At 58.9% G+C, this 57671-nt stretch carries 39 protein-coding genes, 4 tRNA genes, 2 pseudogenes and 1 riboswitch (1 of these 46 running past the window's edge); of the genes and pseudogenes, 16 read left to right on the plus strand and 29 right to left on the minus strand.

The features are described 5' to 3' along the window. On the plus strand, positions 1-716 hold a 716-nt coding region (locus KGB23_RS21150), incomplete at its 5' end, for a 4'-phosphopantetheinyl transferase (protein ID WP_223432455.1). Between the two features lie 160 nt (positions 717-876). Here the strand turns inward: KGB23_RS21150 and KGB23_RS21155 are convergent. Next, positions 877-2487, minus strand: a complete 1611-nt coding sequence (locus tag KGB23_RS21155; RefSeq protein WP_095132467.1) for an ATP-binding protein — start codon at positions 2485-2487, stop codon at positions 877-879. Beyond that, a complete protein-coding gene (locus tag KGB23_RS21160) occupies positions 2484-3197 on the minus strand; it encodes a response regulator (RefSeq protein ID WP_223432456.1) in 714 nt (237 codons plus the stop codon). Before KGB23_RS21160 ends, KGB23_RS21155 begins: the two co-directional genes overlap by 4 nt. Before the next feature lie 739 nt (positions 3198-3936). Here KGB23_RS21160 and KGB23_RS21165 point away from each other — a divergent pair. Next, positions 3937-6831 carry a ribonucleoside-diphosphate reductase subunit alpha gene (locus KGB23_RS21165; RefSeq protein WP_134103925.1) on the plus strand — a complete coding sequence of 965 codons (2895 nt, stop codon included), beginning with the start codon at positions 3937-3939 and terminating at the stop codon, positions 6829-6831. Positions 6832-7075: 244 nt separating this feature from the next. Here KGB23_RS21165 and flgE read toward each other — a convergent pair whose 3' ends face one another. From flgE to KGB23_RS21195, 6 genes are all read right to left on the minus strand, one after another. Beyond that, positions 7076-8392, minus strand: coding sequence for a flagellar hook protein FlgE (flgE, locus tag KGB23_RS21170; protein ID WP_150657144.1), 1317 nt, complete (start codon positions 8390-8392; stop codon positions 7076-7078). 31 nt (positions 8393-8423) lie between these two features. Continuing rightward, positions 8424-9146, minus strand: a complete 723-nt coding sequence (gene flgD / locus KGB23_RS21175; protein WP_223432457.1) for a flagellar hook assembly protein FlgD — start codon at positions 9144-9146, stop codon at positions 8424-8426. A gap of 15 nt (positions 9147-9161) precedes the next feature. Beyond that, a complete protein-coding gene (gene flgC, locus KGB23_RS21180; protein ID WP_007937507.1) occupies positions 9162-9605 on the minus strand; it encodes a flagellar basal body rod protein FlgC in 444 nt (147 codons plus the stop codon). Positions 9606-9608: 3 nt separating this feature from the next. Next, complete coding sequence (gene flgB, locus KGB23_RS21185) at positions 9609-10016, minus strand: flagellar basal body rod protein FlgB (protein ID WP_007980125.1); 408 nt, start codon at positions 10014-10016, stop codon at positions 9609-9611. A gap of 256 nt (positions 10017-10272) precedes the next feature. After that, a complete protein-coding gene (gene cheR / locus KGB23_RS21190) occupies positions 10273-11100 on the minus strand; it encodes a protein-glutamate O-methyltransferase CheR (protein ID WP_008147958.1) in 828 nt (275 codons plus the stop codon). Positions 11101-11146: 46 nt separating this feature from the next. Further along, positions 11147-12079 (minus strand): chemotaxis protein CheV, encoded by a 933-nt coding sequence (locus KGB23_RS21195; protein WP_008147956.1) that lies wholly within the window; start codon positions 12077-12079, stop codon positions 11147-11149. 82 nt (positions 12080-12161) lie between these two features. Here KGB23_RS21195 and flgA point away from each other — a divergent pair, with 82 nt between their 5' ends. The 4 genes from flgA to KGB23_RS21215 all read left to right on the plus strand — a co-directional run bounded on the left by flgA (position 12162) and on the right by KGB23_RS21215 (position 14755). Further along, a complete protein-coding gene (flgA, locus tag KGB23_RS21200; protein WP_223432458.1) occupies positions 12162-12923 on the plus strand; it encodes a flagellar basal body P-ring formation chaperone FlgA in 762 nt (253 codons plus the stop codon). A 150-nt stretch (positions 12924-13073) separates the two neighbouring features. After that, a complete protein-coding gene (gene flgM, locus KGB23_RS21205) occupies positions 13074-13400 on the plus strand; it encodes a flagellar biosynthesis anti-sigma factor FlgM (RefSeq protein WP_008147951.1) in 327 nt (108 codons plus the stop codon). Positions 13401-13448: 48 nt separating this feature from the next. Further along, on the plus strand, positions 13449-13916 hold the full coding sequence (locus tag KGB23_RS21210) for a flagella synthesis protein FlgN (RefSeq protein ID WP_111451683.1): 468 nt from the start codon (positions 13449-13451) through the stop codon (positions 13914-13916). A gap of 92 nt (positions 13917-14008) precedes the next feature. After that, entirely contained in the window at positions 14009-14755 is a 747-nt protein-coding gene (locus KGB23_RS21215; RefSeq protein WP_223432459.1) for a flagellar brake protein, read from the plus strand. A gap of 71 nt (positions 14756-14826) precedes the next feature. Here the strand turns inward: KGB23_RS21215 and KGB23_RS21220 are convergent, their stop codons facing one another. The 4 genes from KGB23_RS21220 to KGB23_RS21235 form a co-directional block, all read right to left on the minus strand. Continuing rightward, the gene (locus tag KGB23_RS21220) at positions 14827-16197 is read right to left on the minus strand and encodes an MFS transporter (RefSeq protein WP_223432460.1); all 1371 of its coding nucleotides are present in this window, start codon (positions 16195-16197) and stop codon (positions 14827-14829) included. 71 nt (positions 16198-16268) lie between these two features. Continuing rightward, positions 16269-17510 carry a glutamine synthetase family protein gene (locus KGB23_RS21225; protein ID WP_223432477.1) on the minus strand — a complete coding sequence of 414 codons (1242 nt, stop codon included), beginning with the start codon at positions 17508-17510 and terminating at the stop codon, positions 16269-16271. 202 nt (positions 17511-17712) lie between these two features. Continuing rightward, on the minus strand, positions 17713-18405 hold the full coding sequence (locus KGB23_RS21230; RefSeq protein ID WP_223432461.1) for a sensor histidine kinase: 693 nt from the start codon (positions 18403-18405) through the stop codon (positions 17713-17715). Continuing rightward, positions 18402-20006, minus strand: coding sequence for a tetratricopeptide repeat-containing response regulator (locus KGB23_RS21235; protein WP_223432462.1), 1605 nt, complete (start codon positions 20004-20006; stop codon positions 18402-18404). Before KGB23_RS21235 ends, KGB23_RS21230 begins: the two co-directional genes overlap by 4 nt. A gap of 380 nt (positions 20007-20386) precedes the next feature. Here KGB23_RS21235 and KGB23_RS30255 point away from each other — a divergent pair, with 380 nt between their 5' ends. Continuing rightward, complete coding sequence (locus KGB23_RS30255) at positions 20387-25408, plus strand: hypothetical protein (RefSeq protein WP_317851625.1); 5022 nt, start codon at positions 20387-20389, stop codon at positions 25406-25408. Positions 25409-25667: 259 nt separating this feature from the next. Then, positions 25668-29804 (plus strand): CheR family methyltransferase, encoded by a 4137-nt coding sequence (locus KGB23_RS21250; protein ID WP_223432463.1) that lies wholly within the window; start codon positions 25668-25670, stop codon positions 29802-29804. A 7-nt stretch (positions 29805-29811) separates the two neighbouring features. Here the strand turns inward: KGB23_RS21250 and KGB23_RS21255 are convergent. Then, positions 29812-30351, minus strand: a pseudogene (locus KGB23_RS21255) (hypothetical protein). 215 nt (positions 30352-30566) lie between these two features. On the opposite strand from KGB23_RS21255, the gene KGB23_RS21260 reads away from it, so the two are divergent. From KGB23_RS21260 to KGB23_RS21275, 3 genes and pseudogenes are all read left to right on the plus strand, one after another. After that, positions 30567-31931, plus strand: coding sequence for a lysozyme inhibitor LprI family protein (locus KGB23_RS21260; RefSeq protein WP_223432464.1), 1365 nt, complete (start codon positions 30567-30569; stop codon positions 31929-31931). A gap of 300 nt (positions 31932-32231) precedes the next feature. Next, positions 32232-32402, plus strand: a pseudogene (locus KGB23_RS21270) (chemotaxis protein CheB); the annotation flags it as partial. A gap of 598 nt (positions 32403-33000) precedes the next feature. After that, positions 33001-41169: a beta strand repeat-containing protein gene (locus tag KGB23_RS21275; protein ID WP_223432466.1), complete on the plus strand. Its 8169-nt coding sequence runs from the start codon at positions 33001-33003 to the stop codon at positions 41167-41169. An 83-nt stretch (positions 41170-41252) separates the two neighbouring features. Here the strand turns inward: KGB23_RS21275 and KGB23_RS21280 are convergent. Next, positions 41253-41329 (minus strand) — tRNA-Arg (locus KGB23_RS21280). A 292-nt stretch (positions 41330-41621) separates the two neighbouring features. Here KGB23_RS21280 and KGB23_RS21285 point away from each other — a divergent pair. Continuing rightward, entirely contained in the window at positions 41622-41855 is a 234-nt protein-coding gene (locus KGB23_RS21285) for a hypothetical protein (RefSeq protein WP_223432467.1), read from the plus strand. Positions 41856-41877: 22 nt separating this feature from the next. After that, entirely contained in the window at positions 41878-42057 is a 180-nt protein-coding gene (locus KGB23_RS21290) for a PA3371 family protein (protein WP_223432468.1), read from the plus strand. Here the strand turns inward: KGB23_RS21290 and phnN are convergent. Both phnN and KGB23_RS21300 read right to left on the minus strand, forming a co-directional pair. Beyond that, complete coding sequence (phnN, locus tag KGB23_RS21295) at positions 42032-42604, minus strand: phosphonate metabolism protein/1,5-bisphosphokinase (PRPP-forming) PhnN (protein WP_223432469.1); 573 nt, start codon at positions 42602-42604, stop codon at positions 42032-42034. The genes KGB23_RS21290 and phnN overlap by 26 nt on opposite strands. Before the next feature lie 120 nt (positions 42605-42724). Continuing rightward, positions 42725-42880 carry a hypothetical protein gene (locus tag KGB23_RS21300; protein WP_191623577.1) on the minus strand — a complete coding sequence of 52 codons (156 nt, stop codon included), beginning with the start codon at positions 42878-42880 and terminating at the stop codon, positions 42725-42727. A gap of 110 nt (positions 42881-42990) precedes the next feature. On the opposite strand from KGB23_RS21300, the gene KGB23_RS21305 reads away from it, so the two are divergent. Then, positions 42991-43317, plus strand: a complete 327-nt coding sequence (locus KGB23_RS21305) for an Arc family DNA-binding protein (protein ID WP_003178899.1) — start codon at positions 42991-42993, stop codon at positions 43315-43317. Between the two features lie 100 nt (positions 43318-43417). On the opposite strand, the gene mgtE is transcribed toward KGB23_RS21305, so the two are convergent. Continuing rightward, the gene (gene mgtE, locus KGB23_RS21310) at positions 43418-44860 is read right to left on the minus strand and encodes a magnesium transporter (protein WP_150657158.1); all 1443 of its coding nucleotides are present in this window, start codon (positions 44858-44860) and stop codon (positions 43418-43420) included. Between the two features lie 320 nt (positions 44861-45180). Here mgtE and KGB23_RS21315 point away from each other — a divergent pair, with 320 nt between their 5' ends. Beyond that, positions 45181-45699: a cell envelope protein SmpA gene (locus tag KGB23_RS21315; RefSeq protein ID WP_223432470.1), complete on the plus strand. Its 519-nt coding sequence runs from the start codon at positions 45181-45183 to the stop codon at positions 45697-45699. Positions 45700-45718: 19 nt separating this feature from the next. Here the strand turns inward: KGB23_RS21315 and KGB23_RS21320 are convergent. The 7 genes from KGB23_RS21320 to ltaE all read right to left on the minus strand — a co-directional run bounded on the left by KGB23_RS21320 (position 45719) and on the right by ltaE (position 51688). Continuing rightward, positions 45719-45795, minus strand: a tRNA-Arg gene (locus tag KGB23_RS21320). A gap of 71 nt (positions 45796-45866) precedes the next feature. Further along, positions 45867-45943, minus strand: a tRNA-Arg gene (locus KGB23_RS21325). Between the two features lie 107 nt (positions 45944-46050). Then, a tRNA-Ser gene (locus KGB23_RS21330) sits at positions 46051-46141 on the minus strand. 62 nt (positions 46142-46203) lie between these two features. Then, entirely contained in the window at positions 46204-46392 is a 189-nt protein-coding gene (gene csrA / locus KGB23_RS21335; protein WP_002554426.1) for a carbon storage regulator CsrA, read from the minus strand. A gap of 187 nt (positions 46393-46579) precedes the next feature. Beyond that, positions 46580-47821: an aspartate kinase gene (locus KGB23_RS21340; protein WP_129437628.1), complete on the minus strand. Its 1242-nt coding sequence runs from the start codon at positions 47819-47821 to the stop codon at positions 46580-46582. A 91-nt stretch (positions 47822-47912) separates the two neighbouring features. Next, on the minus strand, positions 47913-50537 hold the full coding sequence (gene alaS / locus KGB23_RS21345; RefSeq protein WP_223432471.1) for an alanine--tRNA ligase: 2625 nt from the start codon (positions 50535-50537) through the stop codon (positions 47913-47915). Positions 50538-50683: 146 nt separating this feature from the next. Beyond that, complete coding sequence (gene ltaE / locus KGB23_RS21350; protein ID WP_223432472.1) at positions 50684-51688, minus strand: low-specificity L-threonine aldolase; 1005 nt, start codon at positions 51686-51688, stop codon at positions 50684-50686. A gap of 195 nt (positions 51689-51883) precedes the next feature. Then, positions 51884-52054: riboswitch (FMN riboswitch) on the plus strand. 102 nt (positions 52055-52156) lie between these two features. Between ltaE and KGB23_RS21355 the strand changes: the two genes are divergently transcribed. Further along, positions 52157-52666, plus strand: coding sequence for a 6,7-dimethyl-8-ribityllumazine synthase (locus KGB23_RS21355; protein WP_007943897.1), 510 nt, complete (start codon positions 52157-52159; stop codon positions 52664-52666). A 117-nt stretch (positions 52667-52783) separates the two neighbouring features. Here the strand turns inward: KGB23_RS21355 and astE are convergent, their stop codons facing one another. The 5 genes from astE to astA form a co-directional block, all read right to left on the minus strand. After that, a complete protein-coding gene (gene astE, locus KGB23_RS21360) occupies positions 52784-53794 on the minus strand; it encodes a succinylglutamate desuccinylase (protein WP_223432473.1) in 1011 nt (336 codons plus the stop codon). A gap of 12 nt (positions 53795-53806) precedes the next feature. After that, a complete protein-coding gene (locus tag KGB23_RS21365) occupies positions 53807-54094 on the minus strand; it encodes a hypothetical protein (RefSeq protein WP_033056735.1) in 288 nt (95 codons plus the stop codon). Positions 54095-54115: 21 nt separating this feature from the next. Continuing rightward, on the minus strand, positions 54116-55462 hold the full coding sequence (astB, locus tag KGB23_RS21370; protein ID WP_223432474.1) for an N-succinylarginine dihydrolase: 1347 nt from the start codon (positions 55460-55462) through the stop codon (positions 54116-54118). A gap of 153 nt (positions 55463-55615) precedes the next feature. After that, the gene (astD, locus tag KGB23_RS21375; protein ID WP_223432478.1) at positions 55616-57085 is read right to left on the minus strand and encodes a succinylglutamate-semialdehyde dehydrogenase; all 1470 of its coding nucleotides are present in this window, start codon (positions 57083-57085) and stop codon (positions 55616-55618) included. Beyond that, a protein-coding gene (gene astA / locus KGB23_RS21380; protein WP_008154313.1) for an arginine N-succinyltransferase crosses the window boundary here: on the minus strand, positions 57082-57671 show its 3' portion. It continues 436 nt past the right edge of the window; the window shows 590 of its 1026 coding nt (coding positions 437-1026); the start codon falls outside the window, past its right edge; the stop codon is at positions 57082-57084. Before astA ends, astD begins: the two co-directional genes overlap by 4 nt.

Here is a 57671-nt window from a genome sequence, read left to right on the forward strand (position 1 = left end):
CCCCCGCCCTCCCCGTCTGCTGCACTCCACTCGATGCCCATTGGCCGCTGCCGTTTGCGCTGCCCGATACGGTGCTGTTGAGCACTCACTTCGATACCTCGCAACTGGCCAGCGATGATTTCCAGCGCAGTGCCATCGAGCCGCCGCCCACCATCCAGCGTTCGGTCGCCAAGCGTCAGGCGGAGTTCCTCGCCGGGCGCGTTTGCGCTCGGGCTGCGTTGCAACAGTTGGAAGGGCTGAACTTCATCCCGGCCATCGGCGAGGACCGGGCTCCGGTGTGGCCGACGCACATCACGGGCTCGATCACCCACAGCACTGGCCAGGCCTCGGCGATTGTCGCGAAGAAAACCCACTGGCGCGGCCTGGGGATGGACCTGGAAAACCTGCTCAACCCTGAACGGGCCGAGCGACTGGCCGGGGAAATCCTCACACAGCCCGAGTTGCAACGCATGACCGCTGGCCCTCGCGATCAACTGGCGATGCTGGTGACCCTGACGTTTTCGGTGAAGGAAAGCCTGTTCAAGGCGCTGTATCCGATCGTTCAGCAGCGCTTCTATTTTGAACATGCCGAAGTGCTGGAGTGGACCGAGAGCGGTGAAGTGCGGCTGCGGTTGCTGACTGATTTGTCCAGCGAGTGGTGCAATGGCACTGAGCTGGATGCGCAGTTCGGGGTGGTGGATGGGCAGTTGTTGAGTCTGGTCAGCATCAAGGCCTGAGAACGCGATCCCTGTAGCAGCTGGCGAAGCCTGCGTTCGGCTGCGAAGCAGTCGTTAAACCATACAACTCGGTGCTTCAGATAAACCGCATGCACAGGATTTACGACTGCTTCGCAGCCGAACGCAGGCTTCGCCAGCTGCTACAGGTCCTGCGCCAATCTCAACGCTTCTCCTGATTCCTCGGCCAGCTCAGGCTGAAACACGCCCCGCCCAGGCTTTTGCTCTTGCTGATCAACGCCCGGCCATCATGCCAATGGATGATTCGCCGCACGATGGACAACCCCAGCCCATGCCCTCCCGAAGCGCGGGTACGGCTGTCGTCGAGACGCAGGAATGGTGTGAAAATCTTCTCCCAGGCCGTTTCCGGCACACCCGGCCCGTCATCCTCGACATCCACTCGACAGCGCTGCTGCCCCACCTGATAGCTGACGGTCACCCGTGATTGAGCGTGGCGCATGGCGTTGCTCACCAGGTTCTGCAACGCCCGGTGCAGGTAACGCGGCTCGGCCTCGACCCAGGCGTCGTCGTTGTCAGCGGCGGACAAACACAAACCGCGCTGCACCGTGACCTCGGCGCGTAACGGCGCCAGTTCTTCGATCACTTGATTGACCAACGCATCCAGATCGATCCGCTGAAAATTCAGCGCCGGTGAGCCCTGCTCCAGTCGTGCGTAGGTGAGCATCTCGTCCACCAATCGATCGAGATCCTCGATGTCGTGGTCCATGCCTTCACAGTATTTTTCCAACGCCTGCGGCGTGGTGGCCGAGCCGATCATTTCCAGACCAAAACGCAACCGCGCCACGGGTGTGCGCAGCTCATGAGACACGGCGCGCACCAGCTCACGCTGGATCGCCAGCAACTGCTGCAAGTGCTCGGCCATGCCGTTGAACGCCGAAGCCAGCCGTCCCACCGAGTCCGCGCCGCGTGCCGGCACGCGGGTTTCCAGGCTGCCCTTGGCGATGCGCGTGGCGGCCGCTTCCAGGCCACGCAAACGGCGCTCAAGTTGGCGCACCAACAAATAGACGATCAAGCCGATCAGGCTCAAACCCAGGGCGGCGATCAGCACCAGCCATTCCGGCGGATAAGGATTCATCTGATACAACGGGCCGATTTCCAGCACCCACGGCGTACCGACCATGCCGGCAAACACCCGGATCGAATCACCGCCCTTGCCCAGCGCCATCACCGTGTCGCCCTCGGACACCCGGCGACTCTGGTCCTCGTCCATGTCCGCCTGTTCGATCGTCACCAACCGCAAGTCGAAACCAAACCCTTTGTCGCGCTTCAACTGCGCCAGGCGCTCGGGTTGCTCGGCCACCGGGTAGCGCACCAGTTCGTCGGCCAACAGGTAAATAGTCGCCCGGGCCAGTTGTTCGCTGATCTGCTGGACTTCGCCGGTCAGCACCAACTGTTCCTTGTCACTGACCAGTCGATACACCTTCGCCGCGTGCGGACCGGTCTGTTCCACCAGCGCCTGACCGCGCAGCACGCGGGTGCGTTGGGTGAGGTCGAGGTCGGTTTGGGCAAAGGTCTTCAGCGCCAGAGGAATCCCCAGCAACCGCTCCCACACCAGCAAGGCACGGTGGCGCTCGGTTTCGTTCATCGGGTTCAGATTGTCGGCCATCAACGAGAACGTGCCGTGGGCGAGGCGTTCGCGGTATTGCTCGCCGCGCACCTGGTTGAGCAGGTGCAAAGCCAGCACGCCGAGTACCGCCACCAGAATCAGCGCCGCGCACATGCCACCGTAAATGCGCAGGAAGATCGAGTTCACAGCGTGCAGGCTTCCGGAACGAACAGATAACCTTTGCTGCGGATGGTCTTGATCAGCCGCGGATGCTCCGGGTCATCGCCGATTTTCGGGCGAATGCGCGAGATGCGCACGTCGATGGAACGGTCCTGGCCGTCATAGCCAATGCCGCGCAGCGCGGTGAAAATCTCTTCCCTGGACAGAATGCGCCCGGCATTGGCCACCAGCAGCCAGAGCAAGTCGAACTCGGCGCTGGTCAACTCGATGCCGTTGTCGTTCAGCCAGGCTTCGCGCAATGCGTTGTCGACCACCAAGGGACCGAACTGCAGACGCCGTTGTTTTTCCGGCGCCACTTCAGGGGCTTCACTGCGTCGCAACAGGGCCTGGATGCGCGCCAGCAGCAGACGTGGGCGAACCGGTTTGCACACGTAGTCGTCGGCGCCCAGGTCCAGGCCAAGAATCTGATCGGTGTCGTCGGTGCGGGCGGTGAGCATCAGGATCGGTCCGTCATACTTGTCGCGGACCTTGCGGCAGATGCTCAGGCCATCTTCGCCCGGCAACATCAGGTCGAGGATCACCAGGTCCGGTTTCTCCTTGATGATCCGTGCCGCGGCCAAGGCGCCGTTGCCCTCGATCGATACGCGCAGACCATTGGCTTCCAGGTAGTCGCGGGTCAGTTCGGCCAGACGCTGGTCGTCCTCGACAATCAATACCTGCCAGGCATCTTGCTCCACGGTGACCTCTGCTTGCCAACAACACTTAATAAGGAAGGATCCGCCCGTCTTTTTGTAATGATTGGGGAGGATAAGAATGCATCTGCATTGGCCGATTGTATAAACGCCGCTCGCCAAGAACACAAGCCGGTAAATGCGTTCGGACAACGCGGTTTTTTGTGATAGGGTTCGCGCCCTTAAAAATCCAAATGACCGTTTTCAATCATTGAAAATCAGTGAAAAACGGTCCGCTCCAGCTAGGTCGCGGCCTACACGCTCGTTCTACGTTTCACACACAATTTACGCACAGGTTTATCCACAGGTAGTACGTTGCAACACCCTCCAAAACGCATTATCTTGTACCTCGGCGCGAAAAAAACCCTACATGTAGGGTTTTACGCCAAAAACCAAACACAAACCGGCCACCGATTTCAAGCGCTTTTATTGCCTCTTTCCGGTTGAACCAAACGTATTTTTGAAAGACCAAACCGCGCGTGCGGATGGCTACTGTTTTTGAGCCGAATACGGCGTTAACGGTACGGGTGTTGCAGTCGATTACTGTCACCCAAAAGGATCCCGGTTTCAGGTTCAAGGCCTGGGACCAAAGACTTCGGCATGGAAGCGGCGCCCCAATTGCCCCTTCCTGATCTGTCCCGAAGTTGGTATGCCCGGCCCCTCGCCGGTTGTAGTGCTTCAGGACGGAACGGTGGGCACCGTGATGGTGCCCAAACAAACATAGAGAATGTGGAGACAACCCCCCATGCAAACCGACACAACTCGCGAGAACCCGCAGGGCACCTTGCCGCAGGCCGCAGATTCGACTTCGGATCTGTCCGCCACCGCGCCTGGCCAACTGCGCGTGATCAAGCGTAACGGCACTGTCGTTCCTTACACCGATGACAAAATCACCGTCGCTATCACCAAAGCGTTTCTCGCAGTTGAGGGCGGCACCGCTGCCGCTTCGTCGCGAATCCACGACACCGTTGCCCGTCTGACCGAACAAGTCACCGCGACCTTCAAGCGTCGCATGCCTTCGGGCGGCACCATCCACATCGAAGAAATCCAGGACCAGGTCGAACTGGCCCTGATGCGTGCCGGCGAGCAGAAAGTGGCCCGCGACTACGTGATCTACCGTGACGGTCGTTCGAAAGAACGCGCTGCCCACGCACCGGCCGAAGAAGCGGTCAACGCTCACCCGTCGATCCGCATCACCCGCGCCGATGGCACCTTTGCTCCTCTGGACATGGGTCGCCTGAACACCATCGTCACCGAAGCGTGCGAAGGCCTTGCAGAAGTCGACGGCGACCTGATCCAGCGCGAAACCCTGAAAAACCTGTACGACGGCGTGGCCCTGACCGACGTCAACACCGCACTGGTGATGACCGCCCGTACTTTGGTTGAGCGTGAGCCGAACTACTCGTTCGTGACCGCTCGCCTGCTGATGGACACCCTGCGTGCCGAAGGCCTGAGCTTCCTGGAAGTTGCCGAAAGCGCGACCCACCACGAAATGGTCGACCTGTACGCCAAGGCCTTGCCTGCGTACATCGCGAAAGGTATCGAATTCGAATTGCTGAACCCGATCCTGGCGACCTTCGACCTGGAAAAACTCGGCAAGGCGATCAACCACGAGCGCGATCAGCAGTTCACGTACCTGGGCCTGCAAACCCTGTACGACCGTTACTTCATCCACAAGGACGGTATCCGCTTCGAACTGCCGCAAATCTTCTTCATGCGCGTGGCCATGGGCCTGGCGATCGAAGAGAAGAACAAAGAAGACCGTGCGATCGAGTTCTACAACCTGTTGTCGTCCTTCGACTACATGTCGTCGACCCCGACCCTGTTCAACGCCGGTACTTTGCGTCCACAGCTGTCGAGCTGCTACCTGACCACCGTGCCGGATGACCTGTCGGGCATCTACCACGCGATCCACGACAACGCCATGTTGTCGAAATTCGCGGGCGGCCTGGGCAACGACTGGACCCCGGTTCGTGCACTCGGTTCGTACATCAAGGGCACCAACGGCAAATCCCAGGGCGTTGTTCCGTTCCTCAAAGTAGTGAACGACACCGCCGTTGCCGTTAACCAGGGTGGCAAGCGCAAAGGCGCTGTCTGTGCCTACCTGGAAACCTGGCACATGGACATCGAAGAGTTCATCGAGCTGCGCAAGAACACCGGTGATGATCGTCGTCGTACCCACGACATGAACACTGCCAACTGGATCCCTGACCTGTTCATGAAGCGCGTCTTCGATGACGGCAAGTGGACCCTGTTCTCGCCGTCCGAAGTGCCGGACCTGCACGACCTGACCGGCAAGGCCTTCGAAGAGCGTTACGAGTACTACGAAGCCCTGTCCGAGTACCCGGGCAAGATCAAGCTGTTCAAGACCATCCAGGCCAAAGACCTGTGGCGCAAAATGCTGTCCATGCTGTTTGAAACCGGCCACCCATGGCTGACCTTCAAAGACCCGTGCAACCTGCGCAGCCCGCAGCAGCACGTCGGCGTGGTTCACAGCTCGAACCTGTGCACCGAGATCACCTTGAACACCAACAAGGACGAGATCGCCGTTTGCAACCTGGGCTCGATCAACCTGCCGAACCACATCACCAACGGCAAGCTGGACACCGCCAAGCTGGAACGCACCGTGAACACCGCCGTTCGCATGCTCGATAACGTTATCGACATCAACTACTACTCGGTGCCGCAAGCGAAGAACTCCAACTTCAAGCACCGTCCGGTCGGTCTGGGCATCATGGGCTTCCAGGACGCTCTGTACCTGCAGCACATCCCTTACGGTTCCGACGCTGCCGTCGAGTTCGCCGACAAGTCGATGGAAGCGGTCAGCTACTACGCGATCCAGGCTTCCTGCGACCTGGCCGACGAGCGCGGTGCCTACGAGACGTTCCAGGGTTCGCTGTGGTCCAAAGGCATCCTGCCGCTGGATTCGCAACAGATCCTGATCGAGCAACGTGGCCAGAAGTACATCGACGTTGACCTGAACGAATCCCTGGACTGGGCACCGGTTCGTGCCCGCGTTCAGAAAGGCATTCGTAACTCCAACATCATGGCCATCGCACCGACCGCGACCATCGCCAACATCACTGGCGTATCGCAGTCGATCGAACCGACCTACCAGAACCTCTACGTGAAATCGAACCTGTCGGGCGAATTCACCGTGATCAACCCGTACCTGGTTCGCGACCTGAAAGCTCGCGGTCTGTGGGACTCGGTCATGATCAACGACCTGAAGTACTACGACGGTTCGGTGCAACAGATCGAGCGCATCCCGCAAGAACTCAAAGAGCTCTACGCGACTGCCTTCGAAGTGGACACCAAGTGGATCGTTGACGCGGCAAGCCGTCGTCAGAAGTGGATCGACCAGGCTCAGTCGCTGAACCTGTACATCGCTGGCGCATCGGGCAAGAAGCTGGACGTGACCTACCGCATGGCCTGGTACCGTGGTCTGAAAACCACTTACTACCTCCGTGCCCTGGCTGCGACCAGCACCGAGAAGTCGACCATCAACACCGGCAAGCTGAACGCTGTTTCCAGCGGCGGCAACCACGGTGAAGATTCGGTCCTGGCAGCGCCTGCCGGCCCTGCTCCAGTGCCGAAGGCTTGCGCCATCGACGAGCCGGATTGCGAAGCTTGCCAATAAGCTGAGCCGGTAGGCGCTAAAAGGCGCTTACCTGGATAACCCCCGATCGGTCCTCTGGATTGTCGGGGGTTTTCTTTTGCCTGCCTTTCAAGATCAAAAGATCGCAGCCTCGTTTCACTCGACAGCTCCTACAGGGGACCGCTATTTCCTGTAGGAGCTGTCGAGTGAAACGAGGCTGCGATCTTTTTGCCAGCCATAAAAAAGCCCCTCTTGCGAGGGGCTCTTTATGCAGCGCTATCCAGCATCAGGTCATCTGAATGATGGTCTGCATGATGGTGCTTTGGGTGGAGATGGTCTTGGCGTTCGCCTGGTAGTTGCTCTGCGCCTTGATCAGGTCGACCAGTTCATTGGTCAGGTTGACGTTGGACTCTTCCAGGGAGTTGGAGGCGATCGAACCCAGGGTGCCGGTTTCCGGCGCATCGTAGCCCGGGATACCCGACGCGTAGGTTTCTTTCCAGCTGGTGCCACCGACTGGCTGCAGACCTTGCTCGTTGGTGAAGCTGGCAAGGGAGATCTGGCCGATAGGCTTGGTCTGGTTGTTGCTGAAGTTAGCCAGCAACACACCGCTTCCGTCGATGGTGAGGTTGGTGATCTGGCCAGTGGCGTAACCGTTCTGGGAAGGAATCGAACGCGCGGTATCGGCGTTGAACTGGGTGGTGTTGGCCATGGAGATGGTTACACCCGCCGGGTCGGCGGCGGCGCCGTTGGCTTTCCAGACGCCGGCGGTCACGGTGCCCGGAACCCAGCCGGTAATCTTCAGATCGCTGCTGATGGTCGGGCCGGGCGGAGTGCTGACCTGGAGCAACTTGCCTGACGTGTCGAACGTCATGGTCGAAGGGACGGGAGCCGTAGCGGCAACAGCAGGGTCGCTGCCATCCGGGTTGCGACCATCGATCAGGGTGTAGGTATCCCACGTGTTGGCCCCAGTTTTGACCATGTATTGATCCATGGTGTGCTGGTTGCCCTGAGTGTCGAAAATCGGGGTACTGAACTGCTTGGTGAAGGTGGCGGACTTGGTCGGATCGAACTTGTTGGTCAGAACCGCCTGGTCGATTATGTCAGCCGAAGAGTTCAGGTTGATCGTCGACGACACGGTGGTGGTGGTTTTCGGCGCCAGGTTGGAGGTGTCAATGCGCAGGTCGGTCAACACACCGTTCTGAATCTTGCCATTGGCATCCACACCGTAGCCCTGCAGACGCGAAGTGCCGTCGGTGTTAGTGACGTAACCGTCCTTGTCGACCTTGAACGTACCGGCACGGGTGTAGGACAGCGAACCGCTGTTGCTCAGTACGAAGAAGCCGGAACCGTTGATGCCCATGTCCAGCACGTTACCGGTGTTGTTGATGTCGCCCTGGGTGAACTGTTGAGAAACGTTGGCCAGACGTACACCGTTACCGGTGGTCTTGTTACCGGACCCCAGCTTGCTTGCCGAGTACACGTCTTCGAATTCTGCACGGGACGATTTGAAACCGGTGGTCGCGACGTTGGCGATGTTGTTGCCAGTCACGTCCAGTTGTTTGTTGGCTGCATAGAGACCGCTAAGGCCGATATTGAAAGACATATTCCACTCCTTTGTGCCGTGTTAGTCGGCTCTACATACCAATGGTTTGTACTTTGGACAGGGCGATGCTGCCCAGCCCGGCCAGGTTCAACATCAACTCACCGCCGGTCTGGCTGATGGTCACGCTGTTGACGGTCGCCGGCAGATTGGTGATCAGCGCTACGGCCTGACCATCGATGGTGCTCGAAGCCGAGAAGTTGTAAGTGCCCGACGCAACCGTTTCACCCGCATCGTTCTTGCCATCCCAGATGAAGCTGGCATTGCCGGCGGACTGAGCCCCCATGTCGATGGTGCGAACGGTTTTGCCGTCCGTGTCGGTGATCTTCAAGGTGGTACCGGGCACTGAAGCTGGAATCACTACCGTACCGGTCATGCTCTTCGAGGTATCGACCACGGCTTTGCTGCCCGGCGCGATGACCGAACGTCCCACCAGCGACGAGGCTTGCAACGCCTGAGACGAGTTGTAGTTGCTGGCAATGCCCGATACGGTATCGTTGAGCGTGGTGATGCCTTCCAGGCTACTGAACTGCGCCAACTGGGCGACGAACTCGCCATTGTCCTGTGGCTCCAGCGGGTTCTGGTTTTTCAGTTGCGTTACCAGCAACTGCAGGAATGCGTCCTTGCCCAAGGCCTTGTTGCCAGTGGCGCTGTTCGTCGCCGACGCCAGGCCATCCGTCGTGGTGCTGGTCTTGATCGAGGAGTTGGCCAGGATGTCCTTGAGGCTCAAACTGCTGGTGGTATCGGTAACACTCATCTGAGTCGCCCCTTATCACTGACCGAGGGTCAGGACCTTCTGCATCATGGTTTTGGCGGTGTTCATCATTTCGGCGTTGGTCTGGAACGAACGACTCGCGGAAATCATGTCAGCCATTTCTTCCACCACGTTGACGTTCGGGTAGTAGACGTAGCCCTTGGCGTCGGCCGCCGGATGGTTCGGCTCGTAGCGCGCCTCAAGGTTGCTCTGGTCTTCGACCACGCCCAGCACTTGCACCCCTTGACCGGCCGCGTCCTGGTTCTGGAACAGCGAATCGCTGCCGCCGCTCTGGCCGCCCTGGAACATGGTGGCGAATACCGGATGCCGTGCACGGTAGGTCTGGTCGATGCTCGACGAGACGGTTTCGGCGTTGGCGATGTTACTGGCGACGGTGTTCAAGCGAGTGGTCTGGGCACTCATGCCGCTACCGGCAATGTTGAAAACACTGGATAGAGACATGACTTACTCTCCGCGCAGGGCTGATACCAGCCCTTTGAATTTACTGTTGAGCAGGGTGAAGCTGGCCTGGAAGTTGACCGCGTTTTCCGCGTAGTTCGACTGTTCCAGCTGGGCGTCCACGGTGTTCTGGTCGATCGACGGTTGCATCGGCGTGCGATACAGCAGCGACTCGTCGCCATTACCCAGGCCTTCGGCTTCGATATGACGGCTGTTGGTCATGTTCAAGGCGAAAGTGCCGCTCTTGGTCTTCTCGTTCTGCTCGGCGAGCACTTTCGAGAAGTCCAGATCCCGAGCCTTGTAGTTCGGGGTGTCGGCGTTGGCGATGTTGTTGGCCAGGACTTCGGCACGCTGAGCGCGGAAGCCCAGGGCTTGTTCGTGGATACCGAGCGCTTTATCGAAGCTGATGCTCATGTCGGAAACCTTCGGGTGACCTGATTTTTCGTAACAGGGACATAGCAAGCGTCGTGCCAATTGAAAAAAGGCCGTAAAACGGGGCTTTGCGGGCAGTGGCAACGTGGCAATGCCAGAAAAGCGGCAACTGATTTCCGCCGCCTGCCGCTTTTCTGCCGCTTTCCTGAATCGCGCGCCGCTCCTACGTGATGCAAAAGCGCCAGGCATAAAAAAGGAGCCCCGAAGGGCTCCCGTTTTTATGCCTGGCGCTTTTGCATCACTTCGCCTGGTAAATGATCCCCGGGCTGCACTGGACCATCTGGTAATGATCCGGCAAACCGTTCAGCGCCTCGGAAGCACCAAGGAACAGATAACCGCCTGGCTTCAACGTGCTGTGAATGCGCAACAGGATGTCCTTCTTCACCTCGGCGGAGAAGTAGATCAGCACGTTGCGGCAAAACACGATGTCGAACTTGCCGAGGCTCGCGTAGCTGTCCAGCAGGTTGAACGAGCGAAACTCCACCCGGCTCTTGATCGGTGCCTTGATTGCCCAGCGCCCCGGCCCTTTCGGGTCGAAGTAACGTTGAAGGCGCTCGGGCGACAGGCCACGGCCGATGGCCAGGCTGTCGTACTCGCCGGTCTTGCAGTTGGTCAGCATGGTACCGGACAGGTCAGTGGCAACGATCTGCACGCCCATCTTCAACTGGCCCATGTTCACGCGCTCGAACTCATCGATCGACATCGACAGCGAATACGGTTCCTGACCCGACGAGCAGGCCGCCGACCAGATCCGCAGACGCTGGCCAGGGGCAGCCTTGATCGCTGCGGGCAGCACCTTGTTCTTCAAGACTTCAAACGGATAGGTGTCACGAAACCACAGGGTTTCGTTGGTGGTCATGGCATCCACCACCATCTCGCGCAAACCGCTGCGCGGCTGGGTCTGGATGCGCTGGACCAGCTCACCCAGGGACTTGATGCCTTGCTGTTCCATCAGTTTGTTGAGACGGCTCGAGACCAGGTACTGCTTGTTTTCACCGAGCAAAATGCCACAGGCTTTTTCCAGGAAGACCCGGAACTGTTCGAAATCCAAATTACCCGTAGACAAAGATGCCGCCTCTTAAATCGTATTAACCGTTAGGGGCAAAAGGCCCCTAGCTGATGTCTGCTGCTTTGATCCGGTTGACTACCCGGGATGCCAGGTCATCAGGACGGAATTTGGCAAGGAAGTCATCGGCACCGACCTTCTTGACCATCGCCTGATTGAATACACCCGACAACGAAGTATGCAGGATGATGTGAAGTTTTTGCATGCGAGGGTCGTTGCGGATCTCGGCCGTGAGGGTGTACCCGTCCATCTCCGGCATCTCGATGTCGGAAATCATCATCAGGAACTCTTCTTCCGGCTTCTTGCCCTCGTCGACCAGCTTGCGCAGGTAATCCAGCGCTTGCCGACCGTCGTTCAACGCCACCACTTCGACACCGACCGTCTGCAGGCAACGGGTCACCTGCTTGCGCGCCACCGACGAGTCATCGACCGTCAGTACTCGCAAAGAGAGCGCCTTGTGCTGGGTTTCGACATCCACCACGCCAACGGAAATCGCTTCCGGTGTCGGCGCTACTTCCGCCAGCACTTTCTCGACGTCGATGATTTCGACTAACTGATTGTCGACCCGAGTCACAGCCGTCAGGTAATGATCGCGTCCCGTGCCCTTGGGTGGCGGATGAATCTCCTCCCAATTCATGTTGACGATGCGTTCCACTGACCGCACCAGGAAACCCTGGGTCTTGGTGTTGTACTCCGTGATGATCACGAAGGGATTGCTTTGATCCTTCAGCGCACCGGAACCGGTCGCCATGGCCAGATCAAGAATCGGAATGGTCGCCCCCCGAATATTTGCCACACCGCACACGACAGGACTGGATTTTGGCATCAGCGTCAGTTTGGGGCATTGCAGCACCTCCCGAACCTTGAACACGTTGATCCCATACAACTGCTGGCCGTCGAGACGGAACAACAACAGCTCAAGGCGATTCTGCCCTACCAGTTGCGTGCGCTGGTTTACCGCATCCATTACACCAGCCATGCACAGACTCCTACACCAACGCTTAAGTGTGTTGCGACGCGCATTCATCACTAAACGGCACGGCGCTTGCTTTTTAACTCTTATGAACACAGAACCGACATTTTTCCGACGCCTGACATCAAACGCCCGCAGATTGCTTTGCGCGGTGTCGGCCGTCTGCCTGTTCAACGCTGGCTGCCCTGCCCTTGCTGACGCGGTTACCTTGCCTGACATGCTTATCGGCGTCACTCAGGGCTTTCTTGAATTCACCGTAGAAGACTATCTGGCGACCAGTCAAACGGAAGGCCGCTACGAGATCGAGGTCAAGCAGCTCGATCCGCGGCTGCGCATGCCCATGTGCGACAAGGAATTGACAGCCACGCTTGAGAGTCCGGCAAGGCCGCTGGGGCGGGTTACCGTCAAGGTTGCTTGCGAAGGCACGTCCCCCTGGACCGTCTTCGTACCCGCTCAAGTGCGCCTGTTTCGCGACATTGTGACCACCACCCGCCCGCTGCGACGCACCGGTATCGTCGAGCCTCAGGATGTGACCTTGCGCGAGCGTGACATCAGTCTGATCAGCCAGGGTTACCTGACTTCCGTCGACCAGGCGATCGGGCAGAAACTTACCCGACCAATGGTCGCCGACCAGGTCATGACCCTGGTGCACATGGAACAGGCAGAAGTCATCACCAAGGGCGACCAGGTGGTGATTACCGCCCGCAGTGGAACGCTCAGCGTGCGCATGCCGGGTGAAGCGCTGTCAAACGGCGGCTTACGCGAACAGATTCGGGTGAAAAACCTCAACTCCCAGCGGGTCATCAAGGCGTTAGTCACCGCGCCCGGTCAGGTGGAAGTGGCCATGTAGAACACTGGCGCGCCACCCGACTGTTCCCTAGACTGTGCCCTATGCAGGGCAAGCGCTGACGCGCGCAAGCTCATTGATAATTGAGCCTAAAGTTTTTCCGGGTATGGCCGAAAACATGGCAAGCGTCCAAATACCCAGAGGTTTTTTGTCATGGTCATCGATTTCAGCCGTTTAAACAGTTCCTCGTCACTTACCGGTAGTACACGTACCAGCACCGCGAAGGAAACCGCCGAAGCCGGCAAACCCGCACCGCTGAATACCCCGGCCGAACAGGCCAGTACCGTCAAAAGCGGGGAATCGGTACATCTCAGCAATGAGGCTCAACAGTTGCAGAAGGTCACTGACAAGCTGCGCGATCAGCCTGCCGTCGACAACGCCCGCGTGGCCGAGTTGAAAGCAGCGATTGCCGATGGCAGCTACAAAGTCGACAGCAACCGTGTAGCCAGCAAACTGCTCAACTTCGAAGCCCAGCGCTAGGCCAAGGCCTGCGCCAGGCTTTTGGACGCTTAAAACCCAAGGCCAGCCATGCACGACACTAATTTACTGCAACTGATCACCGACGATTTCGCTCCAGCACAGCACTTGCTGGAGTTACTGCAAACCGAGTCCCTCGCCTTGCACGGTCGCGACATGCCACTGCTCGAAGAGATTCTGGCGCAGAAACAGGCATTGATCATTTTGCTCGATCAGCATGGCCGCAAGCGCAGTGAAATCCTCGCCAGCCTCAACCTGCCAACCAATCGCAACGGCCTGGAGCAACTTGCCAGCCATTCGAGCATTGGCGATCAGCTGTTGGAACAGAGCGATGTATTGACCGATCTTCTGGCTCAGTGCCAGGCGACCAACGTCAAGAATGGCCAGTCGATCCTGGTGCAACAGGCCGCGACGGCCAATCAGCTGAAAATCCTCAACGGCGGCGAGCCGCCAGCGCTCTATGATGCACGCGGATCAACCTCCATGCTTGCGAAGCCACGCCCGCTCAGTCAGGCTTGAGCCTGCTGAAAAGCGCGCACTATCAAGACGCGCAACATGCTGGCAATATGCTGGCCAGCCGTAGTCATATTTTGTCTGGAGATTGATGAACCGTGTTCAATGCCTTAAGCGCGGAAGATGCTCCGCAGCCACCCAAGGTGCTCACCACGCCGTTGGAGATCTCCGGCAACCTGCGCCAGCTGCAAGACAGCCATGATCCGCTGATCATCACGTTCCATGAGCGCAGCCAGCGCTTCCAGAGTTATCTGGTGGACATTGACCGTGACAGCAACATGATTGCCCTGGACGAAATGATTCCCCGCGACGGTGAACGCTTCCTGCTCGCCGGCGAACCATTCAAGGTCGAAGGCTTCCACGACGGCGTACGTATTGCCTGGGAAAGCAACGGCCCGTTGACCATCGACGAATCCGGAGGTGGTCGCTGCTACCGTGGCGCCCTGCCCGCCGAGGTGGTTTACCACCAGCGTCGTAATGCATTCCGCGCAGCATTGAAGCTGGCACAACTGGTCAACGTCGATCTGGGTGGTGAAAAGCTCAAGTCGCCGATCAGCGGCAAACTACTGGACATCTCCGCCACCGGCTGCAAGTTGCGCTTCGAAGGCGACATCACGGGCAGCCTGCAACTGGGCCAGGTCTATGACCGCTTCATCGCCGCCCTGCCCTTTGGCAACATGACGGCACCCGTCGAGCTGCGTTACCTGCACTTCGAAGAAAGGATCTCCACCACCTTCGCCGGCGTACGCTTTCACAACATGAGCGGGCTGGTGCAGCGGCAGGTCGAGCGGTTCGTCTATCAGCTTCAGCGCGAAGCGCGGCGCTTCGACAAAGACGACATGTAATAAGACGCTTCAATAGAAAACGGGCAGTCCCTTGCGGTGACTGCCCGTTTTTTTATGCGTTGTTTTTATGCTTAAGGCCTGGCCTCGGTAAAACTTTGCTCGCGAGGTGCATCAGGGTCTTCGGGCGGCGGATCGGTTTCGGGCTCTGATTCGGGTTCCATGTCCGGCTCAGGGTTGATCGGGTTCTGCATCTGTTCCTGAACCACCTGCTCATCGACACGCGGGTCAAGGCAAGCCACCAACGGCGAACTCGACATACTGTCCGGCATGGCGACGTGATGCAGCGGCGCATCGTCCACCACATGCAGGTTAGTCACCGCTTTCGGACGAATCCGCCACACCAGCACCAACGCGAAGAAACTGAAGAAGGCATAGAGCATGTGGCTGCCGAACAGCTTCATCAGCACCCCGGCCACCAACGGTCCGATACTGGCGCCGACACCGTAGGTCACCAACAGCATCGCTGTCAGGGACACCCGGCGATCACCCTCGACGTGGTCGTTGGAGAATGCCACCGCCAGCGGATACAGGCAGAACATCACCAGCGAACAGCAGAACCCGGTGATAAACAAAATCTCCAGCGGTACCTGTTGCATGATTGCCAGCGGCAACGCGGTAAGCGCCAGGACCAGCGCAATACAGCGGATCAACAGCGCCCGGTCATAACGGTCGGACAGCCAGCCCAACGGCCATTGCACCAGCAACCCCGCAAAAATGCAGCTACCCATGAACAGACCGACCTGCTCCGTGGACAACCCCTGTTGCGAAGCATACAGCGGTGCCAGACCGTAGAACGAACCAATGATCAGCCCCGCCCCCAGCACCGTGCTCAACGACTGCGGCACGCGCTTGATGAAAAACCGCGGTTCCATCGGTGCCGGGTGCAACGGTGCCGGGTGAATCCGCCGGGTCAGGGCCACCGGCACCAGGCACAGCGCAAAGCACAATGCGACCAGCATCAGCAGTTCAAGACCCAGGCCCGGGTGCATGACCAGAATCAACTGACCCAGCACCAGCCCCAGGTACGAGGCGATCATGTAGCCGCTGAACACCGTCCCGCGTTGTGAGGCTTCGGCCTGCTCATTGAGCCAGCTTTCGATGACCATGTATTGGCACATCATGCCAAGGCCGACGATGACCCGCAGGAAGATCCAGGCAGGCAACCAGTCCACCAGGCCATGGCCCAGCACCGCCGCGCCGACAATCCCGGCGCAGGCCGAATAGGCGCGAATGTGCCCGACCCGGGCAATCAGCCGGTGGCCGATCTTGCCACCCAGCACCAGGCCGCAATAGTTGGCCGCCATCAACGCACCGACCCACAGGCTGTCGACGTGATCGGCGGCCAGGCGCAAGGCCAGGTAAGTACTCAACAGGCCAGAGCCGATCAACATCATCAGCGAGGCAAAATAAAGCGCTCGAAAGGGTTTCCAGATTTGGCGCATCGGCGTTCCGAGCGGCTCCTTGCAGTGAGTTTCAGGCTACCGACAAACGATAGCCTGATGTCGACGGATCGTCAGGCCTGGGCCGCTAAAACACGCCGTTCCCAGGGAGTAATTTCATCAATGAAGCTGGTCAACTCCATGGTCTTCGAGGCGATGTAGCCTTCGATGAACTCCTTGCCAAACAGTTCCTTCGCCAATTGGCTACGTTTCAGACGCTCAAGAGCCGCATGCAAGGTACACGGCAACGAAAGATTGTCCGGCACTTCGAATTCCCCCTGGATCGGTTCGCTCGGCTCCAGTTTGTGTTCAATGCCATACAACCCTGCGGCAAGGCTGGCGGCGATCGCCAGATAAGGATTTGCATCAGCCCCCGGCAAACGGTTCTCGACCCGACGAGCGGCGGGCGGACTGGCCGGAATACGCAATCCGGCCGCCCGGTTGTCGTGGGACCAGCAGGCATTATTCGGCGATGCGTAGGGATGGCACAAGCGCTGATACGAGTTCACGTTCGGTGCGAACAACGCGGTGAAATCCGCCATGCCGGCCTGCTGACCCGCGATGAAATGACGGAAGGTCGCGGTCGGCTCACCAGCCTTGTCGCTGAACACGTTACGCCCGCTGCCGATCTCGATGATGCTCTGGTGAATATGCATCGAACTGCCCGGCGTGTGCGCCAGCGGCTTGGCCATGCAAACCACGGTCAGGCCATGCTTGAGCGCGACTTCTTTGAGCAGATGTTTGAACAGGAGCGTCTGGTCGGCCAGCAGCAGTGGGTCGCCGTGCAGCAGGTTGATCTCGAACTGGCTGACGCCCATCTCGTGCATGAAGGTATCGCGCGGCAAGCCCAGGGCCGCCATGCAGGCGTAGACCTCACTGAAGAACGGCCGCAAACCATTATTGGAACTGATACTGAACGCCGATTGACCGTCCTCGCGACGACCGTCCAGGCCCAGCGGCGGCTGGAACGGTTGAGTCGGGTCGGTGTTGGGTGCAAAGACAAAAAATTCCAGCTCGGTGGCCACCACCGGCGCCAGGCCGAGGGCCGCGTAACGCGCGATCACGGCTTTGAGTTGGCCGCGGGTCGACAGAGACGAGCTTCCGCCGGTCAGCTCATCCGCATCGCAAATGGCCAAGGCTCGCGGCTGCTGGCTCCACGGCAAGCGATGGATCTGTGCCGGGTCGGGCACCAGCGCCAGGTCACCATCATCACTGCCGTAAAAGCGCGCTGGCGGATATCCGCCCATGATGCATTGCAGCAGCACTCCCCGCGCCATCTGCAAACGCCGTCCCTCGAGAAAGCCTTCGGCGGTCATTACCTTGCCACGGGGTACGCCATTCAAATCCGGCGTGACACATTCAATCTCATCAATGCCCGTCAATCGCTGTGCGAGTGAGCGATGGCCATCGGTTGTCATGACGCAATCCTTTGTTGTTGTGCGAGCCGCGAACGGCGACCCGTACAAAATAGGCTCCGCCTGTTCGGAATATCAAGCAACGGCCAACAAAAAGAACCGGTCAGGGCAGATAGAGGCTGAACACGCCGCCACCCAGCGGGCCGCCATTGCTGATTTCGGTGCGTCCGCCCACGCCATTGCGTTGATGAAGTGCTGCAATCCGCCCGGCAAAATACAGACCCAGGCCAGTACTTCCGCTGCTGTGGTTGATGCCCTGCACGTAATCGGCCTGACGCTCGATCATCTCCGGAGGATAACCTTCGCCATCGTCGTTGACGGTCAGCACCAGTTGCCCCGCTTCATCGCTGACGCTGATCAACACCGCGTGGCGGGCATAACGAATGGCGTTGTTGATGCTGTTGCCCAGCACCGAAGCAATCAGCTCCCGGTCGAAGAAACCCAGAGGGCTCAACGGATCCACTTCATAGGTCGCCATGATGCCGCGACTGGCAAACACGTCCTGGTGGCAGGCCAATTGCGCTTCGATGAAATCATCCAGTTCATGGTAGGCCGGTTGCAACGGCATCTGGTTGACCCCGAGTTTGTACAGCCCCAGCAACTGCACCAGCATGCCATTAAGGTGAGCGAATTCGAATTCGATCACGCCCTGCTCCGGAGTGTGCTGCTGCGGATCCGGCAAGCGCGCCAGCCATTGGCTGTGGGCCTGCATCAGCATGGCCAGGGAGTTCTTCATGTCGTGCACGGTGGAGGCAATCACCGTGGAAAAATCGAGTGCCTGTTCGCTGTCGTTCATTCGCCAAACGCCTTGCTTCGCAACTTCTGATAACGGGGAAAACGCGCATCGGAGTCGGGCATCAGGCCGACCATTTTCAGGCACGTCCGACATTCTTCCAGCTCCGCCGAAGGGACACTGGTATCGGTGCCGTGCAGCAGCGACTGCGCCATGTTCAGCGCGATACTGATGTTCTTCGGTTGCAGCGTCAGGGCTTTGCGGAACACCTGCCGCGCCTCCACCAGGTTGCCGGTCTTGTACACCCGCACGCCCTGACGGTTGAGGTCGGCAGCGGCGTTGCCGGAGTTGAGGATGGTCGGATCGTCGGTCAACTTGGCGATGCCCTTCATCACCGTCGGGTCGTCGCCGTAGATTTCCGCGCAGTTTTTCAGCATCGAGGCACCGGCGCTGGCCTGGCCGAGCATCTGCAGTTGCTTGGCCACCAGCAGCGCCGCTTCAGCACTCATGAACTGTTCCATGCCATCGAGGCGCATCATCGCCTGCTCGGTGAGCTTCTCGGCGGTTTCTGCATCGTTGAGCAGCAAACTGGTGGCTTTCATCAATCGCGCCCGAATCTGCAGACCCGGGTCGGAAGGGTTTTCCTTGGCCACCGCACTCAGCGTCGTGTTGATTTCCAGTCGAGTCCGGGTATCCAGGCCTTTTTCGCTGCCTTTACTGATCAAGGCATGGGCCAGGCCAAGGTTGCTCTCCGCATCCTTGAAACGTGACTGCGCGCCCTGCGCCACCGCCTGGCGATAGGCTTTGGAGGCGGTGTCGAAATCTTCGTTGGCCATCGCCAACTTGCCCAGCTGCGCTTGCCGACGCACCGCCAGCGGCGACAAGCGGATCGCCTCTTCCAGCACATTCTGGGCCGCCTTGGTGTCGCCTTCAGCGACCAGCACATCGGCCATGCCGTCGTAGAGCGCCGGCATCATCGGGAACACTTTCAGGGCTTTTTCGTAGACGCCCTTGGCCTGACCGACCTGACCACGCTTGAACAGCAATTTGCCCAGACCGACAAACGCCCACGGCAATGGTCGATCAGCAATGATGCTGTCGTAGAGACGCTCCAGCGCCTCGTTCTGATTCAGGTCGCGCAAGGCATCGGCGCGGTAGCGCAGGCACAACGGCGAGTAGCGGATGTCTTGTTTGCACAAGGCGATGCAGGCATTGAGCACTTCAACCGGTTTACCCCGGTCAAGGGCCTGCAGAATCGGCTTGAGCAAGGTCTTGCGTTGCTCCAGCCGCTCCAGCCGTTGAGCCAGACCGGAACGGTTGAAGGGTTTGGTCAGGTACGCATCGGGTTCGTGTTCCAACGCACTGAGCACCATCGCCTGACTGGTCTCGGCGGTGACCATGACGAACACGGCCTCATGGCTGATCAGCTTCTCGATCATCAGGTCTTCAAGCACCTGCTGACCGTTCTTCTTGCCGTCGCCCAGGTGAAAGTCCTGCAGGATGAAATCGTAGGCCTTCTGCGAACACATACGCAGCGCCTGTTCGCCGGAGTCGGCGGTGTCGACATCCTTGACGCCCAGCTCACGCAGCATGGACCTGACGGAACTGCGGAAATCCGAGAAATCATCGACGATCAAAAAACGCTTTTGGTGATACGACAGCATCGAAGATTTCCAGGCAATTTAAGAAGAAGAACCCAAAGGCAAATACACGAACGAGATCAGCTTCGCGGCCCCTTTTGGCCGCGCAGATGATAGCCACAGGACAGCACGCTACCAAGCGTCGAGACAGCCTCTTATGCCATCTCTCGCACAGTTATCGGCCGCAGCGCCATTCCCTGAAGGTGCAGCGAGCAATTGTCTGCAGGAGCTTTAGCACAGGCGCTGATGCAAAAAAATGGCTCATTGCCATTAATTGGCCATCTTGGTAAAAAGCCAAGCTTTTACGTGATTCTCCACTGCCCTTTTCATGCCGAGACGGGGCCCCCCAAAGAATTCGACAGTCGCGCGCACATGTCGTGCCTGGTATTGCAAGGAAAAGGACTATGAGCACTTCGACCCCGGTCAATGGAAATCAAAAGGATTACACCTTCAGCAACGACGGTGAAAACCTCGTCGTCAGCCAAATCAGTGACGGCACACCCATTGCCAGCGGCAGTGACGAACAAATCCTGACGTTCGCCGACGGCACAATCACTGCCATCCGTGAAGTCGATACGATGGTCGCCAGCGGCGAGGTGGGTGACGCTTATGTCACCGCGATGAGCGACGGCGGTTATGTGAGTGTCTGGTCGGCGGCCGGAGACGATTTCGAAGGCATCGTGGTCAAGCGCTACAGTGCCGACGGCGAACTGATGCAACGCACCAACATTGCCTCGCTCGAAGCCGATGACCCCTCGGTAACGGCCTTGGCCAACGGTCAGTTCATCCTCGCGTGGGCGACGGAAAACGACACGACGCACGTGTCCACGGTATTCACTCAACTGTTCACCGCCAGCGGCATGCAGAGCGGCATCCCGGTCAAGGTAGCGTCCTCCGGCACACTGGAACTCGAAGACGCCAAGGTCACCCTGCTCAGCGACACCAAGTACATCGTGACCTGGAATGAGGCCCCTGAAAGCGATTTTGTCAGCGCCGTAACCGACATCAAGGCCGTGGTGTACACCAACGGCAAGGCAGGCGTGGTGCAAACCCTGGTCAAGGGTAGTGCCGCCGACGGCCAGGCCGACGACATCAGCATCCTGCCAACAGACAATGGCGGCTACTGGATGACCTACACGGTCGAGCACGCTCAGACAAGTGATCAGGGCCCAACCGAATACACCTCCAAATTCCAGATCAGCCAGATCGGTGCGGATGGCAAAGTGGTCGCTGACTCCGCCCACACCCTGGACTCCGTCACAAGCCTCTCCAACAACGCCTCGTACTTTGGCGTGACAGCGGTGACGGGCGGGTATGTCGTGAGCTGGGTAGACCAGGGCACCATCGGTTTTAACCGCGTCACCTACACCCAGCATTACGACAATCAGTTCAATCCAGTGGGTGATGAAGTACAGATCGCCAGCAACAACTCGGTTAACGGCTCCACAATCACCGCTCTCCCGGACGGTGGTTACCTGGTGGCCTGGAACGAATTTGCGATGGGCGGCGCCCAGGTGTTCGTTCAGCGTTTTGCCGCCGACGGCACAGCCAAGGATATATCGCCAATTCTGGTGGGCAGCGCCGGTGCAAACGAAACACTGTGGGACAGCCCCGCGGTGACCGTTCGCGAAAATGGCACGGCCGTCGTGACGTGGGAAACCAGTCACCTGGGCACAAACAATATCCCCATCACTGACATTCACGTGCAGAAAGTCAACGACGCCGGGCATCTGGTAGGCGCCAGCGACACCGTGATCAGTGGCGATGAAGGCGACAACACCCTGAACTGGAGCGGCACCGACGACGTCACCCTGGACGGCCGTGGCGGATCTGACACCGCGGTCCTGTCCGGTACGCTGGCAGACCACACCTTTACTCTGGACGCGACGGGCAAACTGGTGGTCGACGCGGATCAATCCACCACATTGGTCAATGTGGAAAAGGTTACCTTCGCCGACGGCAGCACTGTGACCCTCAGCGACGGCAAGGTTGCCAACGAAGACGGCGATGCGGTTTCCATGGAACCGGCTTCGACGGCATTGAGTGATGGCGGTTACGTCATCGCTTGGGAACAGGCCGGGCAAATTCACCTGCAGCAATACGACAAAAACCACAACCTGCTCAACGACCGCCTGCTCACAGATGTCGCCGGTAGCAACCCGATCATTGCCGCCACCGGTGACGGCGGTTTCGTGTTGGGCTGGACGACGCCGGGCAACACCTTGGTTGTACAGCCGTTTGACAACGCCAGTGTGGCGATCGGCGAGCCGCTGACGATCACCGCCACCGACAGCAACCCTGACGTGCATATTGACGGTGCCGGGCTGACCGTTCTGGGGAACGGTAATTACGTCGTGAGCTGGTCGGAGGAAATGCTCGAACAACTCGGCAACGGGACCAACGAGATTGGCTCGGAGCTGTTCGTTCAGCTCTTCGATGGCACCACTCATGCGCCGGCAGGTAACCCGGTCAAAGTTGATACAGCTGTTCAGGACCGGGCCATCTATGCGTCCGAGCCGAGCGTGTCGACTCTGGCCAATGGCGGTTTCGTCATTGCCTGGGAGCGCGAGTACGACGCTGCCGACAACGTGGATGTCTATTTGCAACGTTTCAAGGCCGATGGCAGCAAGGATGGCGTCGCCGTACGGGTCAACACCGCGGTGGCGGGCGGGCAATACGGCGCCGACGTGGCTACCCTCAACGATGGCAGCTACGTCGTGACTTGGGTCAGCGTCCAGTACGACAAGAACGAGAACCCCACCAGCGGCAACGTTTACCTGCAAAAATTCAACGCCAATGGCGTGAAAGTGGGCGGCGAAACGCTGGTCAACACGGCGACCAAGGAAATTCAGGGCGAGCCCGCGATCACAGCCCTCAAGGGCGGCGGATTTGTCATCACTTGGGCCACCTCAGATGAAACGCTGCATACGGCTGACGCCAACCTCTACGCGCAGATCTACGACAAGAATGGCGTCAAAATCGGCAACCAGATGCTGATCACCAGCGATGATGATCGTGACCTGTTCCCGATAGTCAATGCGACCGACGACGGCGGTTTCCTCGTGACGTGGGAAGAGCTGTCGCCCAACAATAGCGACAACTTCCAGGGCGACATCCACAGCCAACGCTTCGACGCCAACGGCAACTCCAGCACAGTCACCGGTGATGCCAGCGACAACACCCTGATCTGGAAAGGCACGAAAGCCGTCCTGCTCAATGGCGAAGAGGGTAATGACAGCCTTCAGGGCGGTTCCGGCAACGACATCCTGCAAGGTGGCGCGGGCAATGACCGCCTCAATGGCGGCATTGGCGCCGACACACTGGTCGGTGGCACGGGTGATGACACCTATGTGGTCGACAACCTCAAAGACCAGATCAGCGAAAATGCCAGCGCCGGGGCCGATACGGTCGAGTCGTCGATCAGCTGGACCTTGGGCAATAACCTGGAAAACCTGACCCTCACCGGCAGCGCCGCGATCAATGGCGCCGGTAACGAACAAGCCAACATTCTGAGCGGCAACAGCGGCAAAAACATCCTGAGCGGTGGTGCCGGTGACGACACGCTGGACGGCGCGGCCGGGGGCGACACGCTGATCGGCGGCAAGGATAACGACACTTACCTCGTCGACCTGATCACCCAGGGCCTCGGCAGCAAAGCCATCGTTGCCCTGCAAGACAGCGTCATCGAAAACCTCAACGAAGGCACCGACACCGTGCTGCTGCGCATGGGCACGCCAGCGGTCAGCGCCTTCCAGGGCACCGCCACCGTGACCCTCGGCGCCAACCTGGAAAACCTCGATGCTCGCGATACCGGCGCGCTGAACATCAACCTCAACGGCAATGCCGCGGCCAACGTGCTGACCGGCAATGACGGCAACAACACCCTCAATGGCGGTGCCGGCATCGACACCCTGATCGGTGGCAAAGGCAACGACACCTACGTGCTCGACAACGTGGCGGAGCAGGCGCTGGTTGAGGAACTGGCCAGCGAAGGCAACGACACGCTGCAGATCACCTACCGCAACGTCACCACCGTCGCGCAGACCCTCAACCTGACCGATGCTTCGCTGCAAAACATCGAGAACATCACCGTCACCGGTACCGGCCTGTTCGACCTGGTGGGCAACGACCTGGGCAACACCCTGATCGGTAACGCCTCGCGCAACGTCATCACCGGCGGTACCGGTAATGACATCCTCAACGGCAAGGGCGGCGGCGACCTGCTGACCGGCGGCGCGGGCGATGACATCTACTACGTCTACAGCGACAAGGACGCGGTCGTCGAAACGGCTGACAGCGGCAACGACACCGTGCGTGTGGTGTCCTACGCCAAGAACAGCTACACCCTGGCCGACCATGTCGAAAAAGCCGTGGTCGATAACCTGCTGGCGTTCAACCTGACCGGCAACACGCTGGGCAACACCCTCACCGGCAACGTGGCCGCCAACTTGCTGGACGGAGGTCTGGGTGCCGACGACCTGATCGGCGGCAAAGGCAACGACGTCTATGTCGTCGACAATGCCGACGACGCAGTGAACGAACTGTTTAACGAAGGCCTCGACACCGTCCGCGCGTCCATCGACTACAACTTGGCCGACAACGTCGAGAACCTGACCCTGCTCGACGGCGCCACCGTCGGCGCCGGTAACGCGCTGAACAACCTCATCACCGGTAACCTGGCCGACAACACCCTCGACGGCGCGGCCGGCGTGGACCGCCTGATCGGCGGCAAAGGCAACGACACTTACCTCGTCGACCTGATCACCCAGGGCCTCGGCAGCAAAGCCATCGTTGCCCTGCAAGACAGCGTCATCGAAAACCTCAACGAAGGCACCGACACCGTGCTGCTGCGCATGGACACGCCAGCGGTCAGCGCCTTCCAGGGCACCGCCACCATGACCCTCGGCGCCAACCTGGAAAACCTCGACGCCCGTAATACCGGTGCGTTGAACATCAACCTCAACGGCAATGCCGCAAACAATGAAATCTGGGGGAGCGCGGGTAACAACACGATTAACGGCGGGGTCGGCAACGACGTCTTGCATGCCGGCAATGGCGGCAACAACGTGCTGATCGGTGGCGCGGGCGCGGACACTCTGCGGGGTGGCAGCGGCAACGACACCTTCAAATTCAACGTGTTGACCGAGTTGGGCCTGGGAGAAAAACAGGACGTCATTTATGACTTTACCAGCGGCTCCGACAAGCTGGATTTCTCCGCTCTCAAGGGCTACACGTTTGTGAATGACGAAGATTTCAGTGGCGCTGCCAACGAGCTTCGTTATGTAGCTAGTTCGGATGAGGGTGGCGACTACGTAACGCTCTACGGCAACAAAAACGCCGATAACATTGCGGACTTCTCGATCAAGCTGGTCGGTATTTCAGCGGTGCATGGTGGTGATTTCATCGGCGTAGCCCTAGGGGACTAAGGGTTCTCCCCCTCCAGAGGTCGGGTAAGAGTGCAACGCTCATGACCCTTTGATCCCGCCACCGTCCCATAGACGGTGGCGCGATTGCCTTCTCCGGGACTGCACGTTTGACCGAGGCTGCATTCGGGTCATTCTGCTGTCGGTCCGGGTAAATAATTGAAGGGCTTATCGAAAAACGGGATTATTCTGACTTATTGAAGCGCGCCTTGACCCTCACTTGAATTTGAGGCGTTTACCCTCGCCCCCAAAGGCAAACGTCATGACCAAAACCTCCACTCATTCACCTCCTGCTCCTGAGCGACAGGCCTTGCGCCCGAGCACCCTGGACTTTCCGGTGGTGGGCATTGGTGCGTCGGCGGGCGGGTTGCAAGCGATCAAACTGTTCTTTGAAAACATGCCTCAAGACAATGGCATGGCGTTCGTGATCATTCTCCATCTGTCCCCCGATCACCAAAGCATCGCTGACAAGATCATCCAGGAATCGACCAAGATGCCGGTGCTGCAGGTGACCGAAACGGTGGCCATCGAGAAAAACCGGGTGTACGTCATTTCACCGGCGCAACGGCTGACAATGAACGATGGCTTTCTGGAGGTCAGCGCCACAGACCCGAGCGAAGGTCGCCACGCGTCCATTGATCTGTTCTTCCGCGACCTGGCCGATGTACACCGCGAGCGCGCCTTCTGCCTGGTATTGTCGGGCACCGGCTCGGACGGCGCGGTTGGCTTGTCACGGATCAAGGAACAAGGTGGCATCACACTGGCCCAGGCGCCGGAAGACGCCGAATTCGATGGCATGCCTTGCGCCGCCATCGAAACGCACATGGTTGACCTGGTGCTGCCCGTAGTGGAAATGCCGCAAAAGCTTCTGGAGCTTTGGCGAAACTCCAGGGAAATCTGTTTGCCCACCGCCAACGATCCGGAACTGAAAACCATTGCGGCGGTGTCCGAACGTGACGCGGCGCTTGCCGAACAGGTACTGCGCGACGTCCTGATTCAGTTGCGCACCGGCACCGGCCATGACTTCAAGCACTACAAACGCGCCACCGTGTTGCGCCGGATCGAACGCCGGATGCAGGTCACCGGCCAGCCGGACCTGAGTGCCTATTACCAATATCTGCAGAACAATCCCGAAGAAACCAAGGCGCTGCTGGGCGACATGCTGATCGGCGTGACCAATTTCTTCCGTGACAGGGAGGCTTTCGAAGCCCTCGAACGGGATGTCGTGCCGCAACTGGTCAGCGCGGCCGTGTCCGCGCAACCCGAGAAAGAAGAAATCCGCGTCTGGTCCGCGGGTTGTTCCACGGGCGAAGAAGCCTACAGTCTGGCCATGCTGCTCAACGATCAATTGCAACTGGACGCCAGCGCGGCGTCGATGCAGGTGTTCGCAACTGACATCGACGAGCGCGCCATCAGCGTCGGCCGGACCGGCCTGTATCCACAAGCGATCATCACCGATGTGCCACCTTCGCGGCTCCGCCATTACTTCATCAAGGAAGACGATCACTATCGGATCCGCAAGGAAATCCGCGAAAAGGTCTTGTTCGCCAAACACAGCCTGTTGTCCGACCCGCCCTTCTCGCAGATCGACCTGATTGTTTGTCGCAACCTGCTGATCTATCTGGATCGCGAAGTGCAACGCGAAATCCTCCAGATGTTCCACTTTGCCCTGCGTCCCGGCGGCTTCCTGTTCCTCGGCACTTCCGAGAGCGCGGACGCGTGCCACGAATTGTTTGCCCCGGTGGATAAACGCAACCGGATCTTCCGTGCCAAGACCGGCACGGCCAACAGTCGGCGCACACCGACGATGCCGCGTGGAGGTTATGTGCGGACCAACACTTCCCAACAGGTCCCGCAAAGCAGCGCGCCGCGCAAACTGTCATTCGCCGAAATCCACCAACGCGCCCTCGAACAATCTGCACCACCGAGCGTGATCGTCGATGCCAACGCCGACATCCTGCACATGAGCGAGAGTTCCGGGCGTTTCCTGCGCCATGTTGGCGGTGAATTGTCGCGCAACTTGCTGACGCTGATTCTTCCGGAACTGCGCCTGGAAATCCGCACCACGCTGTTCCAGGTCCAGCAGAGTGGCCTGCCGGTCAAGTCCCGCGAAGTGCCGATCAAGCGTGATGAGCGCAGTTACCTGATAGATCTGGTCGCGCATCCCTACAATGATGAAGAATCGGACGGCGAATACGTCCTGGTGATTTTCGAGGAAGTCGAGGTCGACCCTGCCGAACGAGCGGCCACCACCGCGCTACAGACCGAAAGCCAGGTGCTGTCCAACCTTGAGCGCGAACTGCAACGCACCAAGCTGCACTTGCAGGACACCATCGAACAATCGGAAGTCTCCAGCGAAGAGCTCAAGGCGTCCAACGAAGAAATGCAGGCGATCAACGAAGAGCTGCGCTCGGCCACCGAAGAACTGGAGACCAGCAAGGAAGAGCTGCAGTCGATCAACGAAGAGCTGCTGACGGTCAACTACGAGCTGAAAACCAAGGTCGAAGAAACCGACAAGATCAACGACTACCTGACCAACCTGATTGCCTCCACCGACATCGCCACGGTGTTTGTCGACCGCAGTATGCGCATCAAGTGGTTCACCCCGCGCGCCACTGACATCTTCAACATGTTGCCGGTGGATACCGGGCGTTCCTTGCTCGACATTACCCATCGCCTGCATTACGAGAACCTGGTGGGAGACGCGGCGCAGGTGTTCGAATCGCTGAACATGATCGAGCGCGAAGTCAGCAGCACCGACAATCACTGGTACATCGCCCGCCTGCTGCCCTATCGCTCCAGCGAAGACCACATCGACGGCACCGTGCTGACGTTCATCGACATCACCAAACGTCGAGCGGCTGAAGAAGAGCTGCGACTGGGTGAAGAACGCATGCGTCTGGTCGCCGAAAGCACTCGCGACTACGCCATCATCACCCTCGATGAGCAGGGCGTGATCACCACCTGGAACAAAGGTGCCGAATTGATCTTCGGCTATAGCAAAGCCGAGGCCGAGGGCGCCTATTACGACTTCATTTTCTCGCCTGAAGATCGTGCGTCCGGCGTGCCTGAAAACGAACTGCTGTCGGTGCGCACCCTCGGCCGCAGCGAAGATGAGCGCTGGCACGTGCGCAAGGACGGCAACCGCTTCTTTTGCAGCGGCGAGGTGACCTTGCTCAGCGGCGACAATCTTCAAGGCTACGTCAAAATCGCCCGCGACCTGACCGGCCATAAGCGCCAGCATGAAGAACAGAGCCAACAACTGGCCGAAACGCGCAACACCAATTACCTCAAGGATGAGTTCTTCGCGGTCATGTCCCACGAACTCAAGCATCCGCTGAACCTGATTCAGCTCAATGCAGAACTGCTGCGTCGCTTGCCGGTGACCAAGTCGGTTGCGCCGGCCGCCAAGGCCGTCAACACCATCTGCGACGCCGTCAACAGCCAGGCACGGATCATCGATGATCTGCTTGATGTTGCCCGGGTGCGCACCGGCAAACTCAAACTGAAACCAGTCGCTGTGGATCTGGCCAGTGTGTTGCGCGATATTCATGCCGTCGTGCTCAACGACCGACACGACGCCACCGTAGAACTGAACGTGCCTTCAGGCGCATTGATGGTCCATGCCGACCCGACGCGCCTGGAGCAAATTATCTGGAACCTGGTGAACAACGCGCTGAAGTTCACACCCTCCAACGGCCACGTGCAATTGATCGCCAGCCAGGCTGGAAACATGGCGCGACTGGACGTCAAAGACAACGGTGCAGGTATCGCACCCGAGAACCTCGATCACGTGTTCGACCTGTTCGGCCAGGCGGAAAAGCAGCACGTCAGCCACAACCGTGAAGGGCTGGGGATCGGCTTGTCACTGGTCCGCCAGTTGACCGAGGCCCAACGGGGAACGGTTGAGGTGAACTCTGCCGGGGTGGGAACAGGGTGTACCTTCACGGTTTATCTACCCTTGGCCCACACCAAAGATGAGCCGCAATCCCCGACTCAGGTCGAGGATTCCTCTGGCAGGCTGAGCGGTTTGACGATCCTTCTGGTCGACGACTCCGCCGATGTACTGGAAACCTTGAAAATGCTGCTGGAAATGGAAGACGCGCAAGTGATTGCGTTCGACCGTCCGGTGGCGGCTTTGGATGCTGCAAAAAGCACCCGTTTCGACCTGATCATTTCTGATCTGGGCATGCCGGTCATGAACGGCCACGAGCTGATGAGCGCCTTGCGTCAGTTGCCGCTGGTCAAGGATGTACCGGCCATTGCGCTGACCGGCTATGGCGCCCACAGCGATATCCAAAAGTCACGGCAATCGGGCTTTGACCAGCACATTGGAAAACCGGTGTCCTACGATGATCTGATCGAAACCATTGAGAATCTGCGACGCCCCCAGGCCTGAGACAGGTTCAGCGCAGATAGGCGCGTTGTACGCAGGCTCGTCGATCGATGGCCTGCCAGAGCCGCGCCTTGTGATCCGCCCAGACCTTGGGGTCGACTTTGGTTGAGCGCATCAGCGCCAGCATGGCTGTCTTGGCGGCCAGGTACTCCGACCAGGCATCGTCGGATCTGAGTTTCAAAGACTCGCGCTCGGTCATTTCCATCCGCCGCAGGGCCAGTTCCGACTCATCGGTAATCACCGGACTCAAGGTCACCTGCACCCGGTGCGGCGCGACGAATTCCTGGGTGTCCGCGATAATCTCCTTCGCCCGCTAAGCGCCCCACTTCAACGCCGCGCAGTAATGCTCACCGGCGTAGCGGTCATGAAACTCCTCGCAAATCGCCCAGCCATCGGTGTCGTAGACGCCTATAAACACCTGGGTAACCCCCTCATGACTGACCCGTGCCTGCACCTCGATGTGCAGGCCATTGCTGAGTACCTCTTCATGCGTATGGAGGGGTAACTGCGTGTTGGTCCACAACCAGAATTTGGCGCCTCTTCGCCGCATCGAAGTCGCTCCGTGAGTTGTGTCTGGAGTAAGGCACAGCGATGCCAGACTTTCCATGTAGATCGTCGGGTGATGACACGTAAAAAAGCCCCGCAGGACAGACAATGTCTGGCGGGCTATTTCATGCCTCAAACGATTTTCGATGTCGCACTCCTGAAGCTGCGGCGGCTACCATTACGATTGCACTAATCCCATAAACTCAAGGCTCTTCTACTGTGTACATCAAAGGACGCTACATGTTGTCCGCTTGTGCCCTGCTATTGACCCAGCAGGCACTGGCGACTGGAATGGACTGTACAAAAGCAGCAAGTCCCGTTGAAAAGACCCTTTGTGCGAATACAGATCTGTACGGGCTGGATACCCAAATGGGATCGACTTACCGCGAGTTGATCGACAGCATCCCCCAGGCACAACCTGAATTGCGCAAAGCACAGCGCATCTGGCTGAAAAACCGCGATCAGTGCGCAGAAAACATAGAGTGCCTCGACCAGAGCTACCGCGAGCGCCTGCAGTCATTACAAGCGCAACGCAGTGTGGCAGCCGCCTATAAACCCGTGCTGGAAGACCTGCGACAATCCATTCAAGCAGCCAGTCATGGCGATGCAGAGTTTCCGTTAGAGAAGGTACTCGACGCCCTCGCGATCAAAACGGGCACCAGCACCTTTTCAGACGTCGCGGATGACGACAGCTCCTCCGATGAAACTCACTTTCCAAAGACCACTCCGAAGGGCGTCACACAGGACGAGTGGCAGGCGCTGAGCGCTTCTAAAATTGAGGGAGCTGGCGAGTCCGGAAACAGCTCGTACACCTTGATGGACCTTGACGGCGATGGACTGCGGGATCTTGTCGTCGATACCTACACCGGTGGCACGGGGTTGTTTTCTTATGTAGAAACATATCGTCGCGCTGGGGAGATTTTCGTCAGAAGGACAGCTGTTTTCAACCCTGAAACAAGCTCTGGTAGCGCTCTTTTCTCCATCAATGGTCGCGGCGCGAACCAATCAGTCGACTGGATAAAAGTACGTGGCAACGTCTACGCCGCCTACCGAAATAGCTACTACGGTGTGGACCACCTCTACCTCCTCAATCCGCTGAAGCTTAACGACGTAGTCCCCACAGTGATCGTTAACTACCGCTATCAGCTGTCTATCCCCAAGACTCAAAAAGATGAAGGCAGTGGCGCTACCAATACCTTGAGCCCTGCCCTGCACAAAACGCTCACTCAAGCATTGAGCAACGTGAGCAAAACCGAAGCCAAAGACATTGGCGACCAACGCCAACCCCTTTGCCCCATCCCCCCGACCGGAGAAGGCGAAGGTGCTTATTACGGTTTCGGCCCGGGACACTACACGTTCGAAATCGTCGGTGATACAGGTGTCGTGATCGATAACGAGTGCTTTATCGGGAGAATGGTGGATTGGTTTGGAGGCTACAGCGCCAAGCGTGGGCTATCTGCGCAATTTGTGCTGCGCAAACCGGATTTCGAAGGTGTCGAACGTAGTTATCAGGTCAATGGACGACGGCGTATGACCGAGGCGAGTATTTCGATTGGCAAAGTCGAAGGGGACAATCTCGACTAGCCGCGACAACAGAATCAAAAAAGCCCCGCCGGAGAACTACCCGGCGGGGCTTTTTTGCCTCTTGGTGCTATTTGCTGACGAGGGGAACATGCCCTGTCAGAAGGTGACCGAAGAGGTACGAATTAATGGTGTCCCAAGGCAGGTTCGAACTGCCAACCTTCCGCCAGGAAACCGCCCGCTATTTGGCCGATGCCCACGAGCACGGCGAAACACTGGCAGTCCCCCAAGGCCGTAAAGGTGCGACCTCCCCTACCCTGCGCGCCTTCATACATGACACCTATCTACCGTGGTTCGAGGCCCGATCTGGCACAAGTGCACCTCGAGCGCGCCTTCTGCCTGGTGCTCTCGGGCAGCGGTTCCGACGGCGCGGTCGGCTTGTCGCGCATTAAGGAACAGAGCGGTATCACCCTGGCCCAGGCGCCGGAAGACGCCGAGTTCGACGGTATGCCACGAGCAGCCATCGAGACCGGCATTTGATGATCCCAACGTTTTATGACTCAGCCAGCCCACGTCCCATTGGGGTTTCAGCTCATTCGAGACACGCCATTGTTGAGTGCCCACGGTCCATTCGCCAAAAACAAATCGACATAATATTGACACCTAAATACCCATCCGTCGGAATATTGGCACGCCGCACTGTTAACCGCGCTTAACACCTTTACAAAGCCTGACCCCACAACTAAACAGACATCAAACTGATATCAGGAAAGGCCGTATCCCTGAGTCGGTGCTACCCCAAAACACGGCCTCACCCAGCCTTTCTCCAGGAGACCCTTCCACATGGGTACTCTCAGTCTATTGCGTGCCATGCGCAGCGCAGCCCCAGGCTGGCGTCCACGTATGCCCGACTTGTCCTGCGATCCGCGGCTCAAGCGCGGCGAACATTTCCACCCCCGCAATACCCGCGCGCCTCTACCGGCAGCGCTTGTCCCGTCAGCTGGCCGACGATGTCCGACGGCCGCCTCGCACCGCCCCAGAACAACCTGAGCGGCGCAAGAACGGGACATCGTCCTGTTAGCAGTCCCTAGCGATTCTAAAAATAAAAAAATGGCATTTTCGGGAGAAAGACATGGCTACCACCACAACGACCAGCGGCGGCACCGTTACTTCGCTTTCCAACACTCCACAGGCGCAGGACGACATTTTCACTACCGGTGTTATTGGCGCGAGCACCGCGGCCATCACTGAAGACCTGCTAGGGGTCATGTACCTGGACGTCATGTCCAATGACCTTGGCGGCAACGCAAAGACACTTTGGTCACTCGATGACGCGACCAGTCTTTCTACTGCCACCAAGATTTATGCGCCGGCCGACCTCCTGATCCAGGACACGGGCAGAATTGAGACGACGAGTACTGACACCAGTTTCAACGGGGCGAAGATCTGGATTTCGTCGGATGGCAAGGTCGGCTACGACGCCGCTACGTTGTCGACTGCTTTCAAGGCACAACTCCAGTCGCTTGCTGCCGGAGGCTCCCTGACAGACAGCTTTACCTATGCGATCCGTCTGGGCAACGGCACGCTCAGTTGGGCCACTGCGCAGGTGCAATTCGCTGGCATGAATGACAGTGTGACGATGAACATCGCCGTGCAGGCCGGCACGGTAACCGAAGATGCGACCACAACGCCGAACTTGACCGACTCGCTGAGCACGTCGGGCACTATTGCCTTTAGCGATGTGGATCTGAGTGACACGCATACTGCCTCATTCGTGGCTGCGGGCGGCAATACCACAGCGCTGGGCAACTTTGCCCTTGCCTCTGTGACTGAAGCGGCCAACTCAGCCAACGGCACCGTTAACTGGACTTACACCCTGAACAATGCGGCAGCCCAATACCTGGCCCAGGGGCAGACGGTTACTGAAACCTATGTGGTCACCATCAATGATGGGCATGGTTCGTCGACAACGCAGAATGTGACTATCACCATCGCCGGCACCAACGACCAGGTGCAGATCACCAGCGGCGTGCAGGCCGGCGATGCCAAGGAAGACAGCGGCGACTATGCGGCCAGCGGCAGCATCACCTTCACCGACGCCGACCTGATCGACACCCACAGCGTCACTGTCACGCCGGGCGCTTCCGGCTATCTGGGCAGCTTCACCATCAATCCCCTGAGCGACAGCACCGGTACGGGCAGTGGTTCGCTGGGCTGGAACTTCGCGGTGAACAACACCGCGTTGCAATTCCTCGGCGCAGGCCAGAGCGTCACCCAAACCTATAACGTGGCGATTGGCGACGGCGCGGTGCAGACCGTGACCCTCACGATTACCGGCACCAACGACCAGGTGCAGATCACCAGCGGCGTGCAGGCCGGCGATGCCAAGGAAGACAGCGGCGACTATGCGGCCAGCGGCAGCATCACCTTCACCGACGCCGACCTGATCGACACCCACAGCGTCACTGTTACACCGGGCGCTTCCGGCTATCTGGGCAGCTTCACCACCAATCCCCTGAGCGACAGCACCGGTACGGGCAGCGGTTCGCTGGGTTGGAACTTCGCGGTGAACAACACCGCGTTGCAATTCCTCGGCGCAGGCCAGAGCGTCACCCAAACCTATAACGTGGCGATTGGCGACGGCGCGGTGCAGACCGTGACCATCACGATTACCGGCACCAATGACCAGCCAACACTGACGATAACCGACACCAACGGTGCGATGAACGAAGGCAACGGCACGGTCACCCTGAGCGACAGCGGCGCACTGAGTTTTAGCGATCTGGACAGCAACGACACGGTGACCGTATCGCAGACCTCCAACGGCGACATCGCCTGGAGCGGCGGCACGCTCAATGCGGGCATGGCCTCGGCATTGGTCGCCGGCTTCTCGGTCGATCAGAACAGCTGGGACTACAGCAGCAACCAGAACCTCGACTTCCTCGGCGCGGGTGAAACCATCACCTTCTCCTACACGGTGGTCGCGACCGACGACAGCGGCGCGGCTAACGCTGCCTCGGCGACGCAGACGGTGACCATCACTATCACCGGCACTAACGATGCGCCGGTGCTCAGCTTCATGACGGGCAACGATGCCGGCGCAGTGCAGGAAGACACCGCGCTCAGCATGAGCGGTCAGTTCAGCTCGGTTGACATCGATCACGCTGCTACGGCCAGCTGGAGCATTGCCGGTACGAATACAGGCACCTATGGTTCGATCGCGGTGGATAGCACCGGCCAATGGACTTACACCTTGGCCAATGGCACCGATGGCATTGCCAGTGCAGTGCAGTCGTTGAAGGCGGGCGAGAGTCACGATGAAGTGTTCAGCGTGCAGGTCAGCGATGGCCTCGGCGGCGTGGACACTCAGCTGGTGACCGTTACCGTCAGCGGCACTAACGATGCGCCCGTGCTCAGCTTCGCAACGGGCAACGATGCCGGCGCGGTGAAGGAAGACACCACGCTCAGCGTGAGTGGCCAGTTCAGTTCGGCCGACATCGATCACGCTGCCACAGCCACCTGGACAATCAATGGCTCGGCTTCGGGCACCTACGGCTCAATCGCGGTGGATAGCACCGGAAAATGGACTTACACCCTAGCCAATGGCACCGATGGCATTGCCAGCGCGGTGCAGTCGCTGAAGGCTGGCGAGAGTCATGACGAAGTGTTCACCGTGCAGGTCAACGATGGCCTCGGCGGCGTGGACACTCAGCTGGTGACCGTCACCGTCAGCGGCGCTAACGACGCACCCGTGCTCAGCTTCGTGACGGGCAACGATGCCGGTGTGGTGCAGGAAGACACCACGCTCAGCGTCAGTGGCCAGTTCAGTTCGGCCGACATCGATCACGCTGCGACGGCCAGCTGGAGCATTGCCGGTACGAATACCGGCACCTACGGTTCGATCGCGGTGGATAGCACCGGCCAATGGACTTACACCTTGGCCAATGGCACCGATGGCATTGCCAGTGCAGTGCAGTCGTTGAAGGCGGGCGAGAGTCACGATGAAGTGTTCAGCGTGCAGGTCAGCGATGGCCTCGGCGGCGTGGACACTCAGCTGGTGACCGTTACAGTCAGCGGCACTAACGATGCGCCCGTGCTCAGCTTCGCAACGGGCAACGATGCCGGCGCGGTGAAGGAAGACACCACGCTCAGCGTGAGTGGCCAGTTCAGCTCCGCCGACATCGATCATGCTGCTACGGCCAGCTGGAGCATTGCCGGTACGAATACCGGCATCTACGGCTCGATCGCGGTGGATAGCACTGGAAAATGGACTTACACCCTCGCCAATGGCACCGATGGTGTTGCCAGTGCGGTGCAGTCGCTGGGGGCTGGCGAAAGTCACGATGAAGTGTTCAGCGTGCAGGTCAGCGATGGCCTCGGCGGCGTCGACACTCAGTTGGTGACCGTCACCGTCACCGGCACTAACGATGCGGCCGTGTTGTCCTCGGCCAACGTCACGCTGACCGAAACCAATGCCCCGCTGACCACCAACGGCAGCCTGACCATCAGCGATGTCGACAGCGCCGCAACCTTCGTCGTCCAAACCAACACCGCCGGCAGCTACGGCCAGTTCTCCATCGGCACCAATGGTGCCTGGAGCTATGTCGCCGACTCCGCCCACAACGAGTTCGTCGCCGGCACCACCTACACCGACACCTTCGCGGTGAGCAGCGCCGATGGCACCCTTACCTCGGTCACCGTGCACATCACCGGCACTAACGATGCCGCGGTGCTGTCCGCCGACATCGCCAACCTGACCGAAACCAATGCCCCGCTGACCACCAGCGGCACCCTGACCATCAGCGATGTCGACAGCGCCGCAACCTTCGTCACGCAGACCAACACCGCCGGCAGCTACGGCCAGTTCTCCATCGGCACTGACGGTGCCTGGAGCTATGTCGCCGACTCCGCTCACAACGAGTTCGTCGCCGGCACCACTTACACCGACAATTTCTCAGTGAGCAGCGCCGATGGCACCCTTACCTCGGTCACCGTGCATATCACCGGCACCAACGATGCCGCCGTACTGTCCGCCGACATCGCCAACCTGACCGAAACCAATGCCCCGCTGACCACCAACGGCAGCCTGACCATCAGCGATGTCGACAGCGCCGCGACCTTCGTCGCGCAGACCAACACCGCCGGCAGCTATGGCCAGTTCTCCATCGGCACTGGCGGTGCCTGGACCTACGTCGCCGACTCCGCCCACAACGAGTTCGTCGCTGGCACCACCTACACCGACACCTTCGCAGTGAGCAGCGCCGATGGCACCCTCACTTCGGTCACCGTCCACATCACCGGCAGTAACGATGCGGCTGTACTGTCCTCAGCCAGCGTCACGCTTACCGAGACCAATGCCCCGCTGACCACCAACGGCAGCCTGACCATCAGCGATGTCGACAGCGCCGCGACCTTCGTTGCCCAGACCAACACCGCCGGCAGTTACGGCAAGTTCTCCATCGGCACTGACGGTGCCTGGAGCTATGTCGCCGACTCCGCTCACAACGAGTTCGTCGCCGGCCCCACTTACACCGACAATTTCTCAGTGAGCAGCGCCGATGGCACCCTCACTTCGGTCACCGTGCATATCCTCGGGACCAACGATGCCGCCGTACTGTCCGCCGGCATCGCCAACCTGACCGAAACCAATGCCCCGCTGACCACCAACGGCAGCCTGACCATCAGCGATGTCGACAGCGCCGCAACCTTCGTCGCGCAGTCCAACACCGCCGGCAGCTATGGCAAGTTCTCCATCGGCACTGACGGTGCCTGGAGCTATGTCGCCGACTCCGCCCACAACGAATTCGCCGTCGGCACCACCTACAGCGACACTTTCGCCGTGAGCAGCGCCGACGGCACCCTCACTTCGGTCACCGTCCACATCACCGGCAGTAACGATGCGGCTGTACTGTCCTCAGCCAGCGTCACGCTTACCGAGACCAATGCCCCGCTGACCACCAGCGGCACACTCACCATCAGTGACGTCGACAGCCCGGAAACCTTCCAGGCCCAATCCGGTACCGCCGGCGCCAACGGAACCTTCGCCATCAATACCGCGGGCAACTGGAGCTATACCGCCAACTCGGCCTTCGATGCACTCAATGTCGGCGACAGCCTGACCGACACTTTCACGGTACTCAGCGCCGACGGCACCGCCACCGCGGTGACGGTCACCATCAACGGCAGCAACGACGCCGCCGTGCTGTCCTCGGCCAGCGTCACGCTGACCGAAACCAATGCCCCGCTGACCACAGCTGGCACCCTCACCATCAGCGACGTCGACAACCCGGAAACCTTCCAGGCCCAATCCGGTACCGCCGGCGCCAACGGAACCTTCGCCATCAATACCGCGGGCAACTGGAGCTATACCGCCAACTCGGCCTTCGACGCACTCAATGTCGGCGACAGCCTGACCGACACCTTCACGGTACTTAGCGCCGACGGCACCGCGACTGCGGTGACGGTGACCATCAACGGCAGCAACGACTCGCCGACGATCACCTCCAACGGCGGTGGTGCGACGGCTTCGGTCAGCGTGGCGGAGAACACCACGACAGTCACGACAGTGGCGGCGAGCGATGCCGATCTTCCGACGCAAACCCTGAGCTACAGCATCGTTGGCGGAGCGGACGCCGCGAAGTTCTCGATCGTTTCAGGCACGGGCGCGCTGAGCTTTGTTTCTGCGCCCAACTTTGAGGCGCCGACTGATTCAGGAACGAACAACGTCTATGACGTGATCGTGCGGGCATCGGACGGCACGTTGTTTGACGACCAGGCGATCGCGGTGAACGTGACGGGGGTCAATGACAACAACCCGGTGATCACCTCCAACGGTGGTGGTGCGACGGCTTCGGTCAACGTGGCGGAGAACACCACGGCGGTCACGACAGTGACGGCGACAGACGCTGATCTGCCGGCGCAAACCCTGAGCTACTCGATCCTGAATACGGCCGGGACGGACTTCAGCAAGTTCTCGATCAGTTCAAGCGGGGTGCTGACGTTCAATTCGGCGCCGGATTACGAGAATGCCCAGGATGTCGGTGGTGCTGACGGTGACAATGCCTATGTTGTGGACGTTCTGGTGGCGGACGGCAATGGCAGAACCGACACCCAGACGATTACGGTGAACGTGCAGAACGTAGTTGAGACTCCAGTTGATACCGTGGCACCGACAGTGAGCGTGACGGGGACCACCTTAGGGAGTTCGAACGGTTCGACGTCGACGGTCACATTCCAGTTCAGTGAGGTTGTGAGCGGCTTCAACCTTTCGGACGTCACGGTGACTACAACAAGCGGAACGCCCCGCGGAACCTGGAGTAACTTTACGCAGGTAGACGGCGATACCTACACGGCAACGCTGACCAGAACGCAGGGCGGTAGCGTGAAAGTCGACGTTACCGCGAACAGCTACACCGACCTGGCGGGTAATGCTGGTGCTGCCGGGAGCAGTGCAAACCTTCCGGCAGGTGTTGCCGGCGAACCCATCAATCTAGCCCTCGATACTCCGTCGGCCGATATTAGCGGCCCGATAACGGTGTCAATCAGCGGTGTTCCCTCGGGATGGATATTCAATGCGGGAACTGACAACGGCGACGGCACCTGGACCGTGCAGACCAGCGATCCTGGCGCATTGACGGTGACAACCCCAAGTGACTTCGCGGGAGCGTTGGTACTTGATGTCAACATGTACTGGAGCAACAGCGATGGCAGCACCGCCAGCGCCTATGTGTTCAACAACATCGAAGTCTATGCCCCCGACGCGCCGATCTTCGCCTTGTCCGCTGACGACAACCTGACTGGCTCGTCCGGTGCCGACACTTTCGTCTTCGCCCAGCCGATCGGCAACAACCAGATCTACAGTTTCGATGTCACGGCGGACAAGATCGACTTGATCGGCTTCGCGGGCATCACCGGCTTTGCTGATTTGAGTATCGCTAACGACGCCAACGGCAATGCGCTGGTCAGCATCAGCTCCGGCCAGTCGGTCACCCTTAAAGGTGTCGATGCGGCAGACTTGAGCGAAGCGAACTTCCAGTTCGATGTGGATCCGGTCATGACCAATACCGGTACCCTCACCATTGCCGACGGCGCGATCATGCCGTTCGGTGGCAGCATCCATAACAGCGGCACCATTGAACTCGGCTCCACCGGCAGCGAGACCAATCTTGAGATTCTGTTCCGTGGGGCGACCTTGACCGGTGGCGGTCAGGTGCAGCTATCCGACAGCGCACAAAACGTGATTTTCGGCGGCAGCGCCGACACAGTCCTGACCAACGTCGACAACCGCATTTCCGGCGCTGGCCAGTTGGGCGCCGGGCAAATGGTATTGGTTAATGCGGGGCTGATTCTGGCCAGCGGGCTGAACAGCCTGGTGCTCGACACCGGTACCCACACCATCACCAACAGTGGAGTGCTTGAGTCTACGGGTGAAGGCGGCATGACGGTGGCAAGTGCAGTCGACAACTCCGGCCACTTATGGGCCAACGGCGGCGACATGCGTTTGCTGGCCGACGTGATGGGCAACGGCAGCGCCACTATCGACGGCGACGCGACACTGACCTTTTCCGGCGCGGCACACGGGTCCGTCGCCTTCCACGGCGAAGGCGCGGGCACACTGGTAATCGCACAGGCCGAAGCGGCGGGTTCCTTGGTCGGCATCCTCGGCCTGGAAAGCGATGACATGCTGACCTTCGGCGATCTCGCCTTCGGCGCCAACACCCAGCTCACCTACAGCGCCAACGCCTCTGGCGCCGGCGGCCTGCTGACGGTGGACGACGGCGTGCACCGGGCCGAGGTGAACTTGCTGGGCCACTACACGGTGGATGACTTCCAGGCCACCGACGGCGGCGAGGCCGGTACCCAAGTCAGTTACAGCGGCGAATCCAGCGGCACACTGGTGGGCAGCATGGCGGCGGACGTACTCAGTGGCGGCGACGGCAACGACATCCTCGCAGGTCGTGGCGGGGAGGACACGCTCAGCGGTGGTGCGGGAGCCGATATGTTCGCCTATCTCAACGTGGCTGAAGGCGGGGATACCATCCTCGACTACAACTTCGCCGAAGGTGACGCGCTCGACCTCTCTGCACTGCTCAGCGCCAACTTCGTTAGCGGTGTCAGCCAGGCGTCCGACTTCGTCCAACTGGCGCAGTCCGGCAGCGACATCACCGTGAAGGTGGATACCGATGGCGCAGCCAATGGTACGAACTTCTCCGATGTGGCGGTTCTTGCCAACACGGGCACGAGCGGTACCGATCTGGTGCGCACCTGGTTTGGGGAGGCTGACCATACGCTGACGGCTTGATGTTGGGCTGGAGTTGAATCCACCGCTGTAGACAGCCACAAAAAAGCCCCACCAGATCACTCTGCGTGGGGCTTTCAAATTTATGGTGTCCCAGGGCAGGTTCGAACTGCCAACCTTCCCCTTAGGAGGGGGATGCTCTATCCAATTGAGCTACTGAGACACAGATCGACCACAAAGAAACTCGGTGCGATAGACGGCGTGCATGTTAACGGGCAGGCCTGCTTTTGTCATGTCGTCCGTTGGGCTTTTTAAGTGTAGGCAGACGCCTCGCGGGAGCGTGGCTTTGTTTACCGTGCAAATTGCATCACCGCAAAAAGCCATCATTGCAAAATGCAATGCAGGCCCTTCGGAAAAATATCTTAATTCATTGTTTTTAAAGGATTTAATTACCGCTAGACTCTTGGCATGCGGGCTGCTTCAGCTGTTCTCGAAGAACAACGGAGGCAAGCCTCATGAACAGCGCCCTTTTACTCTCGATCGCGAGCGCTATGGCGATTCTGTTGGGATTTCATTTTGCCCCCGAGAGCGGTGTTGAGCCGGTTGCTCAACGCATGCCTCATTACCTTCAGGTGCAAAGAGCGCCTCAACTGGCGGTAATGAGCGATAAGCGCAGCTTTGTCAGCCAAGAGGTGAGCCAGGAAGGCATTCTGCTGCCGGCTCAGTCTTCAGAACGTTTGGTATTTTGAATCACCCCATCAGGAGCACCGCATGTCCAAATCAGCCGCAGGGTTTTTCATCCTCGCCTTACTGAGCGGCATTCTTCATCTGTCAGTGGTCCAGGATACGATCGTCACCCTGCCTTTGATCGCCAGCGGCGTGTTCGGTGCGCTGTTTGTGCTGGCGCTGATTGCCGGGCGCAAGATCAAGTTCGATCCGGTACTGCGTTAATCCTCAACAGGTACAGCAGATTGGCAACTGTGGTGGACAATTCACCTGAATTGTCGAGTCGATGGATCTGCGCGTGTCCGTTTGACCCCTCTGCCGTGAATAACCCATTGCGATACAGCCTTGCTTCAATCTCCGCAAAACTCTCGCGACCACGGCGCAGCAGACGCTCTCGCAGGACTTCATCCTTGACCGTCAACAGAACCGGCAATAGCGTTGGATACCGGCGCAGCGCCTCAGCCAGATGGCCGCGAGAGCCATTGACCAAGACATGCCGACCGTCATTGAGCCATTGATCTATTTCGATCGGAATACCGTAATCCAGGCCATTGGCGTTCCAGCACAGCGCGAAATCGCCCTCGACCCTGTGTTGCTCGAATTCTTCCCGGGAAACGCCAATTGCGTCCTCGCCCACTGATTCGGCAGAACGCGTGATGACCCGACGCACCACTTCACAATTGAGCGTCTGCAACGGCTCGCGCGCGGCTTCGATGAGGCTGTCCTTGCCGGACCCAGAAGGCCCCATCAAGTAAATCAGCCTGCCATCCATCCTGAAATCACCTCCCACTGCACGTCTCCCCCTAGTAAATCGGCCAATTGCCACTATCCTGTACAAGTAAGGAACACTGATCGAATCTGCACAGCATGCGCCTTCAGGCGTCCCGGGACATCACCTGCCGGGCAAGAGGATGCGGTCAGTAATACGGACTAGGGCAAGCTTTTCAAACCAGTCCGCATTTCTGATAATTGGTGCTGGCATAACGCCTTTATCCAGTTCAATATTTGTCACAGAATTGACGCCAATGAACTGGCTACTTTGAGGCATGATGCGAGCCTCTATCAATTCAGGTTGAACATTTGGCCAGACCGCTTGTCCTATCAGACATCCTGCGGCCAATCCCGAGAACCGCTCCCCTGAACTAACCGGTTAAATATATGCGCCCATTGAAACAGGCAATTTATTCCAGCCGTACGGCTGACAAGTTCGTCGTACGTCTGCCAGACGGAATGCGTGAACGCATTGCCGAGGTGGCTCGCAATCATCATCGCAGCATGAACTCCGAAATCATCGCGCGCCTTGAACAGAGCCTTATTCAGGAAGGCGCGCTTGGCGAAGAATTGAGCATGCGCCTGGACAGCCCGGAGCTGTCATTACACGAACGTGAACTGCTGCAACGCTTCCGCCAACTCTCCCACCGTCAGCAGAACGCTCTTGTTTCGCTGATTGCACATGATGCCGAAATGGCCGCAGACGCTTCCTGATTTCATCCGAAAGTTCAAGCCAGCTTAATCGCTGGCTTTTTTTTGCCTGAAATTCGGGCATAAAAAACCCGCCGATTGGCGGGTTTTTTATGTCGGTACGTCAGAGCAGGAAGATCGTCGCCAAGCCGAGAAAGATGAAGAACCCGCCGCTGTCCGTCATAGCGGTGATCATCACGCTGGCGCCCATCGCAGGATCGCGCCCAAGCCGCGCCAGGGTCATGGGAATCAACACCCCCGCCAATGCCGCCAGCAACAGGTTAAGCGTCATGGCAGCGGTCATCACCACCCCCAGAGACCAACTGCCATACAGCAGATAGGCGACGACGCCGATCACACCGCCCCACACCAGACCATTGATCAAACCTACCGCCAACTCCTTGCGCATCAGGCGCGAAGTATTGCCGGTGCTGACCTGATCCAGCGCCATGGCCCGAACGATCATAGTGATCGTCTGGTTACCCGAGTTGCCACCGATACCCGCCACGATCGGCATCAGTGCCGCCAACGCCACCAATTTCTCGATGGAGCCTTCGAAAAGACCGATCACTCGGGATGCGATGAACGCGGTGATCAGGTTAATTGCCAGCCAGGCCCAACGGTTACGCAGGGATTTCCAGACTGACGCAAAAATATCCTCCTCTTCACGCAGACCCGCCATGTTGAGAACTTCGTTTTCGCTCTCTTCACGAATCAGGTCGACCATTTCATCGATGGTCAGACGGCCGATCAGCTTGCCGTTCTTGTCGACCACAGGCGCCGAGATCAAGTCGTAACGTTCGAACGCCTGAGCAGCGTCATAGGCGTCTTCATCCGGGTGAAAACTCACCGGGTCGCTGGCCATGACCTCAGAAACCTGTTTTTCCGGGTCGTTGACCAGCAAACGCTTGATTGGCAGCACGCCCTTGAGCACGCCGTCGTAATCGACCACGAACAGTTTGTCCGTGTGACCAGGCAGCTCCTTGAGGCGGCGCAGGTAACGCAAAACCACTTCGAGACTGACATCCTCACGGATCGTCACCATCTCGAAGTCCATCAACGCACCAACCTGCTCCTCGTCGTAAGACAACGCAGAGCGGACGCGCTCACGCTGCTGACCATCGAGGGTTTCCATCAGCTCGTGGACGACGTCTCGCGGCAGCTCGGAGGCCAGGTCAGCAAGTTCATCGGCATCCATGTCCTTGGCCGCAGCCAGGAGCTCGTGATCGTCCATGTCGGCGATCAGCGTTTCACGAACCGAATCGGATACTTCGAGCAGAATGTCGCCATCGCGATCGGCCTTGACCAACTGCCAGAGCGTCAGACGATCGCCCAGCGGCAAGGCTTCAAGGATGTAGGCGACGTCGGCGGAGTGCAGATCATCGAGCTTGCGTTGCAACTCGACGAGATTTTGCCGGTGAACCAGGTTCTCGACCCGGTCGTGATGCGGACCTTCCTGGCGGTGAGTCAGGTCTTCGACCACCCGCTGACGCTGCAGCAGCTCAACAACTTGAGCGAGGCGGTCTTGCAAGCTTTCCTGCGTTTTCTTTACTTCAACTTCAGACATAGGCGAACTCCACTCCCAGCAGCGGGGCACGCCGGAAGGATCAATCAGTCAATTCATGATTGGAAAAACGGGGTACTGAGTAACTACTGGGTAAGTCCATGGAGGTATTCCACAAGCCCCGGCGGGGCTGACGGGCGCAATGATACACCGCCCGACGGTTTTAAACGTTAAAAAATCGCGGTTGAAACAAGCGCTTGCAAGACAAACCTGAGCACCGCCCTGATCCATAAACCTGCGACGACTCATCCTGAAAAGAAAACACACCACCGCCGAAAAATGTAACGACTACCCTTGAGATAGACCGTCATGGAGGACGTTTGATGCCATCGAATGCACATTGTTTTTTGTTAATCGCCCTGCTCTGCCCGTCGCCCTGGGCGCTTGCGACGACCGTTCACCGCTGCGAGGCGGCCAACGGGCGCATTACCTTCACTACGCTGAGCTGTACGGCCGGAGACAGCCTTTCGCTGCAGGATGTCCGCGCCTTCACACCAGGCAGCGTGACCGCTCTCATGCCGGAAGCCGAGAATCGCGAAACATCAGGTATGAAAATCAAAAGGAGAGATCCGACCGTCGTTGGCAAGACCGAGGACAAATGTGGAAACCTCATCAGCGCCAGAGAACGCCGAGAAGCGATCATCAATCAGCGGGTTGTCGCCGGCATGAGTCAGCAGGACGTCGAGAGCGCCCTTGGCAAGCCAGACAAGATCAGTATTCGCAATTCAGCCACGAGCTACCGCTACGACACCCAGCGAGGTCGTAGCGCGCATGTCGAGTTCGATGAGAGAGGATGCACCAAAGGAAAAGCCAAATCCCAGACGGCAAAAAGCCCGCGTTAAACGCGGGCTTTTTGTTGTTTGGTGCACTCGACAGGATTCGAACCTGTGACCGCTCGGTTCGTAGCCGAGTACTCTATCCAGCTGAGCTACGAGTGCATTTGTGTTTTTATACCAGATCACAACTGGTTGAAGCCAAGTCATTCACATTACTGCAGATGACTCTTAAATGGTGCACTCGACAGGATTCGAACCTGTGACCGCTCGGTTCGTAGCCGAGTACTCTATCCAGCTGAGCTACGAGTGCATTTGTTGCCGCGCATTATAGGCCGTCTAATCTCTATGTCAAACACTTTTTCTAGTAATTTCAAACACTTACCGAAGAAGCTAGATTACAACGTACTACGCAAATAATGGCGGAGAACGGGGGATTCGAACCCCCGACACCCTTTTGAGGTGTACTCCCTTAGCAGGGGAGCGCCTTCGGCCACTCGGCCAGCTCTCCGCAACACGGGGCGTATATTAACCAGCTTCTTCCCCGTTTGCAAACATAAAAAACGATAAAAATTAATGGCTTGGTTCTTCGTCCTTCTCTTTCTTTATACGCAGGTAAATTTCCTCACGGTGGACCGCAACCTCTTTCGGGGCGTTGACACCGATACGCACTTGATTTCCTTTGACGCCGAGCACGGTCACGGTGATTTCGCCATCACCAATAATCAGGCTTTCTGCGCACCGACGAGTCAGAATCAGCATACCTTTCTCCTCACGCATTTCATTTCAGGGACAACAGTCTGCAAAAAAAAGGCACTCGACCTACAACCTGAACGATCGCAGCCCTACATGCCTGAGTATTGACTAGCGCGAGCAAAAGAACAGCTTCGGGTCGCACCATTCAAAAAAACAAAAGGGCGCGGTCAGACCGCGCCCTTCGGTTAACGCATCACTCGCCCTGTCGGGCCGGTGCGTCCAGTTCGAAAGCCGTGTGCAGAGCGCGCACAGCCAGTTCCAGGTACTTCTCTTCGATCACTACGGAGACTTTGATTTCCGAGGTCGAGATCATCTGGATGTTGATGCTTTCCTTGGCCAGGGATTCGAACATGCGGCTGGCCACGCCTGCGTGGGAGCGCATGCCGACACCGACGATCGACACCTTGGCAATCTTGATGTCGCCAACAACTTCACGGGCACCGATCTCGCGAGCGGTGTTTTCCAGCACGGTTTGCGCGGCCTGAAAGTCATTGCGATGCACGGTGAAGGTGAAGTCGGTGGTGTTATCGTGCGCAACGTTCTGCACGATCATGTCGACTTCGATGTTCGCGGCGCTGATCGGGCCGAGAATCTTGAATGCAACGCCCGGGGTGTCTGGCACGCCACGGATGGTCAGCTTGGCTTCATCGCGGTTGAAAGCGATGCCGGAAATGATCGGCTGTTCCATGGTTTCCTCTTCATCAATAGTAATGAGGGTGCCCGGACCCTCCTTGAAGCTGTGCAGTACGCGCAGCGGAACGTTGTACTTGCCGGCGAATTCCACCGCACGGATCTGCAACACCTTGGAACCGAGGCTGGCCATTTCCAGCATCTCTTCGAAGGTAATCTTGTCCAAGCGCTGAGCCACGGACACCACACGCGGGTCGGTGGTGTAGACGCCGTCGACGTCGGTGTAGATCTGGCATTCGTCAGCCTTCAAGGCTGCCGCCAGCGCCACGCCGGTGGTGTCGGAACCGCCACGACCGAGGGTGGTGATGTTGCCGTGCTCGTCGACGCCCTGGAAACCAGCGACAACGACCACACGACCGGCCTTCAGGTCACCCCGAATCTTCTGTTCATCAATCTGCAAGATACGCGCTTTATTGTGAGCGCTGTCCGTCAGAATCCGTACCTGACTGCCTGTGTAAGACACCGCTGGCACGCCGCGCTTGATCAGCGCCATGGCCAACAGCGCAATCGTTACCTGCTCGCCGGTGGAGACGATCACATCCAGCTCACGTGGAACCGGTTGGCCGTCGCCACTGATTTGCTTGGCCAGATCGATCAGACGGTTGGTTTCGCCGCTCATTGCAGACAGCACAACCACCAGGTCATCGCCGGCTTCGCGGAATTTCTTAACCTTGTCGGCGACCTGTTCGATTCTCTCGACAGTGCCGACCGAGGTGCCTCCAAATTTCTGTACGATCAAAGCCATTTCAAAGCCGCCTCTGCCCATGAAGGGCGCCCAAATAATCACTCAAACAGCGTTCGGGCCCGCCACTAGACCGCGGGCCGGACACACTGCCTTATAAACCCTGCTCTACAAATGGAACAGTCAGGGCCAGTGCCGCATCCAGTGCGCCAGCGTCAGTACCACCGCCTTGCGCCATGTCTGGACGACCACCGCCCTTCCCGCCCACTGCCGCAGCGGCTTGCTTCATCAAATCACCGGCTTTGAGTTGGCCAGTCAGGTCTTTGGTTACGCCTGCAACCAGAACGACCTTTTCCTCATGGACACTGCCGAGCAGGATCACTGCGCGGCCGAGTTTGTTTTTCAGTTGATCGACCAGCGCCAGCAGCGCCTTGCCATCCTGACCGTCCAGACGCACGGCCAGCACTTTCACGCCTTTGACATCCAGGGCAGAAGCCGACAAATCGTCGCCCGCCGCGCTGGCAGCCTTGGCCTGCAACTGCTCGAGTTGCTTCTCCAGCAGACGGTTGCGCTCCAGCACAGCCGACAGCTTGTCGATCAGGTTGTCGCGGCTACCCTTGACCAGGTTGGCCGCTTCCTTGAGTTGTTCTTCAGCAGCGTTCAAGTATGCCAGCGCCGCGGCGCCAGTGACCGCTTCGATACGACGCACGCCGGAAGCCACACCGCCTTCGCTGATAATCTTCAACAGGCCGATGTCGCCGGTACGGTTAACGTGGATACCGCCGCACAGTTCGACGGAGAAATCACCGCCCATGCTCAGTACGCGCACGCTGTCGCCGTATTTTTCGCCGAACAGCGCCATGGCGCCCTTCTGCTTGGCGGTTTCGATATCGGTTTCTTCGGTTTCAACTTCGGAGTTCTTGCGAATCTCGGCGTTGACGATGTCTTCCAGCGCCTTCAATTGCTCAGGTTTGATGGCTTCGAAGTGGCTGAAGTCAAAGCGCAGACGCTGACTGTCGACCAACGAACCTTTCTGCTGAACATGGTCGCCCAGCACCTGGCGCAATGCGGCGTGCAGCAAGTGAGTCGCCGAGTGGTTCAACGAAGTCGCGTGACGCACTTCAGCATCAACATGAGTTTCTACCGGCGCGCCGATGGTCAGGCTGCCCGACGCCAGCACGCCGTGATGCAAGAAGGCGCCACCGGTTTTGGTGGTGTCGCGCACATCGAAACGGCTGCTGCCGACTTGCAGATAGCCGCAGTCGCCGATCTGACCGCCGGATTCAGCGTAGAACGGCGTCTGGTTCAGTACGACCACACCCTCTTCGCCTTCGCTGAGTACGTCGACCGACTGGCCATCTTTATAGAGACCAACGACTTTCGCCGAACCTTTAGTCGCTTCATAGCCGGTGAATTCGGTGGCCACATCAACCTTGACCAGGCTGTTGTAGTCCATGCCGAAGGAGCTGGCGGAACGGGCACGGACGCGCTGGGCTTCCATTTCGCGCTCGAAGCCTTCTTCGTCGATGGTCAGGCTGCGTTCGCGAGCGATGTCGCCGGTCAGGTCCATCGGGAAACCGTAGGTATCGTACAACTTGAACACTACGTCGCCCGGCACCACGTCGCCTTTGAGTTCGGCCAGATCCTGCTCGAGGATTTTCAGGCCCTGCTCCAGGGTCTTGGCGAACTGCTCTTCTTCAGCTTTCAGTACGCGCTCGATGTGCGCTTGCTGGGATTTCAGCTCAGGGAAGGCTTCGCCCATCTCGGCGACCAGGGCCGCAACGATCTGGTAGAAGAAACTGCCCTTGGCGCCCAGTTTGTTACCGTGACGGCAGGCGCGACGAATGATCCGGCGCAGCACGTAGCCGCGACCTTCGTTGGATGGCAGCACACCGTCGGCAATCAGGAAACCGCACGAACGAATGTGGTCGGCGACGACTTTCAAGGAAGCCTGAGCGTCGTTGGTGCAGCCGATGGCCTTGGCCGATGCAATCAGTAGGCTCTGGAACAGGTCGATTTCATAGTTCGAGTGAACGTGCTGCAGCACGGCACTGATACGCTCCAGGCCCATGCCGGTATCGACCGACGGCGCTGGCAGCGGGTGCAACACGCCATCGGCGGTGCGGTTGAACTGCATGAACACGTTGTTCCAGATTTCAATGTAACGGTCGCCATCTTCTTCCGGCGAGCCCGGCGGGCCGCCCCAGATATCGGCGCCGTGATCGTAGAAAATCTCGGTGCAAGGACCGCACGGGCCGGTATCGCCCATGGTCCAGAAGTTGTCAGAAGCGTACGGCGCGCCTTTGTTGTCACCGATACGAACCATGCGTTCGGCCGGAACGCCGATTTCCTTGGTCCAGATGTCGTAGGCCTCGTCATCGCTGGCGTAGACGGTGACCCAGAGCTTTTCTTTCGGCAGGTTCAGCCACTGGTCGGACGTCAGGAAGTTCCAGGCGTAAGTGATCGCGTCGCGCTTGAAGTAATCACCGAAGCTGAAGTTACCCAGCATTTCGAAGAAGGTGTGGTGACGGGCGGTATAACCGACGTTTTCCAGGTCGTTGTGCTTGCCGCCGGCGCGCACGCATTTCTGGCTGCTGACCGCGCGGGTGTACGCGCGCTTTTCCTGGCCCAGGAAACAGTCCTTGAACTGGTTCATCCCCGCGTTAGTGAACAGCAGGGTTGGGTCGTTGCCCGGAATCAAAGAGCTGGAGGCTACACGGGTGTGGCCTTGCTCTTCGAAGAAGCGAAGGAAGGCTTCACGGATTTCTGCGCTTTTCATTAGGTTCTTCCACGGAGGCTGCGGCCAAAGGCCTGTGCGAAACGTCAACAGACGAAGCGACGGCAAAGGGCCGCATTATATCGGCCCTGCGCGCGGGGTACAGCGTGTTTATACGATAGAAACGGTCAATTGGACCGCTAACGCTATCAGTTGCGCGAAAACTCGACGAATGTCGCGACGACCTGCTCGATTTGAGCGCGACTGACGCCCATGTGCGTGACCATGCGCAGACGTCCGGCAGCGCTCAGCTTGATCCCGCGTTCGGCGGCAAACGCCTTGATGGCCTCGGCCTTGTCGCCCATCTGCACGTAAACCATGTTGGTCTGCACCGGCTCGACCTCGTAACCCGCCGCTCGCAAGCCTTCGGCCAGCAACTGCGCATTGGCATGGTCATCAGCCAGACGCTGAACATTGTTATCCAGCGCGTACAAACCTGCTGCCGCCAGAATCCCTGCTTGGCGCATGCCGCCGCCGACCATCTTGCGCAGGCGTCGCGCCTTGCCGATCAACTCGACCGAGCCGCACAGCACCGAACCGATCGGCGCGCCCAGGCCTTTGGACAGGCAAACTGATACGGAATCAAAGTGCTGAGTAATTTCCCGGGCATAGACACCCAATTTGACCGCCGCGTTGTACAGCCGCGCGCCGTCCAGGTGCAGCTGCAACCCATGTTCACGGGTAAAGCTTCGAGCCCGCGCCAGATACTCCAGCGGCAAAACCTTGCCCTGCATGGTGTTTTCCAGCGCCAGCAAACGGGTGCGGGCGAAGTGGAAGTCATCCGGTTTGATCGCAGCCGCGACGTGCGCCAGGTCCAGCGAGCCGTCGGCCTGCACTTCCAGCGGTTGAGGCTGGATCGAACCGAGCACCGCAGCACCGCCACCTTCGTACTTATAGGTGTGAGCCTGCTGGCCGACGATGTATTCCTCACCGCGTTCGCAGTGGGCCATCAAGCCCAGCAGATTGCTCATGGTGCCCGTCGGAACAAACAGCGCCGCAGCAAAACCCAACCGTTTTGCAAGTTCGGCTTCCAGACGATTGACCGTTGGATCTTCGCCGTAGACGTCGTCACCTGTGGCCGCGCTGGCCATCGCGTCGAGCATCCCTGCGGTCGGTTGGGTGACGGTGTCGCTGCGAAGATCAATAACGCTCATGAATCTGGCCTCGGTAAGCAGGGAAAATCCCTTTCAGTCAGGAATTACTGCGGTCATGCAGACGAATAATCAACCCTTGGGTAGGAAAAGGCTTCCTGAACCGACGAAAAAGTCGATAGCAATCATCAAATAGCAGCAATGCACAGGTGAGAAATATGTGTTAAAAACGCTTCGCCGCCAAACAATCTGGCGGCAAAACGTTCTCAGGGCGGGGTGCAACTCCCCACCGGCGGTAATTGCGCGCAATGCGCATAGCCCGCGAGCGCTTGGTGACAGGCACGGCAATGGCTGTGATGGCGGCAAGGTCAGCAGACCCGGTGTGATCCCGGGGCCGACGGTCATAGTCCGGATGAAGAGAGAACGGGATTGGCGCCAAAGGGCCGTCCGCAGGCATTCGTGCGAGCGTGCGTACCCTTAAATCCCATTCGATTCATATGCCCTGTTTTTTACATAAACAGGAGTCAGAACATGCAACCCACCGCAATCGATAGCAAAAGCAAAAACCATCAGGGCGAGCGCGTTGCGTTCATCCAGGCCTGCTGGCACAAGGAAATCGTCGATCAGAGCCGTAAAGGCTTTGTGGCCGAAATGATTGCTCAGGGTTATCAGGAATCGGAGATCGATTTCTTCGAAGTCGGCGGCGCCTTTGAAATACCGCTGCACGCCAAGCTGCTGGCCAAGTCTGGTCGTTATGCCGGCATTGTCGCGGCGGGCCTGGTGGTCGACGGCGGGATCTACCGCCACGAATTCGTCGCCCAGTCGGTGATCAGCGGGCTGATGCAGGTTCAGCTGGAAACCGAAGTGCCGGTGTTCTCGGTGGTTTTGACCCCGCACCACTTCCATGCAGGTGAAGAACATCAGAAGTTCTTCTTCGAGCATTTCGTGCATAAAGGCCAGGAAGCGGCGAAGACGTGCGCGGATACGCTGCACAAGATGCGTGCGCTGCGTCGTAGCGAGCCTCGCGCGGTAGCCGTCTAAACACCGAACGTGTGGGAGCGGGCTTGCTCGCGAAGGCGGTGTGTCAGTCGATACTTATGGTGACTGATACACCGCTTTCGCGAGCAAGCCCGCTCCCACATTGGTTATGTGTTGGATTCAGGCGAGGTTATCGTCGGTAGTCGGCACAATCAGGATGCCGGCACGCAGGCCGTTCTTGACCTTGGGGTTCGGGAAGATGATCCGGGCACCTTCCTCCTCAATGATCCACCGGGTCTGGGCGATGTCTTCGGCCAGCAGGTAACCCACCTCCAACTCCGAAAAGTTCTCGATGTCCGCTGGCAGGTTCAAGCGGAAGCTATCGCTGTGCTTGATGATTTCTCGCGCCACGCTAAACAGCTGCAAACCGTCCAGCGCCTCTTCGGTCTGGGCCGGCTCGTTGCCTTCGATAATCTGTTTGAGACGGGTTTCCAGCAGATCGACGTTGACCCCATCGTTCTGCCCGAATGGCCGCGCCTTACCCAACTCGAGGGTAAAGGACTCGGCACCGAGCTTGTCGTAGGTATAGGAGCTGAAAACGATGGACGGCTTGTTTTGAAGCAGCACCGCTTCCATGCCGGCAGCGCGCAGGCGCGCCAGTTCCAGGCGTGAATGCTGACGGCCTTCTTTCCAGGGATACAGCGCGAACTGCTCGATTTTCGAACCGCGAATCGCGGTGTGCAGGTCATAGTGCAGACGGTTGCGATCCGGCAGGCTGAAGAAACTCGCCGCCAGCCGCTCCAGTTCACACGCGCGCAGGGCTTCGGAGCCGCTGCTTTGTTCGTGACGGCCGTTAAACAGCCGATTGACGTCCTGCTCGATGAAACGCTCGCCTTTGCGAATCGCTTCCGGGTTGCCGAACAAGAACAGAATACGTGCGCGCGGCTTGAGATCGCCGCGGGCAATGTCGTGCAACAGACGATCGAGCAACTCGATCGGCGCTGTTTCGTTGCCGTGAATGCCAGCCGATAGCAGCAGGTCCAGGCCGTTGTCGCGGGCTTCAGGTGGCCGGACTTCCAGCGCACCTTCGCTCAACCAGCGCATGCGCACGCCTTCGACAGTCAGTTGAGTCTTCTCCGCCGGTTCGCGGCCGGCGAGGGTCAGTTCAAGCAGTTTGCCGAGGGCGAGCATAGAACGGTTTCCTTAGTGGTCGTGTGCGCAATCCGGGCCGTGCACGTGGTCTTCGTCACCGACTTCAGCCGGTTCCATTTCCAGTTGCAGACTTACCAGATTAGTCGCCAATGGGCGCAGCAGCAGGTTTGCGTATTCAGCGTCACCTTCTTCGACGTCCACGCCGATCAGCAATTGGCCGCGGCCGTCCTGCTGAATCCACAGCTCTTTGCCTTGCCACATGACCGCGACGCGGGTGCAGGACGTTTCCAGTTGCGTGCCGTCGGTGTCTTCAAGGATCAGCTGCAGGGTATCGCTCATGTTTTTTTACGCTCTCGACGTTCAATTGATCTGGAATGGATAAACCGCGCCCAGTTTAAGGATTTGCGTCAGTTCATCCAGTGCCGTCCGGCACTCAAGCAGCAATTGCGGGTCCGCGAGATCATTTTCGGTCATGCGGTCGCGGTAGTGCTTGTCGACCCATTCGGTCAGCGTGCCGTACAACGGTGCCGTCATGATAACCCCTGGGTTGACGGCCGCCAGTTCGGTTTCGTTGAGCGCGACGCGCAGTCGCAGGCAAGCCGGGCCGCCGCCGTTCTGCATGCTCTGCTTTAAATCGAACACTTTCACTTCGCGGATCAGGCCGCCGGAGCTGGTCAAACCTTGCAGATACTGCCAGACACGCTCGTTGCCACGGCATTCTTCCGGCACGATCAACAGCATCGAGCCGTCAGGACGCGACAGCAGTTGGCTATTGAACAGGTAGGAACGAACGGCGTCTTCCACGGTGACCGCGGAACGCGGTACGCAGATCGACTGAAATTTCCCACCGACTTTGGCGAGTTTGCTCTGCAATTCGGCCAGCATCTGCTCGGTGTCGAGGAACGCGTCCTCGTGATAGAACAAAACTTCGCCATTACCCACCGCGATCACATCGTTGTGGAACACGCCCTGATCGATCACCGAAGGGTTCTGCTGAGCGTAGACCACGCCGTCATCACTCAAGCCGTGCAGGCGGGCAACCGCCTGGGAGGCTTCGAGGGTCTGACGGGCCGGGTATTTCTGCGGTGCCGGGTAACGGGTGTCGAACGCGCTGCGACCGAACACGAAGAACTCGACGCCCGCTTCGCCGTATTCACGGCAGAAACGGGTGTGGTTGGCTGCGCCTTCGTCACCGAACTGCGCGACGGTCGGCAATGCGGCGTGGTGAGCGAAGTGCTTCTGGTCAGCGAACATCGCCCCCAGCACACGGCTGGTAGTCGGGTGTTCGATGCTGCGGTGATATTTGCAGTTCAGGTTAGCCGCGGTGAAATGCACACGGCCATCCGCGGTGTCGGCACTCGGGCTGACAGTGGCGGCGTTGGCCACCCACATGCTCGACGCCGAGCAACTGGCGACCAGCAGCGGCATCGCATCTTTGGCCGCCTGCTCGATCACCTGAGCGTCGGTGCCGCTGAAACCCAAACGACGCAGGGCTGCCACGTCCGGGCGTTCCTGTGGTGCGAGCACACCCTGTTGAAAGCCCATTTCCATCAGCGATTTCATTTTCGCCAGGCCTTGCAGCGCGGCTTCCTTCGGGTTCGAAGACTGCTGGCTGTTGCTCTGGGACGCGACGTTGCCGTAGGACAAACCGCCGTAGTTATGGGTCGGCCCCACTAGACCGTCAAAATTGACTTCATAGGATTTCATCAGCGAGGCTCCACGAGAATCTGTTGTTATAGGCATCAGTAACTATTCTTTGAGACCGAGGCGCGGCCATCGCGAGCAAGTCGAATCGTCGCACCGCCGCTCCCACATTGGAATGCATTTCCCTGTGGGAGCGGGCTTGCTCGCGAATGGGCGTCACGCCATCTTCAAGCCGGGCGTCAGGGTCGCCGGCAAGGTCAGGCTCGGGGTTTCCAGCGAAGCAACCGGGTACGCGCAGTAATCTGCCGCGTAGTAGGCGCTGGCGCGGTGGTTGCCCGAAGCGCCGACACCGCCGAATGGCGCGCTGCTCGCTGCACCGGTCAGCTGTTTGTTCCAGTTGACGATGCCCGCACGGCTTTCCAGCCAGAACTGCTGATAACGTGCTTCGGAATCCGACAGCAGACCGGCCGCCAGGCCATAGTCGGTGTCGTTGGCTTCAGCGATCGCCGCCTCAAAGTCAGCGTAGCGGATCACTTGCAGCAGCGGGCCGAACAGCTCTTCGTCAGGGCGATCAGCCACTGCCGTGACGTCCAGAATGCCCGGGGTCAGCAAGGCAGCTTGAGCTTGTGGCTGAGTCATTTCCAGCAATGCTACTGCGCCGTTGCCCAGCAGATGCTCTTGCGCATCCATCAGTGCTTTCGCAGCGCCGAGAGAAATCACCGAGCCCATGAACGGTGCCGGTTGCTGATCAAACGCGCCGACTTCAATCGTACGGCTGACCGCCACCAGACGCGCCAGCAGTGTGTCGCCCCAGGCGCCCTGCGGCACCAGCAAGCGGCGGGCACAGGTGCAACGCTGACCGGCAGAAATGAACGCCGACTGGATGATGGTGTAAACGGCAGCATCGAGGTCTGCGACCTGATCAACGACCAGCGGGTTGTTACCGCCCATTTCCAGCGCGAGGATCTTGTCCGGACGACCGGCAAACTGTTGATGCAGGTGATTGCCGGTGCGGCTGGAGCCGGTGAAGAACAAACCGTCGATGCCCGGGTTCGCCGCCAAGGCGATACCGGTCTCGCGAGCGCCTTGCAGCAGGTTCAACACGCCTGCTGGCAGACCGGCTTCGATCCAGCACTTGACCGTCAGCTCGGCGACTTTCGGCGTCAGCTCGCTGGGTTTGAACAGCACGCTATTACCGGCCAGCAGCGCCGGCACGATGTGACCGTTCGGCAAGTGACCAGGGAAGTTGTAAGGCCCGAACACAGCGACCACACCGTGTGGCTTGTGGCGCAACACGGCGGTGGCGTCGCCCAACGGGCCGCTCTTCTCGCCGGTACGTTCGCGGTAGCTCTGCACCGAGATCGCAATCTTGTTGACCATGCTGGTGACTTCGGTCGCCGCTTCCCACAAAGGTTTGCCGGTTTCCTCACCGATGGTGCGAGCCAGTTCTTCAGCATTGTTCTTCAGCGCGGCGGCAAAGGCTTCCAGCACTGTGATGCGCTCTTCCAGGGTACGTCGGGCCCAGCTCGGGAATGCCTGGCGCGCGGCTTGCACGGCCGATTCAACCTGAGCAGTGGTAGCGCCCTCGCCGGCCCACAGCACTTGTTGGGTTACCGGGTTCAGCGACTGAAAGGCTTCACCCTGGCCGGCCAGCCATTCACCTGCGATGTATAGCGAATTCATTATTTCGACTCCCTGGCAGCGGACAACGGAACGGCGCGCACTTGATCGCCGGCGTTGAGTTGAAGACGTTTAGCGGTCAGCGGATCGACCACCAGCGTACCGGCGGCGAAACGTGCAGGAGCAGCAGTGATCCGGCAGTCTTCGCGCTTGCGGTTATGAATCAGGAACGGAGTGGCGTCGTCACCCGGTGTGCCGATGGCCAGCACCAGCGCCTGGCTGTCGCGCACTGCTCGGATCTTGCCGGTTTCGCACTCAACAGCAGGGCCGGCGTCGAAGATGTCGACGTAGCCTTGATAGCTGAAGCCTTCGCTTTTGAGCATGGCCAACGCCGGCTCGGTGTCCGGATGAACCTGGCCGATCACGTTGCGTGCATCTTCCGACAGGAAGCAGGTGTACAACGGGAATTTCGGCATCAGTTCGGCGATGAACGCCTTGTTGCCCACGCCGGTCAGGTAGTCGGCCTGGCTGAATTCCATCTTGAAGAAATGACGCCCCAGGCTTTCCCAGAACGGCGAACGCCCGGCTTCGTCGGACATGCCGCGCATCTCGGCGATGATCTTGTTGCCGAACAACTGCGGGAACTCGGCGA

The sequence above is a fragment of the Pseudomonas sp. GL-B-26 genome, from assembly GCF_019947405.1.
Classification (GTDB): Bacteria; Pseudomonadota; Gammaproteobacteria; order Pseudomonadales; family Pseudomonadaceae; genus Aquipseudomonas.

Excerpts from the sequence above, each read along its gene's own strand:
- KGB23_RS21165 (WP_134103925.1), top strand. The coding sequence starts at position 3,937 with ATGCAAACCGACACAACTCGCGAGAACCCGCAGGGCACCTTGCCGCAG.
- flgE (WP_150657144.1), bottom strand. The coding sequence starts at position 8,392 with ATGTCTTTCAATATCGGCCTTAGCGGTCTCTATGCAGCCAACAAACAA.
- flgD (WP_223432457.1), bottom strand. The coding sequence starts at position 9,146 with ATGAGTGTTACCGATACCACCAGCAGTTTGAGCCTCAAGGACATCCTG.
- flgC (WP_007937507.1), bottom strand. The coding sequence starts at position 9,605 with ATGTCTCTATCCAGTGTTTTCAACATTGCCGGTAGCGGCATGAGTGCC.
- flgB (WP_007980125.1), bottom strand. The coding sequence starts at position 10,016 with ATGAGCATCAGCTTCGATAAAGCGCTCGGTATCCACGAACAAGCCCTG.
- KGB23_RS21195 (WP_008147956.1), bottom strand. The coding sequence starts at position 12,079 with ATGGCTGGTGTAATGGATGCGGTAAACCAGCGCACGCAACTGGTAGGG.
- flgA (WP_223432458.1), top strand. The coding sequence starts at position 12,162 with ATGAACACAGAACCGACATTTTTCCGACGCCTGACATCAAACGCCCGC.
- flgM (WP_008147951.1), top strand. The coding sequence starts at position 13,074 with ATGGTCATCGATTTCAGCCGTTTAAACAGTTCCTCGTCACTTACCGGT.
- KGB23_RS21210 (WP_111451683.1), top strand. The coding sequence starts at position 13,449 with ATGCACGACACTAATTTACTGCAACTGATCACCGACGATTTCGCTCCA.
- KGB23_RS21220 (WP_223432460.1), bottom strand. The coding sequence starts at position 16,197 with ATGCGCCAAATCTGGAAACCCTTTCGAGCGCTTTATTTTGCCTCGCTG.
- KGB23_RS21225 (WP_223432477.1), bottom strand. The coding sequence starts at position 17,510 with ATGACCGCCGAAGGCTTTCTCGAGGGACGGCGTTTGCAGATGGCGCGG.
- KGB23_RS21230 (WP_223432461.1), bottom strand. The coding sequence starts at position 18,405 with ATGAACGACAGCGAACAGGCACTCGATTTTTCCACGGTGATTGCCTCC.
- KGB23_RS21235 (WP_223432462.1), bottom strand. The coding sequence starts at position 20,006 with ATGCTGTCGTATCACCAAAAGCGTTTTTTGATCGTCGATGATTTCTCG.
- KGB23_RS30255 (WP_317851625.1), top strand. The coding sequence starts at position 20,387 with ATGAGCACTTCGACCCCGGTCAATGGAAATCAAAAGGATTACACCTTC.
- KGB23_RS21250 (WP_223432463.1), top strand. The coding sequence starts at position 25,668 with ATGACCAAAACCTCCACTCATTCACCTCCTGCTCCTGAGCGACAGGCC.
- KGB23_RS21275 (WP_223432466.1), top strand. The coding sequence starts at position 33,001 with ATGGCTACCACCACAACGACCAGCGGCGGCACCGTTACTTCGCTTTCC.
- KGB23_RS21285 (WP_223432467.1), top strand. The coding sequence starts at position 41,622 with ATGAACAGCGCCCTTTTACTCTCGATCGCGAGCGCTATGGCGATTCTG.
- KGB23_RS21290 (WP_223432468.1), top strand. The coding sequence starts at position 41,878 with ATGTCCAAATCAGCCGCAGGGTTTTTCATCCTCGCCTTACTGAGCGGC.
- phnN (WP_223432469.1), bottom strand. The coding sequence starts at position 42,604 with ATGGATGGCAGGCTGATTTACTTGATGGGGCCTTCTGGGTCCGGCAAG.
- KGB23_RS21300 (WP_191623577.1), bottom strand. The coding sequence starts at position 42,880 with ATGCCTCAAAGTAGCCAGTTCATTGGCGTCAATTCTGTGACAAATATT.
- KGB23_RS21305 (WP_003178899.1), top strand. The coding sequence starts at position 42,991 with ATGCGCCCATTGAAACAGGCAATTTATTCCAGCCGTACGGCTGACAAG.
- mgtE (WP_150657158.1), bottom strand. The coding sequence starts at position 44,860 with ATGTCTGAAGTTGAAGTAAAGAAAACGCAGGAAAGCTTGCAAGACCGC.
- KGB23_RS21315 (WP_223432470.1), top strand. The coding sequence starts at position 45,181 with ATGCCATCGAATGCACATTGTTTTTTGTTAATCGCCCTGCTCTGCCCG.
- csrA (WP_002554426.1), bottom strand. The coding sequence starts at position 46,392 with ATGCTGATTCTGACTCGTCGGTGCGCAGAAAGCCTGATTATTGGTGAT.
- KGB23_RS21340 (WP_129437628.1), bottom strand. The coding sequence starts at position 47,821 with ATGGCTTTGATCGTACAGAAATTTGGAGGCACCTCGGTCGGCACTGTC.
- alaS (WP_223432471.1), bottom strand. The coding sequence starts at position 50,537 with ATGAAAAGCGCAGAAATCCGTGAAGCCTTCCTTCGCTTCTTCGAAGAG.
- ltaE (WP_223432472.1), bottom strand. The coding sequence starts at position 51,688 with ATGAGCGTTATTGATCTTCGCAGCGACACCGTCACCCAACCGACCGCA.
- KGB23_RS21355 (WP_007943897.1), top strand. The coding sequence starts at position 52,157 with ATGCAACCCACCGCAATCGATAGCAAAAGCAAAAACCATCAGGGCGAG.
- astE (WP_223432473.1), bottom strand. The coding sequence starts at position 53,794 with ATGCTCGCCCTCGGCAAACTGCTTGAACTGACCCTCGCCGGCCGCGAA.
- KGB23_RS21365 (WP_033056735.1), bottom strand. The coding sequence starts at position 54,094 with ATGAGCGATACCCTGCAGCTGATCCTTGAAGACACCGACGGCACGCAA.
- astB (WP_223432474.1), bottom strand. The coding sequence starts at position 55,462 with ATGAAATCCTATGAAGTCAATTTTGACGGTCTAGTGGGGCCGACCCAT.